The organism is Micromonospora sp. NPDC000668 (genome assembly GCF_042897975.1).
In the GTDB taxonomy this organism is placed as follows: Bacteria; Actinomycetota; Actinomycetes; order Mycobacteriales; family Micromonosporaceae; genus Micromonospora.
On record NZ_JBIAYP010000001.1, the window covers coordinates 1912467 to 1967403 of the forward strand.

Sequence of the window (54937 nt, forward strand, 5' to 3'; positions counted from 1 at the left end):
CGACCGCCGGCGCGATCGCCATCGAGCTGGTCCGCGCTCGCGGGCGTACCTCCGGCGATCTGGCCCTGGCCCTGCTCTTCTACGGCGGCATCGCCGGCGGTGTGCTGCTGGTCGGCCTCTCCGATGCCACCAGCGCCAACCTCAACGCCTACCTGTTCGGGTCGCTGACCACCATCTCGTCCGCCGACCTGACCACTATCGGGGTGCTCGGCGCGGCGATCCTCGTCACCATGATCGCGTTGCGGCCGGCGCTCTTCGCGGTCAGTCACGACGAGGAGTACGCCCGGGTCTCCGGCCTGCCGGTGCGCACGCTCAACCTGCTGATCGCGGTCACCACCGCGATCACCGTGACCATCGCGATGCGGGCCGTCGGGGTGCTGCTGATCAGCGCGCTGATGGTGGTTCCGGTGGCCACCGCCCAGCAGGCCACCCGGGGCTTCCGCAGCACGATGACCGCCGCCATGGCGCTCGGGTTCTTCGCCGCCGGCTCCGGCGTCTGGGTGGCGGCGACGGCGGACACCGCGCCGGGCGCCTCGGTCGTGCTGGTGGCGATCGCCTCCTTCCTGGTGGTGGCCGTGGCCGGCGGGGTCTGGCGGGCGGTGCGCCGCCGGGCGACCCCGACCGCCGCGCTGGCCCCGGAACCGCACGAGGTCGTGCTCCGCTGAGCCGGATCAGCGGAATGTCCGCGATATTGGTTACCGTTGCAGGATGACCAGCGCAACAGGCTACGAGGGGTTCGATGGGGCCAGCGAGTTGCTCCGCGCCCTGTCGGCGCCCATCCGGCTGGCCATCGTCAGCGAGCTCGCCGACGGCGAGCGGTGCGTGCACGAGCTGGTGGAGAAGCTCGGCGCCGCCCAACCGCTGGTCTCCCAGCACCTGCGCGTGCTTCGCGGCGCGGGCGTGGTGCGGGGTTCCCGCCGAGGTCGGGAGATTGCGTACAGCCTGGTCGACGAGCACGTGGCGCACATCGTGGCGGACGCGGTCAGCCACGCCGGGGAGGGATCATGAGCGAGAGCAGCACAGCGGTGCGCAACACCCGGCAGCGTTCGGCGGTGAGCGCCCTGCTGGGCGAGATGGAGGGCTTCCACAGTGCCCAGGATCTGCACGCGATGCTCCGGCAGCGCGGCGAGCGGGTCGGCCTGACGACGGTCTACCGCACCCTGCAGGGGCTGGCCGACGCGGGTGAGATCGACGTGATGCGTCCACCGGGCGGCGAGCATCTCTACCGCCGTTGCAGCGAGGGGCACCACCACCACCTGGTCTGCCGGGCCTGTGGGAGCACCGTCGAGGTGGCCGGCCCGGCCGTGGAGAGCTGGGCCGACCGGGTCGCGGCTCAGCACGGGTACGCCGACGTCAGCCACACCCTGGAGATCTTCGGCACCTGCCCGACCTGCGTGCACTGACAGCGTCGCCCCGGCCGCGTCGGGGCCGCTCAGGTCGTGGCCGTCCCGGCGGTTGATCCGACGGGTGCCGGGCCGGGCCGTTCGTGGCACGCTGTCCGGCGTGAAGATCTACGCCGATCGCTTTCCGACCGCCGCCCGCCAGTTGTTCACCGACCTGCTCGTCGTCGCGTGGGTGTACGTCGCGATCCGCGGCGCGCTCTGGCTGCACGACCTGGTGCAGAAGCTCGCCGTACCCGGACAGAAGTTGGAGGGCGCCGGCAGCGGGCTCGCCGACAATTTGGGCGAGGCCGGCGGCAAGGTCGGCCGGGTGCCGCTGGTCGGCGACGAGCTGACCGCGCCCTTCCAGCGGGCCGCCGACGCCGCCCGGTCCCTCGCCGATGCTGGCCGCGACCAGCAGCACCTGGTCGACCAGCTCGCCCTCGCGCTCGCCATCGCGGTGCTGATCTTCCCGCTCGGCCTGGTGCTGTTCGGTTGGCTGCCGCTGCGGGTCCGCTGGATGCGCAGGGCCTCCTCGGCCGCACAACTGGCCTCCGGCCCGGCCGGGCGGGACCTGCTCGCCCTGCGCGCGTTGGCCACCCAGCCGCTGGGCCGGCTGACCCGGATAGCGCCGGACGTGGCTGAGGCGTGGCGGCGCGGCGACGACGACACGGTCGACGCGCTGGCCGCGCTGGAGCTGCGCCAACTCGGCCTGCGCGCCAGGAGTCGCTGACTGGCCCGCTAAGGTCGTCGGCGTGTTCTACTTCCTGATCGTCATCGCCGTCCTGCTGCTCGGCTACGCCGCGGTCCTGGTCTCCTTCGTCCGGCGGGGCAAAAAGATCCCGCCCGCGGCGTACCTGGCCCTGGCGGGGCTCAACGGCCTGATCCTGGCGGCGGTGCTGGCCTGGGCGGTCTCCCGCTGACCGCCCGGTGCGACGGCACGCCGGGCGGCACCGGTCACGGCTTGGGCGGGATGCGGCGGCGAACGTCCTGCGCGGTGGACGGGCCGGGCGACCAGCCGGCCACCCAGGGCAGCTCGTCGGACGGCGTGATGACCCCCTCCTCCAGGCCCGCGTAACGGCCGGCGAGGATCCGCTTCGCGGCGGCGGTGTCGACCGAGTCGGTGTTGTCCCAGAGGGCGCTGAACAGCGCGTCCACCCGGACCCGGGCCTGCCGGCAGAACAGGTCGGCCAACTCGACGTTCTCCGGTCGGCTGTCCCGCTCGGCGACGGCCCGGACGCAGACCGCCGACATCGCGAACAGCTCCGCGCCGATGTCCACCACCCGGCCGAGGAACGCCTGCTTGCGCTCCATCTTTCCCTGCCAGCGGGACATCGCGTAGAACGTCGACCGGGCCAGCTTGCGCGACGACCGCTCCACCTGCCGCAGGTGCGCGGCCAGCGGCCCGAACTCGGCGTACGCCGACGGGTTCTGCCCCCGGCCGACGGCCAGGGTGGGCAGCCACTTCGCGTAGAAGGCCCCGGCGCGGGCGCCGGCCCGGGCCTTGCGGCCGAGCCCCGCCTCCGGATCGATGATGTCGCCGGCCACCGACAGGTGGGCGTCGACCGCCTCCCGGGCGATCAGCAGATGCATGATCTCGGTGGAGCCCTCGAAGATCCGGTTGATCCGCAGGTCGCGCAGCATCTGCTCGACGGCGGCCGGGCGTTCGCCGCGGGCGGCCAGCGAGTCGGCCGTCTCGTAGCCGCGCCCGCCCCGGATCTGGATCAGGTCGTCGGCGATCTTCCAGGCCATCTCGCTGGCGTACAGCTTGACCAGCGCCGCCTCGATCCGGATGTCGTTACGGTCGTCGTCGGCGAGCAGGCAGCACAGGTCGAGCATCGTCTCCATGCCGTACGTGGTGGCGGCGATGAAGGAGAGCTTCTGCGCGACCGCCTCGTGCTCGCCCACCGGCCGACCCCACTGGACCCGGTCGGCAGCCCAGTCCCGGGCCACGTTCAGCGCCCACTTGCCGGCGCCCACGCACATCGCCGGCAGTGAGAGCCGGCCGGTGTTCAGCGTGGTCAGGGCGATCTTCAGCCCCTTGCCCTCACCGCCGATGACGTTCTCGGCCGGCACGAACACGTCGTGGAACCGGGTGAGACTGTTTTCCAGGCCGCGCAGGCCGATGAACTCGTTGCGCCGCTCCACCGTGATGCCCGTGCTGTCGCCGTCCACCACGAACGCCGTGATGCCACCGCGCCGACCCTCGGCGGCCGGCACCCGGGCCATCACCACCAGCAGGGTGGCCACGATGCCGTTGGTGGCCCACAGCTTCACCCCGTTGAGCCGGTAGCCGGTGCCGTCCTCGGTCGGCTCGGCGATGGTGGCCAGCCGGGCCGGGTCGGAGCCGACGTCCGGCTCGGTGAGCAGGAACGCGGAGACCTCGCCAGCGGCGAGCCGGGGCAGGAAGCGCTGCTTCTGCTCGGCGGTGCCGAACATCTTCAGCGGCTGCGGCACCCCGATCGACTGGTGCGCCGAGAGCAGCGCGCCGATCGCCGGGCTGACCGAGCCGGCCAGCATCAGCGCCCGGCAGTAGTGCAGGTTGCTCAGCCCGAGACCGCCGTACGAGCGGTCGATCTTCATGCCGAACGCACCGAGGTCGGCCAGACCGTGGAACACCGCGTCCGGAATGGACCCGTCCCGCTCGATGGCGGCACCGTCCACCTCGGACGTCAGGAAGGCGCGGAACCGGCCGAGGAAATCCTCCGCGCGGGCCACATCGGCCGGGTCGGAACGGGGCCACGGATCGATCAGGTCGAGCCGGAACCGGCCGAGGAACAACTCCTTGCCGAAGCTGGGCCGGTCCCAGACGGACTCCCGGGCGGCCTCGGCGACCTGCCGAGCCTCCTTCTCAGAGACCTGCCCGGCCTCTGCCGGCAGCGGCGCCGCGCCGCCCTGGGTGCTGGGGGTGGCGCCGGAGTCGGGGCCGTCCGGTGCAGGTCGGCTGTTCTGCGTCGTGGTCACGGCTGCCCCCTCGAAGCTCGGTGCGGCTGCGTCGACATGCGCGACTACCGTCACGCTACCCCCGGTTGTTACCCAGGGGTAGCGCTCCGTGAAGATCGAGTTCGGCCTCGCCCGACGACGTCAGTCGGCCAGGGCCCGCGGGTCGTCGTCGTCATCGTCGATGTCGTCCTCGCCCCAGTTACGGCGGGCGAACGGCAGGAGCATCCAGAAGGTGAGGAACCAGAGCCCGGTCAGCGCGCTGAGCACGAAGGCGATCGGCCGGTCCAGCACGAAGTCGGTGATCAGCAGCACCGCGCTGACCATCGCGATCAGCATGAAGGCGAGGCCGCCGGTGGCCATCCGGTGGGCGAAACGGACCAGCTCCGGCTTGCGGCCCTGCCGGAACAGCGCCCGGTGGAACGCCACCGGGGAGATGATCATCGCGGTGGCGGCGGCAGCCGCGAGCAGCGCGACGATGTAGACGTCCCGCTGAAACTCGCTGGTCTGGGTGAAGCCGTTGCTGAACGGCAGGGTGAGCAGGAAGGCGAAGAGGATCTGCACGCCGGTCTGGGCGACCCGCAACTCCTGCAACAGGTCGGCGAAGTTGCGCTGCCAACGCTGCTTGTCGGTCTCCTTTGACACGTGCTACCTCCGGTGCGACGGTACTGCCGGCGATCCTGGCCGCCGGCAGCAACGCCAATGCCCCACCCGGCCGAGCACGAAACAGGTTCACGACACCAGTCGGTCACCTGCCCTGCCCGAGCGGGCTCAGGAGCCGCGCCGGATCCGGCCCGCGTACCGGGCCTCCAACTCCGCGTTGTGCGCGTCGCCGTCCGGGATGTTCGCCGACAGGTAGACCGGGGGCCGCTCCCCCGCCGCCAGCAACCGGGCCACCACCTCCACGGTGATCTGCTGGGCCAGCAGAGCCGCGGTGATCGAGGAGACCGCGCCGACCGCGCCACCGCCGGGCAGCGGCAGCGTCGCGTCGCCGTACGGTGCGCCGTTGTCGAGCACCACGTCGGCGAGGTCGGCCAGCTTGCGCCCGGACGGGTGCCGGGAGGCCATCCCACCGGAATGTTGTGCGGAGGTGATCGCCACCAGCCCGTGGCCGCGCTGCTTGACCAACGTGGCGAACTCCACCATCGCGCCGTTGACCCCGGAGTTCGAGGCGAGCACGAAGACGTCAGCGGGCCGCACCGGGGCAAGCTCGTAGAGCCGGTGCGCCACCGCCGGGTCCCGTTCCAGCAGCGGGCCGAGCCGCTCGGCCGGCTCCCCGCCGAGCAGCACCAGATCACGCAACGCGATCCGGTTGGTCGGCACCAGGCCACCGGCCCGGCCGGCGATCTCCATGGCCAGCGCCTCCGAGTGCCCGGTGCCGAACGCGTGCACCACCCCGTCGGCGCGCACCGCGTCGGCGATCAGGTCGGCGGCCTGCTCCACCGCCGCCCGCTGGCTGGCGGCCACCCGGCCGATCGTCTCGGTCACCACGGCCAGGTAGTCCTCGGCACTCACGCTCATGCATCCTCCATCGTCCGGTTGCGGGCCAGCCAGTGCACCGCGAAGTCGACCGCCGCCCGCTGGCTCATCAACCTGCCGGTCCCGATGCCGACCGGTCCGATGCGGACCGCCCCGGTGGCCTCCAGGTCCCGGCCCAACGCGCCGAAGTCGGTCTCGTCGAGCCGTACGTCCTGCCACCACACCCATTCGCGGCCACCATCGGCGGTACGCACCGCCCCGCCCAGCCGCTCTCTGCGCGGGGACGGTCGGCGGTACTCGGCCAGGTGCAGTGAGGTGTTCACGTCATGGTCCACGCCGAGCAGCAGCACGTCGGCGTCCAGATCGTGGAGCCGGGCCAGCGGGGAGCCCTCGCCGAGCATGTCGGCCCGGTCGTGCCCGGCCACCACCTGATCGGCGGCCGGCCCGAGCGCGGCGAACGACACCTGCGGATGCGAGCTGCGCAGTGCGCCCGGCCAGCCACGGACCGTCTCGGCGAGCACACCCATGTACCGGCTCGGGGTGACCGCCGGGTCGAAGCCCGGCATCTCGGCACGGATCAGCGGCCACCAGTCCGCCGGCACCGGCGGGTTGCGCCACTGCGCGGGGTCGCTGTTGTCGGGAGTGTGGGTGGGCACCACGAGGGTGCCGTCCGGGCCGAGGGCGTCGCGCAGGGCGAGCACCACCGCCTGCGGCCCGCCGCAGACGAAGCCCAGCGGGCGCAGCGCGGCGTGCACCAGCAGCGTTGCGCCGGGGCGTACGCCCAGCAGGCGCAGTTGCGCGGCGAGCGACCGCCGGGTGCCCGGCGTGCCGGCGTCCGTCGTCACAGTGGTCCTCCTCGCTGCCCGGCGCGGTTCAGGCCGCGCCGCCGACCCGGGCCAGGATCGCCTCGGCCAGCGGGCCCGGCGCGGCGTCCGGAATCCAGTGACTCACCCCGGGCAGTTGTACGAAGCGGTAATCCCCGGTCACGTTCGCGGCGCACGCGTCCGCGGCGGTCCGGCCGATGGCGATGTCCCGGTCGCTCCACAGGTACGTGGTGGGCACCGCGACCGGGCCGACGTCGGCCAGGTCGGCGCGCGACATCGCCCGGTACCAGTTCAGGGCGGCGGTGAGCGCTCCCGGCTCGCGCATCGGGTCCGCGTAGCGGGCCACCCGGGTCGCGTCGCCCACCCCGCCGAGCAGCTTGCGCAGCGCGGTCGCGTTCCACGCCAGCAGCACCTTCTCCGCCTTTTCCGGCTTGCGGAACAGCGCGATGTACGACGAGCGGGCCTTCTGCTGGCCGTCGTTGGCGAGCGCGTGCGCCATGGCCGCCGGATGGGGCACGGACACCGCGGTCAGCGTGCGGACCCGCGCGGGGTGCTCAGCGGCCATCGCCCACGCCACGACGGCGCCCCAGTCGTGGCCGACCAGGTGAACGGCGTCCAGACCGAGAGCGTCGAGCACCGCCACCACGTCGGCGACCAGCTCGGGGATCCGGTACTCGGCGACCGCCGCCGGCCGGGCGCCCGGCGAGTAGCCCCGCTGGTCCAGCGCGTACGTGCGCAGCCCGGCGGCGTGCAGCGCCGGGACGACCTCGTCCCACTCACCGGAGTGCTGGGGGAAGCCGTGCAGGAGCACGACGGGTGCACCGCCCGATGGGCCACCGGTGCGTACCTCGAACGTGAGACCTCGCGCGTCGACCCGCATGATCGTCAGCCTACCCAGCCGGCGTGGTGCGGGCCGGCCGCCGAGGTGGCGGACGTCCTGCTGGGCCGGCACCCCCGGTCGGTGCTAGCGTCACCGAGACAACTTCACATCCGACAGGGGAGCGCACAGCGCTGAGAGTGCGGGCACGCCCGCAGACCCTCGAACCTGATCTGGGTAATGCCAGCGCAGGGAGTTCGGTCGACCTCCAGCCGCGCCGCCGTCCGGTGCCAACCGGGCTGCGGCGTGCGTCTTCTCCTGGTTCCCATTCAGGACTGGGAGCATCCACATGAACCACACCGACACCAACCGCTGGCGCACCATCGACATCGTGGTCGCCTCGGTGATCGCGGTCGCCTTCGGCGTCATCTTCTGGGCCTGGGGCCTGGTCTGGAGTGCCACCGAGGGCGCCTTCGCCTTCTTCCCGCCGGCGCAGACCCTGCTCTACGGGGTCTGGCTGATGCCGGCCGTGCTCGGCGGCCTGGTCATCCGCAAGCCCGGCGCCGCGCTCTACTGCGAGACGGTGGCCGCGGTCCTCTCCGCGCTGCTGGGCAGCCAGTGGGCCGGCACGGTCATCCCGCAGGGCATCGTGCAGGGAATCGGCGCCGAGTTGGCCTTCGCCGCCTTCCGGTACCGGTCGTTCCGGCTGCCGACCGCGGTACTGGCCGGCGCGCTGACCGGGCTCAGCGCCGCCCTGTTCGACTTCTTCGTCTGGAACGTCGACTACGCGCTCACCGACTACCGCATCCCGTACGCACTGCTCACCATCGTCAGCGCCACGGTGCTCGCCGGCGCCGGCGGTTGGCTGCTCACCCGCGCCCTGGCCAACACCGGCGTCCTCGACCGCTTCCCGGTAGCCCGCGACCGCCCCGCCATCTGACCATCCGTGTCGATCATGAGGTTGACCGGCGGATTGATCTTCGAAACACCCGCCAACCTCATGATCGACCGGGCAGGGTGGATCGGACGCGGAGTGGGGGTGTGGGTGCGGTGAGCGGGGTGCAGTTGCGGGGGTTCGGCTGGCGGCACGCTGGGCGCCTCGCCTGGGCGGTGCGTGGGGTGGACCTGCGGGTCGAGGTTGGGGAGCGGGTGCTGCTGCTCGGGCCCTCGGGGGCCGGCAAGAGCACCCTGCTCAGCGCACTGGCCGGGCTGCTACCCGAGGACTCCGGCGAGCAGGAGGGCACGGTCGAGATCGACGGGCTCGACCCGCGCAAGGGGCGGGAACGGGTCGGCATCGTCTTCCAGGACCCGGAGACCCAGTTGGTGATGGCCCGCTGCGGCGACGACGTCGCGTTCGGGTTGGAGAACCGGGGCGTGCCGGCTGGCGAGATCTGGCCCCGGGTGGACGAGGCGCTGCATCGGGTCGGCTTCCCGTACTCCCGGGATCGGAACACCGCCGCGCTCTCCGGCGGCGAGCAGCAACGCCTCGCCCTGGCCGGCGCGCTGGCGCTGCGACCCGGCCTGCTCCTGCTCGACGAGCCGACCGCCAACCTCGACCCGGCCGGCGCCGACCTGGTCCGGCGTGCGGTGGCCGGCGCGCTGGACGCGGACACCACGCTGATCCTGGTGGAGCACCGGGTCACCGAGGCGCTGCCGCTGGTCGACCGGGTCGTCGTCCTGGAGCCCGGCGGCGGGGTCCGCGCGGACGGGCCGCCCGCGGCGGTCTTCGCCGCGCACGGCGACGCCCTCGCCGCCGAGGGTGTCTGGGTGCCGGGTCACCCCATCGCGCCCCGGCCGGCGACCGCCGCCCCCGGCGAGCTGTTGCTCACCGCCGACCGGCTCGGCCTGCCGCCCCGGCTGGGCCCCACCGACCTGGCGGTACGCGCCGGCGAGGCGCTCGCCGTACGCGGGCCCAACGGCGCCGGCAAGTCGACCCTGGCACTGCTGCTCGGCGGGCTGCTCCGGCCGGGCGTCGGCCGGGTCACCGCGTCCGCCGAGCTGGCCGGGCCGGATCAGCGCACTCCCCCGCACCGGTGGCGGGCACCCGCGCTGGCCCGGCGGATCGGGTCGGTCTTTCAGGATCCGGAGCACCAGTTCGTCACCAGCACGGTCTTCGACGAGTTGGCGCTCGGTCCGCGCCGGACCGGCCAACCCGAGGCGGCCGTCAAGGAGACCGTGGCCGGGCTGCTGGACCGGCTGCGGCTGACCCGGCTCGCCGCTGCCAACCCGTACACCCTCTCCGGTGGCGAGGCGCGGCGGCTGAGCGTGGCGACCGCCCTGGCCACCGCGCCCCGTCTGCTGATCTGCGACGAACCCACCTTCGGCCAGGACCGACGCACCTGGCGGGAGTTGGTCGACCTCTTCGCCGACCTGCGCGACGCCGGGCACGGCGTCGTCACGGTCACCCACGACGCGGACTTCGTCGCCGCGCTCGCCGACCGCACCGTCACCCTGGAGCGATCGTGACAAGCGGGGACGACAACCGATGATCAGCATCGAGCCGGTCGCCGCGCCCGGTGCGCCGCTGGCCCGCCGCAACCCGGTGGCGAAGGTGGCCGCCGCACTGCTCTTCTCGTTCATCCTGCTGGCCACCCTGGACCCGGTGGCCCCGGCGATCGCCATCGCGGTCGAACTCGCCGTGCTGCCGCTGTTCGGCATCCGCTACCGGGTGCTGGCCCGGCGAGCGTGGCCGCTGCTGGTCAGTGCCGCCGGCATCCTGATCACCCTGGTGCTGTTCGCCGCCGACCGGTCCGGCCGGGTCCTGCTGGACGCGGGACCGGTGCTGGTGACCACCGGAGTGCTGCTCACCGCGCTCGGCCTGGTGCTGCGGGTGCTCGCCGTGGCCCTGCCCGGCGTGATCGTCTTCGCCACCACCGACCCCACCGACCTGGCCGACGCGCTGATCCAGAACGCGAAGGCGCCGGCCAGGTTCGCCATCGGTGCGCTGGCCGCGTTCCGGCTGGTGCCGCTGCTCGGACAGGAGTGGCAGATGATCAGCATGGCCCGGCGGGCACGTGGCGTCGACGCCGGGCGCAACCCGGTGGCGAAGCTGCGGCTGTTCACCTCCACGGCGTTCGCGCTGTTGGTCGGTGCGATCCGCCGGGGCACCCGGCTGGCCGTGGCGATGGACGCCCGCGGCTTCGACGCCGGCACGCCGCGTACCGTGGCCCGCCGTCAACCCTTCACCCGCGCCGACACCCTGCTGATCGTCGCCGCAGCGGTGCTGGCCGGCACTGCCCTGACCACCAGCATCCTCCTGGGAACCTTCCGCCCCCTGATCGGCTGACCCCACCCCACCCACAGCAAAGCTGAGGGCGGGGCGGGGCCGACAAGGGTTGGTTCAGCTGCGGCGGAAGGCGTAGCGGCGGGGTTGGCCGGCGCGTTGGCTACGGCCGCCAGCGGAGCGGGGGCCGCCGCCGTGCGGCGGTCCGGCCGTCGGTGCCGCTGGCCGTTCGGCCGCCGGCAGGTCGACCACCGCCGGCACGTTGACCACCGGCGGCACCTCGATCCCTGCCGGCACCTCGGTTGCCGTCGGCAGGTCGGCCAGCGGCAACAGGTCGACCGGCCCCGCCGGCTCGGTCGGCAGCCCCGACCCGACCAGCATGGCCGGTAGGGCCGGCTCGACCGGTGGGAGGTCGGGACGGGTCAGCGGTAGCGGCAGCGAGCCACGGCCGGCTGCCGGGTCGGTGCCGGGCGGCGTCGGTGCGGGGGTACGGGACTTCTTCGGGTTGCGCCTGGCTGGCATCCGGGCCTCCTTCGGGCCGATCGACACGGCCGGTCCCGCGCTCCGGCGGTCGGTCGGTTCGGCTGGTGACCGTCGCAGCGTGACGGTCGAACGGGGAAGGGACTGCTCACCGGGGTCGAGCAGGGCCAGCACCGCCGCACGACGGGTGGGGATGCGGGACGCCCGGGAGCGCACGGACCACGGCGCGGGGCGGCGGGCCGGCTCGGAGAGTGGGGCGTCAGATGCGCATGCCCAGACGCTATCCCGTTGGCGGGCACCGGCGCATCCGGTTTTCCTGGCACGATCGGCACCATGCTGATCGCGTTCTCGATTACCCCGCTCGGTGTCGGTGAGTCCGTCGGTGACCTGGTGGCCGAGGCGGTGCGGGTGGTCCGCGAGTCCGGCCTGCCCAACCGGACGGATGCCATGTTCACCACCGTCGAGGGCGAGTGGGACGAGGTGATGGCGGTGGTGAAGCGGGCGGTCGACGTGGTGGCCGCGCAGGCGCCCCGGGTGAGTGTGGTGCTCAAGGCCGACATCCGGCCGGGAGTGACCGACGCGCTCACCGCGAAGGTGGCCCACGTGGAGAATCGGTTGGCCCAGGGCTGAGCGCTACCGGCCGGTGACCGGCTGTCGACGACGACGCCCGCACTCCCACGCACCGCGATACGGTCGCAGCACGGCAGTGCGACGGTGAGAGGTGGCGGCACGGATGGCTGAGCAGGCGACGGCGCAGATCGGTGTGACCGGGCTGGCGGTGATGGGCCGTAATCTGGCCCGCAACCTGGCCCGCAACGGCTTCACCGTGGCGGTGCACAACCGTTCGCCCGAGCGCACCCGCAGCCTGATCGCCGAGCACGGCGACGAGGGCACGTTCGTGCCCGGCGAGTCGATGACCGACTTCGTGGCGTCGCTGGAACGACCCCGCGCGGTGATCGTGATGGTCAAGGCGGGTGCGCCCACCGACGCGGTGATCGACGAGCTGGTGCCGCTGCTGGATGAGGGCGACATCATCGTCGACTGCGGTAACGCCCACTTCGCCGACACGCGTCGCCGGGAGGAGTCGCTTCGGGCGCGAGGGCTGCACTTCAGCGGCACCGGTGTCTCCGGCGGCGAGGAGGGCGCGCTGCTCGGGCCGAGCATCATGCCGGGCGGCTCCGCCGAGTCGTACGCCAAGCTCGGGCCGATGTTCGAGAAGATCGCCGCGCACGTGGACGGCGTCCCGTGCTGCACGCACATCGGGCCGGACGGCGCCGGGCACTTCGTCAAGATGGTGCACAACGGCATCGAGTACGCCGACATGCAGCTCATCGCCGAGGCGTACGACCTGCTCCGGGCTGGCCTGGACGCGGAGCCGGCGGAGATCGCGGAGATCTTCCGCGACTGGAACAGCGGCGAGCTGGAGTCCTTCCTCATCGAGATCACCGCCGACGTGCTGGCTCACCGCGATTCCGCCACAGGCCGGCCCTTCGTGGACGTGGTGCAGGACCGGGCCGAGCAGAAGGGCACCGGGCGGTGGACCGTGCAGAGCGCGCTGGACCTGGGCATCCCGATCACCGGGATCGCGGAGGCGACCTTCGCCCGCTCGCTCTCCGGGCACGTCGACCAGCGCGAGGCGGCCCGCCGGGCGTTCCCGGACGCCGGTGAGAAGTGGCAGGTGGCCGACCGGGAGGCGTTCATCGAGGATGTCCGCCGCGCGCTGCTCGCCTCGAAGATCGTCGCGTACGCGCAGGGCTTCGACCACATCCGCGCCGGCAGCCAGGAGTACGACTGGAACATCGACCTCGGCGGCACGGCGACCATCTGGCGGGGCGGCTGCATCATCCGGGCCCGCTTCCTGAACCGGATCCGCGAGGCGTACGACGAGCAGCCCGACCTGCCGACGTTGCTGGTGGCGCCGTACTTCGCCGACGCGGTCGGTGCCGGCGTGCCGAGCTGGCGGCGGGTGGTGGCCGACGCGGTCCGGGCCGGAGTGCCGACGCCGGCGTTCTCGTCGTCGCTGGCGTACTTCGACGCGCTGCGCGCCGAGCGGCTGCCCGCAGCGTTGATCCAGGGCCTGCGGGACAACTTCGGTGCGCACACCTACCAGCGCGTCGACCGCGAGGGCTCGTTCCACACCACCTGGGCGGGAGAGCGCACCGAATCCCCCGCCTGACGGCGTGCGCCTGGCCTCTCCCCGTCTCGGGGCGGGGTCAGGCGATGGTCGCGTGCATCTCCCAGACGAGGATCTCGGCCGGCTCGTCCGCGGTGACCCGACGGCCGCCGGTCGCGGTGAGTCGGGCCGCGTCGCCGGTGCCGAGGGGGCCGCTGCCTTCCAGGGTTACCGTGCCGTTGGGCACGTACAGGTGCACGAAGGGCGCATCCGGGATAGTGACCTCGTCGCCGGGGCCGAGCCGGGCGGCGTGCAGGGTGGCGTACCGGTTGCGGATCCGGATCGCGGACGCCCCGTCGTAGCGGTCCATTCCGGAGGCGATCGGGACCAGGCCGCCGCGCAGCAGTTCGTCCTCGATCTCCAACTGCTCGTAGCCGGGGTCGACGCCCTGCTCGTCGGGGAGCACCCACATCTGCACGAAGTGCACCGGGTCGCTGTGTGGCGCCTGGTTGTTGAGTCGCCAGGCGTCGTTCTTCTCCGAGTGCAGGATGCCGGTGCCGGCGCTCATCCGCTGGGCCAGCCCCGGGTAGATCACCCCGGAGTGGCCGGTGGAGTCCTGGTGCACCAGGGAGCCGCGCAGCACCCAGGTGACGATCTCCATGTCCTCGTGCGGGTGGGTCTCGAAGCCGGCACCGGGGCGGACCACGTCGTCGTTGTTGACCAGCAGCAGACCGTGGTGGGTGTTGGCCGGGTCGTAGTGCCGGGAGAACGAGAAGGAGTGCTTCGAGTCCAGCCAGGAGATCCTGGTGGCGAAGCGGTCCTCGGCCCGGCGTACGTCGACCGATGGGGCGGGCGCGGTCACCAGGCACGCTGCCCGGTGTCGGAAGACGACGGCGCCCAGGTCAGGGCCGGCTCCCCGGTGGCCAGCTCGGCGATCTCGCCGCTGCGCAGCTGCGGCGTGTGGCCGAACTCGGCGCAGTGCTGCTCGGCGATCTCCGAGCAGATCTCGGCCACCTGCTCGCAGATCGGGTCGCCCAGGTCGGCCGCGTTCAACGCCATGATCATCTTGTACCGGAGATCCCGCATGTCCACCTCCGACCGCCTCGGTCCCGCCACCTTCGGACCCTACCCGCCACCATCCCGCAGCACCCCGAAACGACTCCCTCCCGGGGCGACCGCCCCGGTCGGGTCGCCGCCACCGCCGACCCGACGGGTGCGGACACGGAGCGGCGCCGCCCCCGAAGATGTGGGGGCGGCGCCGAGGATCACAGGGTTACCAGAATCGGCGACGCTTGGCCTTCTGGGGGCGGATCAGGTCGGCACCCTTGGTCAGCAGCCGACTCGCCCCGGAGGGACCACGTCGGGCCTCCAGGGTGTGGCTGAGGCGGCGGGCGCCGGCCGCGGCCAGTGGCACCGCGATCGCCATCACCGCCCACTGTGCAATGCGCTTCTGGATCATGTGGGTTCACCTCCGTCAGTGGCTCCTGACATCACTGATACCCAGCGTGACGTGCCGGTAAGCCTCTCAGACCACCGGGGCGACCGGGTTGGGCAGCGCACCGCCGAACCGCCGGTCCCGCTGGGCGTACAGCTCGCAGGCGTACCAGAGGTGGCGGCGGTCGAAGTCCGGCCAGAGCGTGTCCAGGAAGACCAGCTCGGCGTACGCGGTCTGCCAGAGCAGGAAGTTGGAGATCCGTTCCTCCCCGGAGGGGCGCAGGAACAGGTCCACCTCCGGGATCTCCGGGTGGTAGAGGTACTTCGCCACGGTCTTCTCGGTGACCTTCGCCGGATCCAGCCGGCCGGCCGCCACGTCGCGGGCGATCGCGGCGGCGGCGTCACCGATCTCCGCCTGCCCCCCGTAGTTGACGCAGAACTGCAGGGTCAGCGTCGAGTTGCCGCGGGACATCTCCTCGGCGGTCTGCAGCTCGGAGATGACGCTCTTCCACAGGCGCCCGGGCCGACCCGACCAGACCACCCGGACACCGAGGTCGACCAACTGGTCGCGGCGGCGGCGGATGACGTCCCGGTTGAACCCCATCAGGAACCGGACCTCGTCCGGCGAGCGCCGCCAGTTTTCCGTGGAGAACGCGTACGCCGACAGGTAGGGGATGCCCATCTCGATCGCACCCTCGATGGTGTCGAAGAGGCTGTGCTCCCCCGCCTCGTGACCCTTGGTGCGCGGCAGCCCGCGCTCCTTGGCCCACCGGCCGTTGCCGTCCATCACCACGGCGACGTGCTTTGGCACCGCCTCGGTGGGCAGCGCCGGCGGACGGGCGCCCGACGGGTGCGGTGTCGGCGGCATCGGCTCACGCCGGCCGGCCCTCATCGATCGGATCACTCTCTCTCCCCCTGCTCGCACCGTCCGCCCCGGCCTCGACGTCGCCGCGCGGCCGGAGCATCGCGGCCCCAGCGCCCCCCGACGGCGGGACCGTGCCGGTCACCGAGGGACCCCGGTCGACCAGCGGGAGCGAGCGTAGCGCGCGTTCCAGATGCCACTGCAGGTGCGCCGCGACCAGCCCACTGCACTCCCGGCGGACGCCGGTCTCGGTGGCGTCGGCGACCACCCAGTCGCCGGTGGCCAGCGCGGACATCAGGTCGATGGTGGCCGGCGCGGGATGGGCCGCGCCGGGCGGTCGGCAGTCCGGGCAGACCGCGCCACCGGCCGGTACGGAGAACGCCCGGTGCCGCCCGGGTGTGCCGCAGACCGCGCACGCGATCAGCGCCGGCGCCCAGCCCGCGAGGGCCATCCCGCGCAGCAGGTACGCGTCGAGCACCAGCGTGGTGGCGTGCTCGCCCCGGGACAGCGCCTTCAACGCGCCCACGGTGAGCTGGAAAAGCCGCAGCGACGGCTCCCGCTCCACCGGGGTCAGCCTCTCGGCGGTCTCGGCGATCGCGCTGGCCGCCGTGTAACGGGGGTAGTCCCCGAGGAACCGCTTGCCGTACAGCTCGATGCCCTCGACCTGGCTGACGGTGTGCAGCGAGCTGCCGTGGTTGCCCTTCGGGTCACCGGCGAGCTGGAGGTCGACGTGGCCGAACGGCTCCAGCCGAGCGCCGAACTTGCTGGTCGTGCGGCGGATCCCCCGGGCCACCGCGCGCAGCCGGCCGTGCCGGCGGGTGAGCAGGGTGATGATCCGGTCGGACTCGCCGAGCTTCTGCACGCGCAGCACCACCGCGTCGTCGCGGTAGAGCTGTCGGCGATACCCGGCCATCGGACCATTCTCCCTCGGGGTGTGAAATCAGGGTCGGATCGGGGTGGACGCGCGGACGAACCCCGATGCGCCCGGCGCGCGACCGGCCGTAGCGTGCTGGACATGGCACTGCACCGGACCACCGGCCACCCCCGTCACCGCGCCGTCGCTCCCGTCGCACTGGGGGCGGCCACCGCCCTCATCCTGCTCACCGGGTGCGACAACCTGGCGTTCCGCCGCCTCGACTACGACAACACCGAGGCGGTGAAGATCACCACGATCCGGGTGCTGCCCGGTTCCGGCGACCTGGTGGTGCACGGCACCGGCTCGGCGTCCGAGGTGCGGATCAAGCGGGTGGTGCGCTACCAGGGCGGCGAGCCCAACAGCCGGTACGAGATCAAGGACGGCGAACTGCTACTGGACGCCGACTGCGGCGACCGGTGCAGCATCTCCTACGAGGTGACCGTGCCGGAGGGGGTCGCCGTGCAGGGCGAGACCGGCTCCGGCGATGTCGAGCTGACCCGGGTCGGCACGGTCGACCTGCGACTCGGCTCGGGCGACGTGCGGGTCGCCGGCGCCACTGGCGCGGTCGGTGTGGAGACCGGCTCCGGCGACATCGTCGTGAGCGAGGCCAGCGCGGCGGTACGGCTACGCGCCTCGTCCGGGGACATTGCCGCGCGCCGGCTGAGCGGCGCGGTCGACGCCGAGGCGCAGTCCGGCAACGTCACCGTCGAGCTGGACGCGCCGGCCTCGGCCCGTGCGCACGCCTCCAGCGGGGACGTCACGCTGGTGGTGCCGGCGGGCAGCTACCGGGTCCGCTCCAGCACCGGCTCCGGCGACGCGCGGGTCACCGTTGCCGACAACCCGGCCGCGTCGCTGGTGCTCGACGGCTCGGCGGGCAGCGGCAACGTGACGATCAGCCAGCGCTGACCTCGACGGTGGCCACCTCCCCGGCCACCCGCTGCGCCGGTACGACGGGCCGTCCGACGGTCGCCCCCACGCCGGTCTGGTTCGCCGGTCGATTGTCGGAGCGGATCGGCGGGCCGGACTGGCGGGGCGGGCCACCGGGGAGCAGTTCCGGGCGCCGGCGGGCGGCGACGTCCTCGACCCAGCCGACGGCCAGGGTCACCACCCCGACCAGTGCGAAGACCAGCAGCACCCGGATGGCCAGCCCCAGCGGATCCTGGTGGGACCAGCCGACCACGTCCACCAGCGGGGTGAGCGCCACCACGAAGGGCATGTGCCAGAGGTAGACGGTGAGCGCCCGCCGATTGACCACGGTCACCGCCCGGTCGGCCAACCGGCTACGCCTCAGCCAGTCGATCCCGGCCGGCGCCCGACCAAGAACGATCAGGATGAACGCGGTGGACCAGAGGGCGTTGCCGAGATGGTTGTCGTTGAGGTCGTACCCGCGCGGGCCTGGATGCGCGACGATCCAGGCCCCGCCGGCCGCCGCGAGCACCAGCGCCGCCGGGTACAGCACCCGGCCGGCGAGCCGGCGCAGCATCCCGGCCTGGTGGGCGAAGCCGAGCAGCCACGCGCCGAAATAGAGCCCGAACTCGCGCAGCACCGCCGGGGGCGCCGGGTAGATCCCCACCTCGATCGCCACCAGCAGGAGGTACGGGGCGAGCAGGGTGGGCAGCGGGGCACGCCGGAACAGCCAGAGCGCGATCGGTGAGGCGAGCACGAACCACAGGTAGTCGCGCAGATACCAGATGACGCTCAGCGCCAGGGCACCCCAGTTGTTGGCCGGCGGGTCAGCGATCGGGAACAACCACAGCAGCAGCCGCGGCGTCACCGGCAGCCCGGTGAACAGCATGGCCGGCACGAAGACCGCGGCCATCACCCACAGCGACGGCAGCAACCGGCGCAGCCGGCGGCCGACCGCCACCGGCCCCGAGCGGTTCAGCGAGGCGGCCATCAACGAGCCGGCCAGCGCGAACATCACCGACATGGCAGGAAAGACGAGCGTGAGGGTCGCCCACCCGGTGACGTGGTAGACGACCACTCGGACGATGGCCAGGAAACGGAGCAGATCTAGGTACCTGTTGCGCATCAGCCTGCATCTGGGTCGGGGACGCGGGATGTACCTCCCCTACCCTGCGCGGTGGCACCGCCAAACGGCCGTGACCCCGATCAAACGTGAATCTTGCCATCGGGCCGACCGAAGATGATCGTGTTGCCGGGTGGCACCCACCCCTCGGCCGGCCCGACCGGAGTGCCCGGCCGGACCGGTGAGATGGGTCAGAAGCCCAGCTTGCGCAGCTGCTTCGGGTCGCGCTGCCAGTCCTTCGCCACCCGCACGTGCAGGTCCAGGTAGACCCGGGTGCCGAGCAACTCCTCGATCTGCTTGCGGGCGTTGGTGCCGACCTCCTTGAGCCGGCTCGCCCGGTGACCGAGCACGATCGCCTTCTGGCTGGGCCGCTCCACATACAGGTCGGCGTAGATCTTCATGAGCTGACCCTCGGGGATCATCTCCTCCACCACCACCGCGATGGAGTGCGGCAGCTCGTCGCGGACCCCTTCCAGGGCCGCCTCCCGGATCAGCTCCGCGACCAGCACCTGCTCCGGGTCGTCGGTCAGCATGTCGTCCGGGTAGAGCTGCGGCGACGGGGGCAGGTAGCTGGTCATCACGTCGACAAGGGTGTCCACCTGGTGCCCGGAGACCGCGCTCACCGGCACGATCTCGGCGAACTCGCCCATCTTGCTGACCGCGAGCAACTGCTCGGCCAGGCGGCGCTTGTCCACCAGGTCGGTCTTGGTGACCACCGCCAGCACGGTCGCCTTCAACTCGGCCAGCTCGCCGGTGATGAACCGGTCGCCGCGCCCGACCGGCTCGTCGGCCGGGATGCACAGGCCGATCACGTCCACCTCGGTCCAGGTCGATCGGACCAGGTCGTTGAGGCGCTCGCCGAGCAGCGTACGGGGGCGGTGCAGGCCCGGCGTGTCGACCAGGACCAGCTGCGACTCCGGCCGGTGCAGCACGGCCCGGATGACGTGCCGGGTGGTCTGCGGCTTGTTCGAGGTGATCGCGATCTTGGTGCCGACGATGGCGTTGGTCAGCGTGGACTTGCCGGCGTTGGGTCGACCGACGAAACAGCCGAACCCGGCCCGGTAGGGGCGTGCCTCCGGATCCTTCACGCCGCCGGTCACTGGGTCACCGTGCCGAGCACGGTGCCGTCCGGTGCGGCCACGTGGATCGGCGCGTCCACGGCGAGGTCACGCACCACCGCGTGTCCGGCGCCGTCCAGCGTCGACGCCTCGGTCACCACCGCCGCCGCCTCCAGCCGGGTCGCCCCGGCCGCCACGGCCGAGGCCACCGCCAGTTGCAACGCGGTGAGGGTCAGCGAGGGCAGCGCGACGCTGGCGGCCGCGTACGTCCGGCCGTCCTGGTCCCGGACCGCGGCGCCCTCCACGGCGCCGACCCGCCCGCGGGCGCCCCGGGCCAGGACGACGAGCTTGCCGTCCTCGGCGCTCAGCGGGGCCGGCGCGGTGGGGGTGGGCCGGGCGGCGTGCGCGGCGGGTGTGTCAGGCATCGGCGGGTTGCCTCTCCTCGTCTCGATTGTGGTCCTGGTCGTCTCCGGGGCCGGCCTGCTCGCCGCGCCCCCCGTTGTCCTGCTCGTCGCCCGGCTCCACCCGGCTGACCAGGACGGTGTCGATCCGGTTGCGTCGGCCGGTGGTGCCCTCGGCGACCAGCCGGAGGCCGGCCACCTCGACCTCCGCTCCGGGGATCGGCACCCGCCCGAGCGACTGGGCCAACAGACCACCGACCGTCTCCACCTCGTCGGCGGGCAGGTCGGTGTGGAACAACTCGCCGAGATTCTCCACCGGCAGGCGGGCGGTGACCCGCACCGAGGAGTCGGCCAGACGTTCGACCGGCGGGCGTTCGACATCGTACTCGTCGGTAATCTCGCCGACGATCTCCTCCAGGATGTCCTCGATGGTGACCAGGCCGCCGGTGCCGCCGTATTCGTCGACGACGATGACCAGGTGGTTGCGGGCCGCCTGCATCTCCGACAGCAGGTCGTCGACCGGCTTGGACTCCGGTACGAAGGTCGCCGGGCGCATCAGCTCGGCCACCGGCAGTTGCTCGGCGGCCGGGTCACCGCCCCGGGAGCGCCGGATCAGGTCCTTGAGATAGAGCACGCCCAGCACGTCGTCGACGCTCTCGCCGATCACCGGGATGCGGGAGAAGCCGGAACGCAGGAAGAGCGCCAGCGCCTGCGAGAGCGTCTTGCCCTCCTCGATCCACACCATCTCGGTACGCGGCACCATCACCTCACGGGCAATGGTGTCGCCGAGTGCGAAGACCGAGTGGATCATCTGTCGTTCGCCGTGCTCGACCACACCCCGCTGCTCGGCCAGGTCGACCAGCTCGCGCAGCTCCACCTGGGTGGCGAACGGCCCCTCCCGAAAGCCGCGCCCCGGGGTGACCGCGTTGCCGATCAGGATGAGCAGCGACGCGAGTGGGTTGAGCGCCCGGCCCAGCCAGCGGACCAGCGGCGCCACCGCCCGCCCCACGGCGTACGCGTGCTGCCGGCCGATGGTGCGCGGGGCGACCCCGACCACCACGAAGCTGACCACGGTCATCGCGCCGGCGGTGACCAGCGCGGCCCGCCAGCCGGCGCCGAAGCTGTCCACCGCGACCAGGGCCACCAGCGTGGTGGCGGTCAGCTCGGCGAGCAGCCGCAACAGCAGAAGCAGGTTGAGGTGCCGAACCACGTCGCCGGCCACGGCCTGGAGGGTCCGGGCGCCGCGTACGCCGTCCCGGGCCAACTCGGCGGCTCGGGCCGGGGAGACGGCGGCGAGCGCCGCCTCGGTCATCGCGATCACGCCGGCCAGCACGACCAGGCCGGCCGCGAAGACGATCAGTTGTAGATCGGGTAAGCCGGCCGTGGGGCCGGCCGCCAGTAGTGGAGTGGACATCACTGGTTGCGGGTCGACCGCCAGCTCGCCAGCAGTCGGGCCTGGAGCGCGAACATCTCCCGCTCCTCCTCCGGCTCGGCGTGGTCGTACCCGAGCAGGTGCAGCACCCCGTGCACCGTGAGCAGGTGCAGTTCGTCGGCCGGGGCGTGCCCGGCGGTCGCCGCCTGCTTGGCCGCCACCTCGGGGCAGAGCACGATGTCACCGAGCAGGGCGGGCTCACCGCCGGCCGGGGCGCTCTCGCCCGGGCCGTGGTCGACGCTGCCCTCGTCCATGGGGAAGGCGAGCACGTCGGTCGGACCCTCGCCACCCATCCAGCGGTGGTTCAGCTCGGTCATGTAGTCGATGTCGACCAGCAGCACGGACAGCTCGGCGAGGGGGTTGACCCCCATCTCGTCGAGGGCGTGCCGGGCGACGGCGAGCACGGCGTCGGTATCAACGTCGACGCCGGACTCGTTGGCGATCTCGATGGACAACTGCTTTCCTCTGCTTTAGCGGCGTCGGCCGGCCCGGCCGCCCTGGGCGGGTCGCCCGGGCACGGCGTGGACACCCTGCGCCTGCTGGTTCTCCCGCTCGGCGTCCCAGCGGGCGTACGCGTCGACGATCTGCCCGACCAGCTGGTGGCGGACCACGTCGGAGCTGGACAACTGGGCGAAGTGCACGTCCTCGACGTTCTCCAGGATGTCCCGGACCACCCGCAGGCCGCTGGTCGTCCCGCCGGGAAGGTCCACCTGGGTGACGTCACCGGTGACGACGATCTTGGAATTGAAGCCGAGCCGGGTGAGGAACATCTTCATCTGCTCGGGCGTCGTGTTCTGCGCCTCGTCCAGGATGATGAACGCGTCATTGAGCGTCCTGCCCCGCATGTACGCCAGCGGGGCGACCTCGATCGTGCCCGCGGCCATCAGCTTCGGGATCGACTCCGGGTCGAGCATGTCGTGCAGCGCGTCGTAGAGCGGGCGCAGGTACGGGTCGATCTTCTCGTTCAGCGTGCCGGGCAGGAAGCCCAGCCGCTCGCCCGCCTCAACCGCCGGTCGGGTCAGGATGATCCGGTTGACCTGCTTGGCCTGCAACGCCTGGACGGCCTTCGCCATCGCCAGGTAGGTCTTGCCGGTGCCGGCCGGGCCGATGCCGAAGACAATGGTGTGCGAGTCGATAGCGTCGACGTACCGCTTCTGCCCGAGCGTCTTGGGACGGATGGTGCGCCCGCGCCGGGAGAGGATGTTGAGCGTCAGGACCTCGGCGGGCCGCTCGGCGCTACCCTGCTCGAGCATGCCGACGGTACGTCTTACCGCGTCAGTGGTCAGGGTCTCGCCTTTCTCGATGAGTTCGAGTAGCTCGCTGAAGACCCGCTCGGCGAGGGCGTTGTCCGCAGGGGCGCCGGTGATGGTGATCTCGTTGCCACGGACGTGCACGTCACTGGTGACCGAGCGTTCGACGAGTCGAAGGATCTCGTCACCCGCGCCAAGCAGATTGACCATGATCTTCGAGTCGGGCACGGTGATCCTGGTCTGCACCCGGGGCGGGCCGGGAGGTGGGGTGCCGGTCATAGGTCGGGCCGAAGGCCCCTGCGCACCTGCTCTCGATCTCAGCGCCGGCTCTACTGGCACGGCGTGCGGACGTTACACCCATCGTATCGGGTCAACGCGGCCCGCATCGTGTCCATTTCCGCTGGCCGCGATCAACTCCCGGACCGGAAGTCGTACCGGTCGAAGGTCTCCTGGTGGCGCGAGAAGCGGTACGTCGCCCAGTGCATCCGGACCACCGTGCCGGCCTCGTCCCGGGTCATCCTCAGCAGCTCGCCGGCCTCCCGGCCGGAGACCGTGCGGAACACGTCCGGGCGGTCCGGCAGCGGGGTGAACACCGCTGGCGGGCGCCCCGCCGGGTCGCCGGCCCCGCGCGCCCGCAGGGTGCCGTCGTGCCAGGAGAAGACGTACTCGAAACCCTCACCCCACCAGCGGCCGAGCATGCCCCGCAGGGCCGCCGGAGCAGGTGGGCCGGGCCGCCACGGCTCGATCTCGGCCGGGTCGTGCTCGACCGCCGCGGCGAGCAGCTGGTGCGGCAGGTCGAACAGCTCGGCCGCCGTGCCGGAGGAGCCGAGCACCGCGGCACCCATCGCGCCCGCCGTGCCGTCGCCACCCCGCCGGCCGTAGACCGCGGCCAGGAAACCGGGCATCGCCCCGTCGTGCCCCACGTGCACCACCCGCTCGCCCTGCGGGATGAGGATCAGCCCGAGCCCGAAGCCGGCGCCCCAGAGCGTCTCGTCGGTGGTGGTCAGCGGCCAGCGCATCTCGTCCAGGGTGCCGGGGGTGAGCACCGCGCCGGCCGGGTCGAGCGCCGCCGGGTCGGCGAGGAACGCCGCCCAGCGGGCCATGTCGGTCGCGGTGCTCCAGAGCTGGGCGGCCGGGCCGACCGCGCCGAAGTCGGTCGGCGGCTCCGGATGCGCCTCGTCGGAGTACGCGTCGACCAGGAACCCGGTGGCCGCAGCCGGGCCGGGGGTCACCGTGGTGTCGGTCAGCCCCAACGGCGTCAGCACCCGCTCGGTGAGCACCTGCGCCCAACTGCCACCGCGCAGGCGGGCGACCAACTGGCCGAGCACGGCGAGCCCGAGGTTGGAGTAGTGGAAGCGACGGGCCGGCGGCAGCACCCGCTCGGCCCGGTCCAGCTCGGCCACCAGCCGATCGGCGTCCGGCGCGCTCAGGGTGTCCCAGACGTCACCGAACGGCTCGCGCTGCAGGCCGCCGGTGTGCGAGAGCAGCCGGCGGACGGTCAGCTCTCCGTGCGCCGGCAGGTCCAGGTGCCGGCCCACCGGGTCGTCCAGGTCCAGCAGCCCGTCGTCGCGGCACTGAAGGGTGAGCACCGCGGTGAACGTCTTGGTCACCGAGCCGATCCGGAACTGGGTGCGCGGTCCCAGCGCGTTGTCGCTGCCGGTGTCGCCCACGGTGCACTGCCACAGCGGCCGATCGGCCCGGTGCAGCGCCGCCGACACCGCCGGCACCCGGGCGTCGGCCTGCACCCGGCGGACCAGGCGGCCCAGCCGCTCGTCCACGCGGGCGTCGAGGCCCGGTCCAGTGCTCACGCCAGGTCCCGGGCGAGCATCGGGCCGAGCGGCGCGCCACCGAGCAGGTGCGCGTGCGCGTGGAAGACCTCCTGGCCGCCGTACGCGCCGGTGTTGAACATCAGCCGGAATCCGTCGCCGAGCAGCCCTTCGTCGTCCGCCACCGCGGCGGCCGTGGCCAACACCTCACCGGCGAGCGCCGGGTCACCCTCGGCGAGGGTGGCGACGTCGGCGTAGTGCTCCTTCGGAATGACCAGGACGTGCACCGGCGCCTTCGGGCCGATGTCCCGGAAGGCGAGCGTGGTGGCGGTCTCCCGGACCACGGTGGCCGGGATCTCCCCGGCGACGATGCGGCAGAACAGGCAGTCGGATCCCATCCGGGCAGTGTAAGGAAAGGGCCCCCTGTCAACCCCTCCGGTGGCGCAAGGGTCCCTTCCCGGCGTTCGCGACGGCTACGGCAGGATGCCCTGCATGACGGATCGGGCGGTACTGGTGACCGGGGCCTCGCGCGGAATCGGGCGGGCGGTGGCGACAGTGTTCGCGGCCGGCGGCGACCGGGTGGCGATCCACCACCGCGACTCGGCGGACGCGGCCGAGGAGCTGCGCGCGCAGCTGCCCGGCGAGGGGCACGTGGTGGTCCGCGCCGACCTCACCGACCCGGACGCGGTGCGGGCCATGGTGGACCGGGCCGCCGAGCTGCTCGGCGGGCTGGACGTGCTGGTCAACAACGCCGGGGTGTACGGCGACCGGGACGACCCGCACCCGATCTTCGGCGCCTCCTACGAGCAGTGGCAGCGGCGCTGGCGGCAGGTGCTGGAGACCAACCTGACCGGTGCCGGCAACGTCATCTGGTGCGCCGCCCAGCACATGCGGGAGCGCGGCGGCCGGATCGTCAACGTCTCGTCCCGGGGCGCGTTCCGCGGCGAGCCGCAGCAGCCGGCGTACGGCGCCAGCAAGGCGGGGCTGAACGCGCTGGGCCAGTCCCTCGCCGTGGCGCTCGCGCCGTACGGCATCGCGGTGGCCACCGTCGCGCCGGGTTTCGTGGCAACCGACATGACCACCGAGCACCTGCGCGGCGAGAGCGGCGCGGCGATCCGCGCACAGAGCCCGTTCGACCGGGTGGCCCGGCCGGAGGAGATCGCCGCCGCGGTGCACTGGCTGGCGTCGCCGCAGGCCGAGTGGGCCTCCGGCACCATCGTCGACCTCAACGGCGCCTCCTACCTGCGCAGCTGACCGCCGGGGTACAGCTGTCGGACGGTCACCAGCGGCCGAGCCGGGTGGCGAGCACGCTGAGCGCCGCGACCCCGGCCGTGGAGGTGCGCAGCACCGCCGGCCCGAGCCGCACCGGCCGGCCTCCGGCCGCGCGGAACGCGGTCAGTTCGGCCGCGTCGATGCCGCCCTCGGGGCCGACCACCAGGACGATCTCCCCGGCGGTCGGCAGCTCGGCCGTGGTCAGCCGCTCCTCGGCCTCCTCGTGCAGCACGAACCCGGCGGCGGCACCGGCGATCCGGCGGGCCACCGTGGCGGTGGACTCGTCCGGTGCACCGGCCACCACCGGCAGCCACGGCCGGCGGGCCTGCTTGGCCGCCTCCCGGGCGGTGGCCACCCACTTCTCCCGGGCCCGTACGCCCCGGTCACCGCGCCACTGGGTCACCGAACGGGCCGCCGCCCAGGGCACGATCTCGTCGACCCCGACCTCGGTCATCGCCTGCACGGCCAGCTCACCCCGGTCGCCCTTGGCGATGCCCTGCACGGTCACCAGCCGCGGTACGGGCGCGTCCGCGTACCCCCGGGAGGTGACGGTGAGCTCCAGGCTGCCCCGGCCGACGGCGGTGACCACGGCGGCGGCCGTGCCGCCCCGGCCGTCGGCGAGCAGCAACTCCTCGCCGACCCGCAACCGCTGCACGGTGGCGGCGTGGTGCCCCTCGGGACCGTCGAGGGTCAACGCGTCGGCGGTGGGCAGGGACTCGACCAGGAACAGCGGCGCGGACACGATGATCAGGCTAGCCGCAGTGGTCAGGCGTGACCGTTGAACGCGTCGCGCATCCGGGAGAAGAAGCCGCCCTGCTTGGACAGCTCGGCGACCTCCTCGCCGCGGGTCTTGGCGAAGTCGCGCAGCATCCGCTCCTGGTCCGGGTCGAGCTTCGTCGGCGTTCGGACGTCCAGGTGCACGTAGAGGTCGCCCCGGCCGGTGCCGCGCAGGTGCGGCACGCCCCGGGCGCGCAGCCGCAGGGTGCTGGCCGGCTGGGTGCCGGCCTTGACGTCGACCGTCTCCTCGCTGTCCAGCGTCTTGATGGTCAGTCGGGTGCCCAGTGCCGCCGCGGTCATCGGCACGGTGACCCGGCAGTGCAGGTCGTCGCCCTTGCGGGAGTACACGTCGTGCGGCCGCTCGTGGATCTCCACGTAGAGGTCACCGGCGGTGCCGCCACCCGGGCCCACCTCGCCCTGCTGGGCCAGCCTGATCCGCATGCCGTCCTCGACACCGGCCGGGATCTTGACGGTCAGCGAGCGGCGGGTACGCACCCGGCCGTCGCCGGCGCAGGTGGGGCAGGGGTGCGGGATGGTGGTGCCGTAGCCCTGGCAGACGGTGCACGGCCGGGCGGAGACCACCTGGCCGAGGAAGGTGCGCTGCACCGACTGCACCTCGCCCCGACCGCCGCACGCCTCGCAGGTGGCCAGGTGGGTGCCGGCGGCCGTGCCGGCGCCGGAGCAGGTGGTGCAGAGCACCGCGGTGTCGACGGTGATCGGCGCCTCGACGCCGAACGCCGTCTCGTGCAGGTCCAGCTCCAGGCGCAGGATCGCGTCGGCGCCCGGCCGGGTCCGCGGACGCGGGCCACGGGCGCCACCCGCCGCGCCGCCGAAGAACGCGTCCATGATGTCCTGGAAACCGACGAACGGGCCGGCCCCGCCCGGACCGCCCGGACCGCCAGCGCCGCCGCCACCACCGGGGGCGAGCGGGTCGCCGCCCAGGTCGACGATCTGCCGCTTCCGGTCGTCCGAGAGGACCTCGTACGCGGCGTTGATGTCCTTGAACTTCTCCTGTGCCTCCGGGTCCGGATTGACGTCCGGGTGGAACTGGCGCGCCAGCTTGCGGTAGGCGCGCTTGATCTCGTCGTCGGAGGCTTCCCGGCTCACACCGAGAATGCCGTAGTAGTCCCTGGCCACTGCGTTCCGTGTCCTCATGTTCGTCTCGCGTTGCGCCGGTCGTCGGCCGGAGCCGGCCGTCGGCCCTGACTGGTCAGTTCTGGGCCAGCAGCTCGCCCACGTAGCGTGCCACGGCGCGCACCGTGGCGATGTTGCCGGGGTAGTCCATGCGGGTGGGCCCCAGCACCCCCAGGCCGCCCACGATGGTGGCGCCGGGGCCGTACCCGGTGCTGACCACCGAGGCGGCGCGCAGGTTGTCGAACTCGTTCTCGTCGCCGATCAGCACCCGGGTCGTGCTCGGCTCGGTCTCGCCGATGAGCTTGAGGAGCACGACCTCCTCCTCCAGCGCTTCGAGGATCGGGCGCAGAGAGCCCTGGAAGTCGAGCAGGCCGCCCCGGGTGAGGTTGGCGGTGCCGGCCAGCGCGATCCGCTCCTCGTGCCGCTCGACCAGCGTCTCCAGCAACACCGTGGCGAGGGTGGTCATCGTCGGACGCAGCTCGGTCGGCGCCTCTTCGACCAGCGTCTGCACCAGCGGCGGCGTATCGGACAGCCGGGCGCCGGCGAGCTTCTCGTTGACCAGCCGACGCAGGTCGGTGACGTCGTCGGCGGGCACCGGCCCGGGCAGCTCGACCAGCCGCTGCTCCACCCGACCGGTGTCGGCGATCATGACGAGCATCAGCCGGGTGGTGGAGATCGGCACCAGCTCCAGGTGCCGCACCGAGGATCGGGCCAGGCTCGGGTACTGCACGACGGCGACCTGCCGGGTCAGCTGGGCGAGCAGCCGCACGGTGCGGTGCACCACGTCGTCGAGGTCGACCGCACCGACCAGGAAACGCTCGATGGCCCGGCGCTCGGCCGGGCTGAGTGGCTTGACCCGGGACAGCCGGTCGACGAAGAGGCGGTAGCCGCGGTCGGTGGGCACCCGGCCGGCACTGGTGTGCGGCTGCCGGATGTAGCCCTCCTCCTCCAGCACGGCCATGTCGTTGCGGACCGTGGCCGGGGAGACGCCGAGCTGGTGCCGCTCGACCAGCGCCTTGCTGCCGACGGGCTCCTGGGTGGAGACGTAGTCCTCGACGATGGCGCGGAGCACGGCTAGCTTGCGGTCGTCGAGACCCATCCTCCGCACCTCCTGTCGCACGTCGGCCGCCGGCCACGGTGGGGCCGGCGGACCGTCCTGGCACTCGACTGTAACGAGTGCCAGTCTACGTCGGCGTACCCGCCGGCGCGATGATCAAGGTCGTCGCTGTCCGTTCAGCCGGGCCGACCCGGCGGTGTCGCTCTGGTGCGGCGTTGCCACGGGCCCTTACCGTGACATCCATGACTGAACCACCTCGCCCTCCCGGCGCGGGAGACCCCGGCGGATACCCGACGGACCCGACATCCCCGCCGCCCTCTCCGGGCGCCTCGGCCGAGCCACCCACCGCACCACTGTCCGGGGCACCCGGCCCGGGCGGCTATCCCCCGGCCGGTGGCTATCCGCCGCCCACTGGTGACCAACCGCCGTCGGGTGGCTACCCTCCGTCGGGCGGCTATCCGCCAGCCGGGGGCTACCCTCCTGGCGGCTATCCGCCCGGTGGCGCCTACGGCGGCCCCGGCGGCGGCTACGCCAACAACGAGGACAAGACCTGGGCGCTGGTCGCGCACTTCGGCGGCGCCGCCGGGATGATCATCAGCGGCGGCGTGCTCGGCTGGATCGGCCCGCTGGTGGCGATGCTGGCCCGGGGCAACCAGTCCCCGACGGTTCGGGCGCACGCGGTGGCGGCGCTCAACTTCCAGCTCATCTGGTCGATCGTCGGCCTGGTCGGCTGGGTGCTCTCCTGCATCGTGATCGGCTTCATTCCGGTCGCGGCGGCGATCATCCTCGGCGCCGTGTTCGGCATCATCGCCGGGATCAAGGCCAACGAGGGCCAGCTCTACCGCTACCCGCTCTCCGGCAGCTTCATCAAGTGATCCAGGCCGGCCGCTCCCCCGGCCGGTCCGGCACACCGTCGCGCCGACCGGGGGGCGGCGCGACGGTCAGGGCAGCAGGTCGCGGACCACGGCGTCGGCGAGCAGCCGGCCGCGCAGGGTGAGCACCGCCCGGCCGGCCGCGTACTCCGGGGCGGCCAGCAGGCCGCCGGCCAGCGCCCGCTCGGCGCCGGCCCGGCCGGTGGCGTCGAGCACCGCCAGCGGCAACCCGGTGGCGAGCCGCAGCCGGAGCATGACGTCCTCCATGTGCGCCTCGTCGACGGTGAGCACCTCCCGGGCCAGGCCGGGCGACGCGCCGGCGGCCAACCGCTGGGCGTACGCCGACGGGTGCTTGACGTTCCACCAGCGCACCCCGCCGACGTGGCTGTGCGCCCCGGGGCCGAGCCCCCACCAGTCCGCGCCGGTCCAGTAGAGCAGGTTGTGCCGGCACCGGGCCTCGTCGGTGCGGGCCCAGTTGGAGACCTCGTACCAGGACAGGCCGGCCGCGTCGAGGGCGGCCTCCGCAGCCAGGTAGCGGTCCGCGGCGACGTCGTCGCTGGGGTACGGCAGCTCACCGCGACGCATTCGGGCGGCCAGCCGGGTGCCGTCCTCCACGATCAGGGCGTACGCGCTGACGTGGTCCACCCCGGCGGCCACCACCTGGTCCAGCGAGGCGGCGAAGTCCTCGGCCCGCTCCCCCGGAGTGCCGTAGATCAGGTCCAGGTTGACGTGCTCGAACCCGGCGTCGCGCGCCTCCAGGGCGGCGGCGGTGGCCCGGCCGGCACTGTGCCTGCGGTCGAGGATCGCCAGCACCCCCGGGGAGGCGGACTGCATGCCGAGCGAGATCCGGGTGTAGCCGGCTGCCCGCAGCAGCTTCAGCGATTCCGGGGTGACCGACTCCGGGTTGGCCTCGGTGGTCACCTCGACGTCGGCGGCGAGCCCCCAGGTGCGGTCGATGCCGTCGAGGATGCGGGCCAGGTCGTCGGCGGGGAGCAGGGTGGGCGTGCCACCGCCCACGAAGACCGTGTCGACCCGCGGCGGTGGGCTGTCACCGAGCACCCGGGCGGCGAGCGCCAGCTCGGCCAGCACCGTGTCGGCGTACCCCTCACGGCTGGCACCGCCGCCCAGCTCGCTCGCCGTGTAGGTGTTGAAGTCGCAGTAGCCGCAGCGGCTGGCGCAGAAGGGCACGTGCACGTACACGCCGAAGCCGCGCTGGCCGACCGCGGCGGTGGCGGTGGCGGGCAGCGATCCGTCGACGGGGACGGTCTCACCATCTGGAAGGACGCCGGGCATGGCCACTAGTGTGCCCGGCATGACCTCTCCCGACGTCCTCGTGCGGGTCGCCACGGCCCGCGGGGTGACCACCCTCACCCTGGACAGCCCGCACAACCGCAACGCACTCTCCACAGCCCTGATGACCCAGCTGCTGGGTGGGCTGGCCGACGCGGTCGCCGACGAGGCGGTCCGGGTGATCGTGCTGGACCACACCGGCCCGGTCTTCTGCTCAGGTGCGGACCTGAAGGAGACCGCCTTGGCGTACGCCAGCGGGACGGTGCCGGCCGGGATGCTGGGCGAGGTGCTCGCCGCGCTCTGGGAGTGCCCCAAGCCGGTGCTGGCCCGGGTGGCGGGGCCGGCGCGGGCCGGCGGGTTGGGCCTGATCGCGGCCGCCGACCTCGCGGTCTGCGCCGACGAGGCGACGTTCGCCTTCACCGAGGTGCGGATCGGGGTGATCCCCGCGGTCATCTCGGCGACCGTGCTGCCCCGGCTGCACCCGCGCGCCGCCGCCGAGTTGTACCTGACCGGGGACACCTTCGACGGCCGGCGGGCCGCCGAGATCGGCCTGGTCACCGCCGCCGTCCCGGCGGACGGGCTGGACGCGGCGATACGTCGGTACTGCGACTCGCTGGTGCGCGGCGCGCCCGGCGCGCTGGCCGGCGCGAAGGACCTGCTGCGCCGGCCGGGCACCGCCGAGCTGCGCGGCGAACTGGCCCGACTGTCGGCGCTGTCGACCGGCTACTTCCTCGGCGACGAGGGACGCGAAGGGGTCACCGCGTTCCGGGAGAAGCGGGACGCCAGCTGGGTACCCGCCGCGGATTAGCCGGTTTGTCCTGCCGACGGCGGGGAACGTCACTCTGGCCTTCCCCGCTCCCCTCGGGCGTGAACCGGTCGGACGACCCGGACGACGCCATCGGGGACGTACGCTTGGCGGACTGTCGATCTGGGGGTGTGGGTGCGAACTCGTGCAGCCGTGGCGGGCGGGGTGGTTCTCATCCTCGTCGCCGTGATCGCAGTCTGGCTCGTCGTGCGGCAGGTCGGGGACCGTCTGCAGCTACCACTGGCGACCCGGAAATGCACGGTCCAAGCCGACGGCCGGGTCGCCCTGGACGCCGACCAGATGGCCAACGCGGCGACCATCGCGGCGATCGGCGCACAGCGCGGGATGCCGGAGCGGGCCGTGGTGGTCGCGCTGGCCACCGCGTACCAGGAGTCCGGGCTGCGCAACCTCGCCGATGGCGACCGTGACTCGGTCGGCCTGTTCCAGCAACGTCCGAGCCAGGGCTGGGGCACGCCGACACAGATCCGCGACCCGCGCTACGCGGCGAACCGGTTCTACGCGGCACTGAAGAAGGTGCGCGGCTGGGAGAAGATGCGGGTCACCGACGCCGCCCAGCGGGTGCAGCGCTCGGCGTTCCCCGAGGCGTACCAGAAGTGGGCCGACGACTCCGAGGTGCTCAGCCGGGCGCTACTGGGCGACGTCACCGGGGCGGTCGCCTGCACGGTGGGGCGTACCCCGGTGATGCACGGCGCGGCAGCGGCCGCCCAACTGACCCGCAACCTGGTGCTGGACTGGGGGTTGTCGGGCACGGACACGGCAGGCCAGACCGGGCTGGCGGTGACCGCGGGCGACCAGCGCGACGGCTGGCGGTACGCGCACTGGCTGGTCTCGCACGCCCAGGACCACGGGGTGAAGCGGGTCCGCTTCGGCGACCTGGAGTGGACCGCCCGGGACGGCACCTGGGGCCGGGTGACCGGTGAGCAGAGCGCGGCCGGTCAGGTGGTGGCCGAGGTGTTCGCCGAGGGGTGAGCGGCCCGGATCTCTTAACCGGCAGTCACCGCACAATCGGACAACAGCCAACAAACGCCGCTATTTATCGCGGAAACCTGACTCTACGGAGTGGCTCCGCTGCGCATGGTCCGGCTGAGGTCCATTCCTGTCATGCGCACTCCCCGCTGCCAAGGTGATCGCGTTACGATCGGCGGCCTGTGCCAGAAATGGTTTCACCTCATGGGGAGGGGTACGACGCGGTGTTCGATTACGGCGACCGGACCGGCTACGAACCGATCAGCGACACTGACCGCAAGGAGTTTCACGAGCAGGGCTTCCTCCTGCTGCGCAACGTCCTGACGGAGGACCACCGGGCGGCGCTGGAGGCGGCGGTCGACCGCGTCTACGCGGAGGAGCAGGCAAAGGGCACCACCAAGAAGGACGGCACCCTGCACCTGCTGGGCTTCCTGGAGCGCGACGAGCTCTTCGGTGAGCTGCTCACCCACCCGATCGCCTTCCCGTACATGTGGGGGCTGGCCGGCTGGAACATCTACACCCACCACAACCACCTGGACGTCACTCCGCCGGCCGCCGAGCCGGAGAAGCCGTACTGGGGTTGGCACCAGGACGGGTACCGGCAGAACTCCGACCCGGAGACGATGGACCCGAACCTGCCCCGGCCGATGTTCTCGCTGAAGGTCGCGTACGTGCTCTCCGACCTCTCCGAGACCGGTCGCGGCGCCACCAAGGTCATCCCGGGCAGCCACCTGTGGAACTCGCTGGACCGGCCCAAGGACCTCAGCGTGCACAACCCCGACCCGGAGGGCACGGTGGAGATCACCGCCAAGCCGGGCGACGCGTTCATCTTCGACCGCCGGCAGTGGCACTCCCGGTCGACGAACCTGTCGACCATCACCCGCAAGATGCTCTTCGTGGGCTACACCTACCGGTGGATCCGCCCGCTGGACGAGCTGCACCCGGACCTGAACGGCGAGTGGTACCGCAACCGCACGCCGGTGCAGCGCCAGCTGATCGGTGAGGGCACCCACACCGCCAACTACTGGGGCATCAACTGGGACGGGTACGTCGACGACGAGATCCCGCTGCGCAAGGAGCTCAAGGAGCGCGGCCTGCTGGACCGCAACATCCCCTGGCTTCGCTGAGTCGTTAGCCGAGAGCCCCTGACATCGCCGATGTCGGGGGCTCTTGCGCATCCGCCGCCCGGCCGGCCCTTCGGCGCGGCCGGCCCGCGGTTAGGACGCTTCGCGGAGGCGCAGGTCGGCCAGCCACACCTCGGCCAGGTCGCTGAGCGCGACGCCGAGGACCTCGCTGAGGCAGACCACCGTGCCGAACGCGGGTGCCGGGAGCCGGCCCACCTCGATCTTGCGCAGCGTCTCCGGTGAGATGCCGGCCGCCAAGGCCACCTCGACGGGGCTGCGACCACCTCGGGCGACCCGAAGCGCCGCCCCGAGACGTTGCCCCGCTGCGATCTGTTCAGGTGTGAGCGGTGGGCGAACCATGTCAGCAGGATAGATCCGCCTTCTCGGACCGGCAACGCCCACCGGCCTGCGCGCCGACCAGCGTGGTATAAATATACCGCTACGAAGAGGGAAGGGTTGATCGTGATCGAGCTTAAGTCCCCTGAGGAGATCGAACGGATGGCCGTGACCGGCCAGTTCGTCGGCGAGCTGCTGGCGGAGCTGCGGGAGGTCGCCGCCGTCGGGGTCAACCTGATGGACCTCGAGCACCACGCCCGTCGCCGGATCAAGGAGCGTGGCGCCGAGTCCTGCTACTGGGACTACACACCGTCGTTCGGTCGCGGCCCGTTCCGCAACGTCCTGTGCCTCTCGGTCAACGACGCCGTGCTGCACGGCCTGCCGCACAACTACGCCCTGCGCGACGGTGACCTGCTGAGCATCGACATGGCGGTCGGGATCGACGGCTGGGTCGCCGACTCCGCACTGTCCGCCGTCATCGGCACCCCCTCCCCGGATGACCTGAAGCTGATCGAGGCCACCGAGGCCGCGCTGGAGGCCGGGATCGACGCCGCACGGCTGGGCAATCAGCTCGGCGACATCTCCGCCGCCATCGGCGAGGTCGCCCGCCGCTACGGCTACCAGGTCAACGCCGAATTCGGCGGGCACGGCATCGGCCGCACCATGCACGAGGCCCCACACGTGGCCAACGACGGCCGCCCCGGCCGGGGCATGAAGCTCAAGCCCGGTCTGACGATCGCAATCGAGCCGTGGTTCTGCCACAGCACCGACAAGATCAAATATGACAAGGACGGGTGGACGATCCGGTCCGCGGACGGCTCGCGCACGGCCCACTCCGAGCACACCGTCGCGATCACCAAGGCCGGCCCTCAGGTGCTGACCCCCCGCCCCGGGCACGACACGAGGCAGGGCACCCGCAGCGGGCAGTCGGCCGCGACGTCCTGACGAGCGCCGCTTCGGGGCGTGCGCGGTCGGACGGAGCAAGGGTGAACCGCCCCGAGGGCAGCCAAGTGTCAGGCACGGCCGGCCCTCAGGCGCGGTCGGTGGTCGGTCAGGCGCGGCTGGCGAGGCGGCGGCGGGCCTTCTCCCTGATCGCCACCGGCAGGTCCTCCGCGTCGAGCAGCCGGGGCAGCAACTCCGGCTCCAGGCTGGTCGCCCGGAACACCTCGCCGATGGTCACCCCGTGCGCCGGCCGCTCCACGACCTCGATTGGGTCGCCGGCGCCCACCTCCCCCTCGCGCAGCACCCGCAGGTATGCCCCCGGGGTGGCACGCACGGTGAAGCGCCGGATCAGGTCGGGCATCCCCCAGAAGCCGGCGAACGTGGTGCAGGGGGTACGCGGCATGGTCACCTGGAGCACCGCCGTGCCGATCGCCCACTGCTCGCCGATCACCGCCCCGGTCACGTCGACCGCGTAGGTGGTGAGGTTCTCACCGAAGCCGCCGGGCCGGACGGCGCGGCCGATCTCCGCGGACCACCACGCGGCGTCCTCCTCGGCGTACGCGTAGACGGCCTTGTCCGGCCCGCCGTGGTGGGCGCGCTCGGCGATGAAGTCGCCGACCAGGCCACCGGCGAGCAGCGGCACCGGCCCGTCGACCGGTCGCTTGTCGATGCCGCTGCGACCGCTCGCGTCGCCGGCCCACTCCGCCTCGGTCACCACGCCGAGGTTCACCGCTGCCACCCTGCCCGTCATGACGGTCAGCCTAGTGGCGGCGCTGCGCCCGACGCGCCCGCCGATACCCGCACTCGACGCGGCGTGGCGGCCCAAACGGCCTGGGCCGCACGCGGTCCGGTCAGCCCCGACGTTGCCTGCCCTGGTCAGCCCTTGACGGCGCCGGCGACCAGGCCGGAGACCATCCGTCGTTGCACCAGCAGGAAGAAGATGATGACCGGCAGGGTGAACAGGGTGGAGGCGGCCATCACCGGCCCCCAGTTGGTGTCGTCCCGGCCGAAGAAGAAGGTCATCGCCACCGGCAGGGTGTAGCGACCCTGGTCGTTGATGAACGTCAGCGCGAAGATCAGCTCGTTCCACGCGGTGATGAAGGAGAAGATGCTGGTGGCCACCAGGCCGGGCGCCACCAGCGGGAAGAGGATCCGGCGGAAGGTCTGGGCCCGGGTGGCCCCGTCGATGGCCGCCGCCTCCTCCAGTTCCTTGGGCACGGCCGCGACGAAGCCCCGCAGCATCCAGACCGCGAACGGCAGCGAGAAGCCGAGGTACGTGAGGATCAGGCTGGGCAGGGTGTTGTAGAGCCCGAGCCGCTGGATCATCAGGAACAGCGGGATGACCAACGCCTCCAGCGGGATCATCTGCACCACCAGCAGCATGATCAGGAAGCTGGTCCGCAGCTTGAACCGGAACCGGGCGACCGCCGTCGCGGCGAGCAGCGCGACCAGGCCACTGAGCACCACCGTCGAGACCGCCACCAGCGCGCTGTTGAGGAAGAAGTCGAAGAAGCTCACGCCGGGGATGAGGTTGCCGGTCAGGATCTCCCGGTAGTGCGTCAGCGTCGGGTGGGTCGGCACCGGCTGCGGGGTGGCCGAGAAGATCTCGCTGCTCGGCTTCAGCGAGGTGGAGATCATCCAGTAGACGGGGAAGGCCGCGAAGAGCGCGACCAGCAGCCCGGCGGCGTTGAGGGCGACCTTCTTCACTACTCGTCCTCCTGCTTGAGCACCATCCGCACGTAGAAGCCGGTGACCACGAGCAGGATCAGCGTGAGGATCACCGCGATGGCCGCACCGAGGCCGTACTTCGGCGGCGGCGAGAACGCCTCCGCGTAGGAGTAGATGGAGAGCATGAACGTCGGCCGGTCCTGGGTGCCGCCAGCCAGCACGAACTGTTGGGTGAAGACCTTGAAGTCCCAGATGGTGGAGAGCACGATCAGGATCCCGAAGACCGGGCGCAGCAGCGGGAAGGTGATCTTCCAGAACCCCCGCCAAGGGCTGGCGCCATCCACCCGGGCCGCCTCGTGCAGCTCGCTCGGCACGCTCTTCAGGCCGGCGAGCACGCTCACCGCGATGAACGGGAACGAGTGCCAGACCACCACCAGGGTGAGGATGGCGAAGAAGAGCAGTGGCGAGTTGAACCAGCCGTAGCCGGTCCAGTCACTGCGGCCGAACAGTCCGTTGGAGAGGCCGTCCGGCAGCGCGTTGAACAGCCAGGTGACCAGGCCGCTCGTGTCGTCGAAGATCCACTTCCAGACGATCGTGCCGGTCAGCGCCGGGGTGGCCCAGGCGAGCATCACGCAGCTGGCCACGAAGGTGGCCATCTTGCGGCCGAGCCGGTTGAGCAGCAGCCCGACCAGGGTGCCGAGAACCATCGTGAGCAGCACGTTGGCCGCGGCGAACAGGACCGTGTTGCGCAGCACGGTCAGGAAGAACGGATCCGAGAGGATCTCGGTGTAGTTGCCCAGCCCCACCCATGGCCACTCCCGGTCGCCGCGCAGTTGCCGGACGTTGTTCAGCCGGTAGAAGGACATCGTCACCACCTGGCCGAGCGGCCAGAGCAGCAGCACACCGATGATCACCAGTGCGGGCAGGAGCAGCAGGTAGGGCAGGCGGTCCACCGGGCGGCGCCGCCGCGCGGGGGTCTCCCGCGCGGCAGCGGCCTCCGGCGCCTCGGTCAGCGTGGTCACTTGGCGTTGAGGATGCTTTCCATCTCACCGGCCGCATCGGCGGTAGCCTTCTCGACCGTCTTCTGACCCTTCATGACCGAGCTGTTCATCGCCTGGGTCACCGTCTTCGTCCGGCTGACCTCCACCCACTTCGGGGTGAGCGGCGTGAGCTTGGTGTTCTGCATGGTGGTGGCGAACGCCGCCATGATCTTGTCGTTGGCGTACGTGTCACCGGCGACCAGGTCCTGGTAGACCGGGAAGAAGCCGAGGCTGCTCGCGAAGCTCTGCGAGTTCTTCTTGTTCAGCAGCACGGTCAGGTAGTCCCAGGCCAGGTCCTGGCGCTCGCTGTCCTTCCAGATCGCCAGGTCCGAGCCACCGGCGAAAGCGGGTGCCGCCTTGCCGTCGGGGCCGGGGATCGGGAACGTACCCCAGACCTTCTCGATCTCGGGGTTGTCCTTCTTGATGGCACCCTGCTGCCAGCTGCCGGCGAAGGCCATCGCGGCCTTGCCGGTGGCGAACTGGGTGCGGGCGTCGATCTCGTTCCAGCCCGCCGCCGCCGGCGGAGCCACCTTGTGCACGGTCACCAGGTCGGTCCAGAACTTGACCGCCCGCTGCGCCTCGGGGGTGGTGTAGCCGGACTTCCAGGTGCCGCCCTGGTTGCTGGCGATCTCACCGCCGGCCCCCCAGAGGAAGGAGTAGAACGGCAGCTCGGAGTTGCCCGGCAACGCGATGCCGTAGGTGCCCGGCTTCTTGGCCTGCACGGCCTTGGCCGCGCTGACCAGCTCGTCCCAGGTCTTCGGCGGCTGCACGCCCGCCTCGGCGAACCAGTCGGTGCGGTAGTAGATGGCCCGGACGCCGGCGTACCAGGGCACGCCGTACTGCTTGCCGTCGAGCTGCGCGTTGCGGACGAGGTCGGGCAGCAGGTCCTTGCCGTCGGTCCAGCCACCCATCCGCCCGCTCACGTCGGCGAGCGCCTCCTGGGCAGCCCAGCCCTGGGTCTCGGTGTTGCCCAGCTCGGTGATGTCCGGTCCCTCACCGCCGGCGAGCGCGGCCTGGAACTTCTTGGGCGCCTCGAGCCACGGGAGGTACTGCACCACCACGTCGGTGTCGGGGTGCTTCTGCCGGAACTCGGTCTCGACTCCGTCGAGGAAGGCGTTCTGCGCGTCGCCGCCCTCGCCCATCATCCAGACCGTGAGCTTGCTGTTGTCGGCCGCGTCGTCATCGGAGCCCCCGCCGCAGCCGGTCAGCACCATCGCGGCCGAGGCCACTACGGCAGTGACCGGGGCCAGCCGCTTCCACCTGTTCACGCCACTTCTCCCCTCGCGCCGCCTGGAACTAACCTTCCACGCCGCACCCTAGTACGAAGAATTCCTTTACGACAGTGGGCGCATCGACGGAGCGAGGCGACCGTACCGCAGCGGATCGGCGAAAGGGACCGTGGCATCAGGCCGAAGTCGGGCACTTCAGCACGAAGAAGCGCCCGGCCGATGGCCGGGCGCTTCTTTCAGTAGTGCGGTGGTCGTAGGTGATGCCAGGTCGTTATCGGGTGACGCTGCGGCGGCGACCCACGCCAGCCACCAGCGCGACCGCAATCGCGGCCACCACGACCTGCACCAGCAGCTCGGCCCAGTCGATCCCGCTGGTCTCGGTCGCGATGCCGATGGCCCGCGCCAGCACCGTTCCCAGCAGGGCCGCGCCGACGCCGATCAGCAGGTGCAGCCAGATCGGCATGTTCTGCCGGCCTGGGACGACCAGGCGGCCCAGCGCGCCGACGATGAGACCAACAACGATGGCAGTGATGATGCCCCACACGGTGAGCTCCACGGTCGCCCTCCTTCAAAGAATGTCTGACGCACAACGTGCGCTTCCTGTCGTGACCGCTAAGTGCCCGATCCACCGAAATTCCAAACCGACTTTGCCCACCAGAGGATCACGATCAGGCATACACGGACGTGTTCCACCGGCGACCGCTCTCCCGCGGCAACCGGCCTCTCGGGAGATGCAGCAAGATCCGCGCAACATCGCCGAAAGTGCTGCCTCCCAACGGGTTGAGACAGCACTTTCGGCGAAAATGCGAGGATCTTGAGGCCATCGCGCGACGCGGTCACCCGGGCGGCCGGGTGAACGCCGATGGGCGCCCGACCTGTTGGCCGGGCGCCCATCGGAAGTGTTGCGGTGGTACGAGGTGATGTTGGGGGGTGTTATCGGGTGACGCTGCGGCGGCTACCCACACCTGCCACCAGCGCGACCGCGATGGCCGCCACGACGACCTGCACCAGCAGCTCACCCCAGTCGATCCCGCTGGTCTCCGTCGCGATGCCGATGGCTCGCGCCAGTACCGTGCCCAGCAGGGCCGCGCCGACGCCGATCAGCATGTGCAGCCACATGGGCATGTTCTGCCGGCCCGGGACGACCAGGCGGCCCAGGGCCCCGATGATGAGACCAACAACAAGCGCAGTGATGATGCCCCACACGGTGAGCTCCACGATCGCCCTCCTTCAAAGAATGTCTGACACACAATGTGTGCTTCCTGTCGTGACCGCTAAGTTCCCGACCCACCAGAAATCCAAACCGACTCACTCTCAACGGAGAGCGGCACACGTCAATGCCGGTCGGGTGCGTCGATTGGCACGGGAGCGCGTCCAACCAGGTAGAAGGCCATCTCGTCGGGTCGCCCACCGCACGGCGAGGCGGGAGAAAATTTTCTTCACCAGCCGCCAGCCGTCAGCCGTCTGTCGCCAGCGCGCCCTGTCGCGAGCAAGCCCCGCCGCCAGCCGCCAGGCCGTGCTGGCGCTCTGCCCACGGCGGGCGGCAGGCGACGGGCCACCGGGATCCGGACACGGCGACGGCCGGTGCCCCCGGCCGTGCGCCTGATCGTGGCGACCGGCCCGGCCGGGGCACCGGCCGTTCTCGTCAGTCAGCGCCGGCGTACCGGCGGTTCTCGTGAGTCAGCGCCGGCGGACCGGCGTCGGGGTCACTTCTTGCCGGCGGCCTTGCCGTCACCGGAGTCGGAGGAGAGGGCGGCGATGAAGGCCTCCTGCGGCACCTCGACCCGGCCCACCATCTTCATCCGCTTCTTGCCTTCCTTCTGCTTCTCCAGCAGCTTGCGCTTACGGCTGATGTCACCGCCGTAGCACTTGGCGAGCACGTCCTTGCGGATCGCCCGGATGGTCTCCCGGGCGATGACCCGGCTGCCGATGGCCGCCTGGATCGGCACCTCGAACTGCTGGCGCGGGATCAGGGTGCGCAGCTTGGCGGCGATGGTGACGCCGTAGTTGTACGCCTTGTCCTTGTGCACGATGGCGCTGAACGCGTCCACCGGCTCGCCGTGCAGCAGGATGTCCACCTTCACCAGGTCCGATGCCTGCTCGGTGGAGGGCTCGTAGTCCAGCGAGGCGTAGCCCTTGGTCCGGCTCTTCAACTGGTCGAAGAAGTCGTAGATGATTTCCGCGAGGGGCAGCGTGTAGCGCAGCTCGACCCGGTCGGCGGAGAGGTAGTCCATGCCGAGCAGGCTGCCGCGGCGGCCCTGGCACAGCTCCATCACCGCGCCCACGTAGTCGTTGGGCGTCAGCACGGTGGCCCGGACCACCGGCTCGTACACCTCGGCGATCTTGCCGGTCGGGTACTCGCTGGGGTTGGTGACGACGATTTCCTCGCCGTCGTCCGTGATCGCCCGGTAGACCACGTTCGGCGCGGTGGAGATCAGGTCGAGGTTGTACTCGCGCTCCAGCCGCTCCCGGATGATCTCCAGGTGGAGCAGGCCGAGGAAGCCGCAGCGGAAGCCGAAGCCGAGCGCCCCGGAGGTCTCCGGCTCGTAGTCCAGCGCGGCGTCGTTGAGCTTGAGCTTGTCCAGCGCCTCACGCAGGTTGGGGTAGTCGGACCCGTCGATCGGATAGAGGCCGGAGTAGACCATCGGCTTCGGGTCCTTGTAGCCACCCAGCGCCTCGGACGCCGGCCGGCTGTTGATGGTGACCGTGTCACCGACCCGGGACTGCCGGACGTCCTTCACGCCGGTGATCAGGTAACCGACCTCGCCGACACCGAGCGCCTCGGCCTTCACCATCTCCGGCGAGATGACGCCGATCTCCAGCAGTTCGTGTACCGCCCCGGTGGACATCATCTTGATCCGGTCCCGGGCGCTGATCCGGCCGTCGATGACCCGCACGTAGGTGACCACGCCGCGGTAGACGTCGTACACCGAGTCGAAGATCATCGCCCGGGCGGGCGCTTCGGCGTCACCGACCGGCGGGATGAACTGCCGGACAATCTCGTCGAGCAGGTACGGAACCCCCTCGCCGGTCTTGCCGGAGACCCGGATGCAGTCGGCAGGGTCGCCGCCGATCAGGTGCGCCAACTCCTCGGCGTACTTCTCCGGCTGGGCGGCCGGCAGGTCGATCTTGTTGAGCACCGGGATGATGCGCAGGTCGTTCTCAAGGGCCAGGTAGAGGTTGGCCAGGGTCTGCGCCTCGATGCCCTGCGCGGCGTCGACCAGCAGCACGGCACCCTCGCAGGCGGCCAACGACCGGGACACCTCGTAGGTGAAGTCGACGTGCCCCGGGGTGTCGATCATGTTGAGCACCGCGTGCTCGCCGGTCCGGTCGCCCTCGCGGATGGTCCACGGCATCCGGACGGCCTGACTCTTGATGGTGATGCCGCGCTCGCGCTCGATGTCCATCCGGTCCAGGTACTGGGCGCGCATCTGCCGGGGGTCGACCACGCCGGTGAGCTGCAACATCCGGTCGGCCAGGGTCGACTTCCCGTGATCGATGTGGGCGATGATGCCGAAGTTCCGGATGCGACCGGGGTCGGTGGCACCAGGAGCGTTCGCGCCGGGATCGAGCTTCGGTGGCACAGCGGTCCGTTCTGGTCGGCTGACGTGAGCAGGCCGGCGCGCCGCCGACCCCCTCTATGCTCCCACGCCGCCGGGGTGCGTCCGCTGCGCGGGCGATCCTCCCTACCCCGCGACCCCGGCACTGGGCGCCGAACCGCCCAACAGCTCACTCCATCGGCGGCTCAACGAAGAGCGCGGCCAGCCGGGGCAGCCGGCGGCGGGCCTCCTCCTCGTCGTCGAAGTCCCAGAAGTCGTTGAGGTCCGGCGCGCGCACCGGCTCCCGGTCCGCCGGCAGTTCCGCCGCGGTGGCCTTGCGGTACGCGTCCCAGGGCACCGCCAACATGTGCTCGGCGGAGAACTCCTCGCCGCTGAGCGAGGCGGCCCGCACCTGGGGCAGCTCGGCCAGCGAGTCCGGGTCGGTGACCGCGCGCGCGAAGACCGCCCGGCCCTGGGTCATCAGCCAGCCCCGGAAGTGCTCGAAGCCGTCCGCCGAGGCACCCCCGTTGATCAGGTACGCCGCTCCCCAGAGATCCGCCTTGTGCGAGGCGGCCAGCACCCGCGTCTGGTGCCGGGCGTATCCGACGATGTCCTCCGGGTCACGCTCGGCGAGCAGCGCGACAGCCCGCGCGGCGACCGGACCCGGTTCTCCCCCACCGCCGGCACGGGCCTGGTCGATCAGCTGCCAGAAGTCCTCGGTCCTCATGGCTTGGCAGTCTCGCAGTGTCGCCGCACGCCGCGCACGTACCCCGGGGCAGCATGGTGGGGTGTCGTCCCCCACCCCGTTGCCTCCGGTCCCGTACCACGCGAGTGCGCTGCGCCCGTCGTGGCCGTCGTTGCCGGCGGCGCTGCGGGACGCGATCGCCGACCGGCTCGGCGCGCCGGTGGTCACCGCCCGGGTCGCCGGCGCGGGCTTCACCCGGGGCTTCGCCGCCGTGCTCGGCACCGCCGACGGGGGCCGGGTCTTCGTCAAGGCCGCACCCGCCGCCGAGCAACCGCACCTGGTCGACTGGTACGCCCGGGAGGCCGCGATCCTCGACCGGCTGCCGGCCGGTCTGCCGGCGCCCCGCCCCCGGTGGACGCTGTCCGAGGCCGGCTGGTTCGTGCTGTGCACCGACGCCGTCGACGGCCACACGCCGCAGCTGCCCTGGGTGCCGGCCGAGCTGGACGCCACGCTCGCCGGGTACGCCGAGGTCGCCGCCGCGCTGGCCGACCCGCCGGTCGAGCTGACCGCACTCGGCCTGCCGCACCTGGCCGACCTGGCCCGGTCGGACATCCTCTGGTGGGAGGAGGTCGCGGCCGGTCGGGAGCCGTCGCCGGTGCTGCCGCCGCCCCTGCGGGACCGGCTGCCCGAGCTGGTGGCGCTGGAGTCCCGCCTCCCCCGGTACGCCGCCGGTGTGACCGGCCTGATCCACGGCGACCTGCGGGTGGACAACGTGCTCATCGGTGCGGACGGCCGGGCCTGGTTCTGCGACTGGACCTGGGTCTGCCACGGGCCGGCCTGGTTCGATCTGGCCGGCCTGCTGATCACCGCGTACGCCGGCGGCCTGGACGCGGACCGGCTCTTCGCCGCGCACCCGGTGACCGCGGGCGCACCCCCGGACGCGCTGGACGCCACCCTGGCCGCATTGGCCGGCTACTACCTCACCGGCGCCGCGGCAGCGCCGGTGACGGCCTCGCCGCATCTGCCCGCGCACCAGCGGTGGAGTGGCGAGCAGGCACTCGACTGGCTCGCCCACCGCCAGGGCTGGCGGTGACCGGCCGGGGCGTAAACTTGTCCTCGATGGGCCGGGTGATCGACGCGTTCGGCCGCGCGGTGGCCGGCCGTTTTGGCTCGTCCCGGGCGACCTGGTAACCTGGCTCTTCGCGCAGCGATGACGCATGTTCGTCATCCCGCGCATAAGCTGACCAACCCGAGCTATCAAGACGAGGCTGTCGCGTGGCGAACATCAAGTCCCAGATCAAGCGCAACCGGCAGAACGAGAAGGCCCGGCTGCGCAACAAGTCGGTCAAGTCGTCGCTGAAGACCGCCGTCCGGAAGTTCAACGAGGCTGCTGAGGCCGGTGACGTCGAGAAGGCCACCGCGCTGATGCAGGACGCCTCGCGCAAGCTGGACAAGGCCGTCAGCAAGGGCGTGATCCACTCCAACCAGGCCGCGAACCGCAAGTCCGCGATCGCCAAGCGCGTGGTGGCTCTCTCCGCCTGACGACTCACCGTCAGACCTATTCGGAAAGCCCCGGACTCCGGTCCGGGGCTTCCGTGTGTCCAGCCTCGGTCGCTGGCGTCGGTCGGTCCGCCCGGTCCGGGCGAACAGGCCGCGCCGGATCGGCGTCGATCACCACGCCGGTGACGCTGTGCGAGATCCACTCCACCCGGGCCCGGCCGACAACCGGCTCCATCTGGCGGCGGAAGCGATCCCGTTCCTGCTCGGGCACGAGCGCGGCGGAGCGGACCACGATCGCGGCCACCATGTCGTTGAGTTTGACCATCACCGCCACCACGGCCGGCAGCACCAGCACGGACCACCAGGTGACCAGCTCGGCGAGGGCGAGCAGTGCGGCCAGCGCGATGGTGCCCTCGAAGAAGAGAAAGCAGAGCACCCCGCCGGGGTTGACGAACCGCAGGTTGAGGAGCCGGGCGTAGAGCGGCCGGTAACGCTCCTCATCGGCGGGGATGGTGGCCCACGCCGTACGGTTCGGCCCGGTCACCGGCCGCTGCCCTGCCGGGCTGCCGCGACCGAAAAGACGGCACGCTCCAGGGCGTACGCCCGATCGTCCGAGCCGCCCTTGACGGCCGCGTTGCACTCGGCGGCGACCTGCATGGCCCGGACCAGGCCCTCAGGCGTCCAGCCGCGCCCCTGTCGCTGCGCCCGCTCGATCTTCCAGGCCGGCATGCCGAGACTGCTGGCGAGCTGGTACGGGTTGCCCCGCCCGGCCGACGCCACCCGGGCCACCGTGCGCACCCCGTCGGCCAGGGCGTCGGCGATGGGCACCGGGTCGACCCCGACGTGCAGGGCCCAGCGCAGCGCCTCCAGAGCCGCCGGCACGTCGCCGACCATGGTGGCGTCCGCCACCGTGAAGCCGGTCACCTCGACCCGACCCCGGTAGTAGCGGGAGACCGTGTCGGCGCTGATCCGCCCGTCGGTGTCGGCGATCAGTTGGGAGCAGGCGGCGGCCAGCTCGCGCAGGTCGTTGCCGACCGCCGCGATCAGCGCCTCGGCGGCGTCGTCGGTGCATTTGCCACCGGCCCGGCGAATCTCGTCGCGGACGAAGGCCACCCGCTCGCGGTGCCCCTTGAGCTTCGCCGCCGGGACCACCGTCGCGCCCGCCGCCCGCAGCCCGTCGGCGAATGCCTTGCCCTTGGCAGCGCCCAGATGCAGCACCAGCAGCTGAACCTCCGGGTCGGGGTTCTTCGCGTACGCGAGCAGCGCGGTGACCAGGTCCTTGCGGGCATCCTGGCCGGAGCGCAGGATGAGCAGCCGCCGCCCGCCGAACAGCGACGGGCTGAGCATCTCGGCGATCTCGCCGACGGTGAGCGCGCTCGCCTGATACTCGCGGACGTCCACCTCGGGGTCGACGCTGCGGACCCTCGCGATCGCTTCGGTCACGGCGCGCGTGGCGAGCAGTTCCTCATCGCCGAGGACGAGCAGAATGGGGGCGAGGCTGGCGGGGGTCACGCCGCCCATATTCGCACGGCCCACGGTGGGATCGTGCCTGGTCATTCGCCGCTCACACGGCGCAGCCCGCACTCAGTGCAAATCCCGACATTTATCCCATTTCATTATCTAATGCATAAGACGGCAGACGTGAACGGCAACAGCACCAGCGAGCGCTGATGTCGAGGCCATGTCGTGCGTAGCGTCCGATGCACTGAAGTGCTTCGATTACCCGGGTGAGAAACGCATCCCGGCTCTCGATCGCGGCGGCCATCGCAGTCGGCATGGCGGGCTACTTCGTTCCGACGCCGTGGTCTGTCGTCGCGGTCGCGCTCGACCTCCTCCTGCTGTCGACGGCTGTACTCCTCACCAGGGTCGGACGCCGTGCGAACGTCGTCGAACCCGGACGCAGCGCGAACATCGTCGAAGCGAGAAGGTTGGAGGACGTCCCTCCGATCGGCCAGCGCCCCGGCCATGTTGGCGAGCACGACCAGGGGACGAGCGAGACCCGGCCGGGCGACGGAGATATCCGGGTGGGGAGCGCTCCGTGGCGCGGCACCACCGCACCGCCGCCCCCACCTCCGCTGGACGACCTGCCTGAGCCATGGTTCCCACCAACCACCGACGCGCCGCCGTCGTATCCGCACCAGACCGGGCCGGCACCATGGGGGAGACCGTCAGAACGGCCGGCCGCACGGCCGGGCGAGGCAGGCCCCCGATTCCGTGCGTCGCAGCACGCGACTCCCACTCGGCGACCAGCCGGGTCCGGCGACCGGAGGCGCCCGCGTCGAACCTTTCCACGCGGGCCACGATGGCGGCTCACTCGCCGACACCTGACGAGATGCTGAGGGGCATCACGACGATCGTGGAGACCACCCGCAGGGGCCAGCAGTCCCAGATCTGGTGGTTCCTGGCCGGGGTCGCCGCGTCGATCCCCGCAGGCATCCTGGTCAACCTCCTCACCGGCTGACCGGCGCCCGGCCGTCAGGGGCGCTGACCCGCCGGTACGCCCCGGCGGACCACGGCCAGGCCATCGCCCGCCCGGATCGCCGCCAGGTCCCCGTCGGTGTCGGTCCGCAACACCCGGGCACCGTCCCTGCTCAGCCGGGCGAGCAGCCCCGGATTCGGGTGCCCGTAGGTGTTGCCGGTGCCCACCGGCACCAGGGCGACGGCCGGCCGGACGGCGTCGAGAAACCCCGGATCCTGGTACGCCGAGCCGTGGTGGGCCACCTTCAACACCTCAGCCCGCAACTGCCCCGGCCCTGCCCGCGCCAGGATCGCGTGCTGCTCCTCGGTCTCGGCGTCGCCGGGCAGCAGGATCCGTACTCCGGCCACCGAGGCGCGCAGCATCAGCGAATTGTTGTTCGGGTCGGACCTCGTTCCGGCCAGCGGGTAGGGCGGGCCGAGCACGAGCAGGTCGACTCCGCCGACCGGATGGCGAGCACCGGCGACGGTGGTCAGCACCGCGGCCCGCCCGGCGGTCGCCGCCGCACGTACCAACTCCCGGCCGCTCTCCGGATCCGTCGACTGTGGCGTCAGCACGGCGGCCACCCGGCGCCCCCGGAAGACCCCGGCCACCCCGCCCACGTGGTCGGCGTGGAAGTGGCTGACCACCAGCAGCGGCACCTCCCGGACGCCGAGCCGGCGCAGGCAGCCGTCCACCGCCGACGGCTCCGGACCGGCGTCCACCACCACCGCCCGGCCCGGGGCGACCGGCAGCACCAGGGCGTCGCCCTGACCGACCGCGCAGGCCACCACCACCCAGCCGGACGGCGGCCACCCGGAGGCCACCAGTCGGACCGGGAGGGCGCCCAGCAGCGCGGCCACGCCGACCACCGCCACCAGCCGGCGCACCAGCGGCCGGCGCACCGCGATCAGCAGCGCCACGGTCAGCCCGGCCAGCAGCAGGGCACCCCACACCCCGCCCGGCCACGGCAGGGTGCCGGCCGGCAGCCGGGCACCCTGCTTGGCGATGACCACCAGCCACCAGGCCGGCCAGCTCGCCAGCCAGGCGGCAAACTCGGCGCCGGCCGGCCAGAGCGGCGACACGGTGGCCGCCAGCACGCCCAGCACGGTCGCCGGCGCGATGGCAGGCACCGCCAGCAGGTTGGCCGGCACCGCCACCAGGCTGACCGTGCCGGAGATGCCGGCGACGACCGGCCCGCAGGCCAGTTGCGCGGCCGCCGGCACGGCCAGCGCCTCGGCCAGCCCGGCCGGGACGCCCCGTCGACGCAGCCCGTCCCGCCAGCGGGGTGCGAGCAGCAGCAGGCCACCGGTCGCCAGCACGGAGAGCGCGAACCCGGCGTCGCCGGCCAACTCCGGGTCGGCCAGCACCAGCACGGTGACGGCGGCGGCCAACGCGGGCAGCGCGGCCCGGGGCCGGCCGGCGGCCAGCGCGGCGAGCCCGATCGCGCCCATCGTGGCGGCCCGCACGACACTCGGCGACGGGCGCACCAGGATGACGAAACCCACCAGCGCCACCCCGCAGAGCACGGCGGCGAGCCACGGGCCGGCCCGCGCCCACCGGGCCAGCAGCAGCACCGCGCCCACGACGATCGCCACGTTGGAACCGGAGACGGCGTTCAAATGCGTCATGCCGGTGGCCTGGAAGTCCTCCTCGACGCTGGGTGGCAGCCGACTGGTGTCGCCCACCACCAGCCCGGGCAGCAGACCACCCGGCTCGTCGGGGAGCGGTGCGCAGGCCCGTTGCAGGCCGGCGCGCAGCGTCCCGGCGGCGCGCTGGGCCCAGGACGGCGCACCGTGCCGCACGGGCGGGCCGGTGGTGCTGAGCACCGCCGCGGTGAGGTCACCTCCGCGCGGGACGCCGAGCCGACCCTCGGCGGTGAGGCGCTGCCCGGGCAGCAACCCCCGCCAGGCCGGGTCGGTGGCCAGAATCAACAACCGCACCGATGCTTCGACCCGTCGGCCGTCCGGGCCGGTGAGTCGCACCAGCTCCGTCGGCACGAGCAGCATGCCCGGCCGCGCGGCGGACCGGATCGGACGCGGATCGTCCCGGACGACCAGGTCAGCGGTGACCGGGGCGTGCTGCTCGGCCAGGACGCGGATCGGCTGCGCGTCCCGGACGACGAGCCGGGCGGCGGTGGCCGTCGCACCGCAGACCACGCCGAGGCCGACCGCCACAGCGATCCAGCCGTACCGGCGGGCGGTGGCACGGGGGTGGCCGAGGCGGCCGAGCAGGTGCAGGGCACTCAACGCCGTCAGGCCGGCGGCTGTGCCGCCCAGCACCAGGACCGGCCGGGCGCCGAGGTGCAGGCCGGCGAGTGCGCTGAGCCAGGTGGCCACGGCGAGCCCGGCCAGCCGCAGGTCCGGCGGCGAGGGCTGAGCTTGGTCGGCGCTCAAGCCGCCCGGCGGCGGGTCATCGGCGACGGGCTGGCCCCTCACACCGTCACCAGATCCTTGAGCTGCTCGTAGCGGGCGTCGCCGATCCCGTCAACCTGGCGCAGGTCGCCGACGGACTTGAACCCGCCGTGCTGATCCCGGTGCGTGAGGATCCGCTGGGCGAGCACTGGCCCGACCCCGGGCAACGCGTCGAGCTGCGCCAGCGTGGCGGTGTTGAGGTTCAGCGGCCCGGCGGCGGGTGCCGCCCCACCCACCGCCGGGCCGGCCGCATCGCCCGGCACCGGCGGTGGCGTCACCCCCACCACGATCAGCTCCCCGTCGGTGACCTTGCGGGCGGGATTGAGCGACGCCACGTCGACACCGGGCAGCGCGCCGCCGGCCGCCTGCACCGCGTCGGCGAGTCGGGATCCGGCCGGCAACCGCACCAGCCCGGGTCGACGGACCTTGCCGGCGACCGCCACCACCAGCTCGCCCGAGCCGGACGCGCTGGGATCACCCGCCGAGGTGGCCGGAGCGGCCTCGCTGGCCAGCGGGGCGACCGGCTCCTGCTGCGGCCGGGACCGCCAGGCCCAACCGGCGGCACCGAGCACGACCACCGCGGCCACGACCGCCAGCGCCCGCACGCCGCGCCGCCCCGGGTCGAACGCCCCGGGACCGGGCAGCCGCGAACCCGGCCCGGCCGCAAGGCCGTCCGGCCCCGGCGGCCCGCCCGCGTCCGACTCCACCAGCGGCACCCCGGCCCGGGGCGGCAACACGCCGACCAGAGGTACGCCCGCGAGCGGCGTCTCAGCCCGGGGCGGCAACGCGCCAACCGGCGGGGCTGTCAGCCGGCGCAGACGCTGCCGTACCTCTGTCTCCTCGTCGTGCGACACGGCGCGACGCTATGGCGACGGACGGCGCGGCGGTGCGGCCTGGCCTCGCCCTGTGGACAAGTAAGGCCAGTGTGGACAACGCCCTGATCATGCATCAACGTGCTACAGGTACGGCCGCGTGATGATCTCGATAGCGTGCCCCGCCGGGTCCATGAAGTAGAAGCCGCGCCCGCCGTGCTCGGTGTTGGTCTCCCCCGGCCGTTTCATCTGCGGGTCGGCCCAGTACGTGATGCCTCGCTCCTCGACAAACGCCAGGCACCGCGGGAACAGGTCGTCGTCGACAAGGAACGCGTAATGCTGCATCTGGATGTCCACCGGCGGCTCGGCGAACTGGAGCAGCACGCCCTCGTCCAGCAGGACGTTGACGAACGGCCCCCAAGAGGGTGCCTCGGGCAGCTCGAACAACTCCCGGTAGAACGCGGCCGACGCGTGCTTGTCCTTGCTGGCGATGATGGTGTGGTTGAACGTGACTGTCATGCGTACCGTCTTCCCGGTCGATCCGAAGACCCGACCGGAAGCCCACAGCGTTCACCCAGCCACACCGATGACAAAGCCCCGAGGGCACCGACGCCCCGGATCCCGCACGAGATAGACGCGTACGTCGCGTCTATCTCGGCGTGGTGGCTGAAGTAGCCAGAACCTCCGGGGGGTAGGCCCATCTGGGGCGCGCAGGGAGGCTAACACAGCAACGCGGCATGATCAGTCACTGCTTCTGCAGCATGATTGAGGCCACCTCCGCCATCAGCGCCAACGCCCAATCAAGCTGCGGGCAGTGGTTGCGGCCCCGGCACTCCATGCACCCACCTACCCGCCAGGGCCGGTCGAGTGCCCGAGTCCAATGAGCATCGAGCACCCGTTTCGCCACGAACAACTCGGTCGCTGCGGAGACCGGTTCGTCGATCGGCATGGCCGGCACCTTCCGCGAGATCCGAAGTAGCCCACCCTGAGGGGCAGAGTCCGTGCGTCGTGCTCCCCCAGGGCGGGCGGCAGGACCGGACACCTCAGGAGTGCTGAAGTCCAGGAGCGTTCGGTCACTGTCTCACTGTATCCACTGTCTCAGTGTAGTCAAGTTCTCACTGTTCTCACCGTGATGGGTTGTCGTCTTGTCTTGATCAGGTTCGGGCTGGAAACATGATCTCCGCTGAAGTCCAGGAGAGCCGATCATGCCAACCAGACCACCGCATTACCGCCGCGTCGCTGATGACATCGAGCAGAAGATCCGCTCAGGCGAATACCTGCCTGGCCAACAACTGCCGTCGGTCTCCGAAATCGGCGAGATCTACAACGTTGCGCGCTCAACGGCCTATCGAGCCGTCAAAGAGCTGCACGAGCGGAACCTGGTTTACGGCCAGCAGGGGCAGGGCGTCTTCGTAGCCGACGACTAGTGCACGTGGCTGACTGACTCGGACGGTGAGACGGTATCTTCGAGCTGACTCGGCATTACAAGTTGCGCGGTTACAGCGGTGTAGCCAACGAAGCGTTCCAGCTCCGCGGCTACGGGTCAGCGGGCCTCCGGGTCGAGGCCGAGCACGGCCCGTCCCCCGTCCACCGGCAAAGTCACCCCGTTGATGAAGCTCGCCGCTGGCGACAGCAGGTACGCGACCGCCTCCGCCACTTCGTCGACCCGCCCGATCCGGCCCACCGGGTGCAGCCGGGTCAGTTCGGCGTCGATCCACTCGGCCTGGGTGGGCTCCTGGGTGGCCAGAAAGTCGGCATGGCGCTCGGTGGCGATCGAGCCGAGCGCGACCGCGTTGGCGCGGATGCCGTGCCGCCCGTACTCGACGGCCAGCGCTCGGGTGAGCCCCTCCACGGCGGCCTTCGCCGTCGAGTACGGCAGGGCACCCGACACCGGCCGATGGGCCTGGTGCGACGAGATGTTCACGATGGACCCGCCCGCGCCGGCGGCCAGGAACCGGCGGACCGCCACCGCGGCGCCCACCACGGCCGGGCGCAGGTTCTGCCCGATCAGGTCCAGCACCGCGTCGGCCGACGCCGAGTGCAGCGAGGCGTCCCGGAACACCGCCGCGTTGTTCACCCAGCCGGTCAGCGGTGCGGCCCGCTCAGCCTGGTCGGCGGCCTGCTCGGCCACCCGCTCGTCGCTGGCGTCGCCGACAACGGCGACCAGCCGGTCGGCGGCCGGGTGCCCGGCCAGCCAGTCCAGCGCGTCGGCGTCGCGCTCCATGACGACGACGGTGCCACCGGTCGTCACCAGCCGTTCCACCACGGCCCGGCCGACACCACGGCCACCACCGGTCACCACGCACGATGTGGGCACCGGCTCAGCCTGCCGGCCGTCGGTGGACGACCACGCAGGCCAGCCCCGGGCCGGCGTGCGCGGCGACCACCGCGCCCGCCTCGGAGACGTACGTGTCGTGCAGCCGGTCGCCCAGCCGCTCGGTCAGCGCGGCGAGCAGCGCCTCGGCGCGCTGCGGCGCGGCCAAATGGTGCACCCCGAGGTCCACCTCGTCGTCCCCGGCCGCCTCGACGGCCAGGTCGACCAGCCGGGCCACTCCCCGGCTGGCGGTCCGCACCTTTTCCCGCAGCACGATCGCGCCGTCCGGCATGTGCATGATCGGCTTGACCGACAGGGCGGTGCCGAACAGCGCCTCGGCCGCGTTGATCCGGCCGCCCCGGCGGAGGAATTCCAGCGTGTCGACGTAGAACCAGACGGTGGTCCGGGCGACGGCGGCGAGCGCAGCGTCGCGTACCCCGGCCAGGTCGGCGCCGGCCTCGGCGGCCTTGGCGGCCGCGATGGCCGGGAACCCGAGGCCCATGCCGGTCGAGCGGCTGTCCACCACGGCGACGCGGCCGTCCAGGTCGGCGGCGGCCAGCCGGGCCGCCTCGACCGTGCCGGAGAGAGTGGCGGAGAGGTGCACCGAGACGACTCCGTCGGCGCCGGCGTCGAGCAGCCGGCGGTACGTCTGCGCGAACTGTTCGGGTGCCGGTCGGGATGTGGTGGCCGTGACCCGCCGTCCGCTCAGCGCCAGGGTGGCGTCGGCGGGCTGGGTCTCCACCCCCTCCAGCCCTTCCGCGCCGTTGAGCACGACGGTCAACGGGACGACGGTCAGCCGGTGCGCCTGCACCAGGTCGGGCGGGAGGTAGGCGGTGGAGTCGATGACGACCGCGACGGGCATGCCCGGCACGCTAGCCGATCGAGGCCCTGAACGCCGAAGCGCGAGCGCACCGCGGGCGGTGGGGACGGCGGTCGGATCACGCCGGCGGGGGGACGGGACGGCGGCTCAGACCGCGTCGACGACGGCCGGTGCGGTGACCAGGCCGACGTTGTGCGCCCGCAGCTGCCAGCCGCGGACGTCGTCGTGCCGCAGCTCGGTCCAGTGGCAGTTGGCCAGTGAACCGATGGTGCGCAGCACGCTGGGATCCCAGCCGAGCAGGTGACCGATGCCCTGCCGGGAGCCGCCACCGTGGGTGGCGATCACCACGGTGCCGCCCGGTGCCGCGTCGGCCGCCTCCCGCAGCGCGGCGGCGACCCGTTCGCCGAGGTCGCGCAGGGGTTCCAGGTCAGCGCCCGGGGCCGGGTCACCGGCCCGCCAGCGGGCGTACTCGGCCGGGAAGCGCTCGGCGACCTCGGTGAGGTGCAGGCCCTGCCACTGGCCGAAGTGCCGCTCGCGCAGCCGGGCGTCGGTGCGGACCGGCAGCCCGGTCAGCGCGGCCAGCGCGGCGGCGGTCTCCGCGGCGCGGCTCAGGTCGCTGGACACGATGGCATCGGGTCGCAGCGACGCGAGCAGCGGGGCGGCGGCGCGGGCCTGGTCGCGGCCCAGCTCGTTCAGGGGTACGTCGGTCTGCCCCTGAACTCGGTTGGCAGCGTTCCAGTCGGTGTTGCCGTGCCGCCAGACGATCAGTCGGGTCATTCGGCTGCGGCGGACCCGCCGGCGTCGGCCTCGACCAGGTCGCGGTCGACGAACGGGATGGTGGGGCAGTCCTTCCAGAGCCGGTCGAGCCCGTAGAACTCGCGCTCCTCGGTGTGCTGGACGTGCACCACGATGTCGACGTAGTCGAGCAGCACCCAGCGGCCACCACGCTCGCCCTCGCGCCGGATCGGCTTGGCCTTCTCCGGCAGCTCCAGCAGGCGCTCCTCGATGGCGTCGACGATGGCCAGCACCTGACGCTCGTTGGGGGCGGCGGCGAGCAGGAACGCGTCGGTGATGGCGAGCTGGTCGCCGACGTCGATGATCGCGATGTCCTGCGCCTTCTTGTCGGCGGCGGCCTGGGCGGCAGCGATTGCCAGCTCGTGAGCGCGTTCGGAAACTGTCACCGTTCTCCTTCGATCAACCGTGCGATCCACCAAGCGTCTCATACCCGGCGACGCCCCGACTTGTCAGTTCTGGTCGATTAGGCGCATGAAACGGCCCATATCGGGCGTGATTAGCGCTGATAGAGGCTGCGCTTGCCGATGTACTGCACCACACCGTCGGGCACCAGGTACCAGACCGGCTCGCCCCGGGCCACTCGCGCGCGGCAGTCGGTCGACGAGATGGCCATCGCCGGCACCTGGACCAGGCTGACAGTGTCCGCCGGCAGGTGCTTGTCGGTGAG

At 72.1% G+C, this 54937-nt stretch carries 64 protein-coding genes and 1 riboswitch (2 of these 65 only partly in view); of the genes, 21 read left to right on the forward strand and 43 right to left on the reverse strand.

The genetic code is table 11. From position 1 onward, the window contains the following. The 5 genes from ACFY29_RS08860 to ACFY29_RS08880 all read left to right on the forward strand — a co-directional run. On the forward strand, positions 1–665 hold the 3' portion of the coding sequence (locus ACFY29_RS08860; RefSeq protein WP_386984444.1) for a metal ABC transporter permease. 202 nt of this gene lie to the left of the window's left edge; only the last 665 of its 867 coding nucleotides appear in the window; its start codon lies beyond the left edge, outside the window; it ends in the stop codon at positions 663–665. A 43-nt stretch (positions 666–708) separates the two neighbouring features. Next, positions 709–1008 carry a metalloregulator ArsR/SmtB family transcription factor gene (locus ACFY29_RS08865; RefSeq protein WP_282257156.1) on the forward strand — a complete coding sequence of 100 codons (300 nt, stop codon included), beginning with the start codon at positions 709–711 and terminating at the stop codon, positions 1006–1008. Further along, entirely contained in the window at positions 1005–1403 is a 399-nt protein-coding gene (locus tag ACFY29_RS08870; RefSeq protein WP_328419284.1) for a Fur family transcriptional regulator, read from the forward strand. Before ACFY29_RS08865 ends, ACFY29_RS08870 begins: the two co-directional genes overlap by 4 nt. A 100-nt stretch (positions 1404–1503) precedes the next feature. After that, complete coding sequence (locus tag ACFY29_RS08875; protein WP_328419286.1) at positions 1504–2112, forward strand: hypothetical protein; 609 nt, start codon at positions 1504–1506, stop codon at positions 2110–2112. A gap of 22 nt (positions 2113–2134) precedes the next feature. Further along, positions 2135–2302, forward strand: coding sequence for a hypothetical protein (locus tag ACFY29_RS08880; protein WP_328419288.1), 168 nt, complete (start codon positions 2135–2137; stop codon positions 2300–2302). Between the two features lie 34 nt (positions 2303–2336). Here the strand turns inward: ACFY29_RS08880 and ACFY29_RS08885 are convergent, their stop codons facing one another. The 5 genes from ACFY29_RS08885 to ACFY29_RS08905 form a co-directional block, all read right to left on the reverse strand. Then, on the reverse strand, positions 2337–4343 hold the full coding sequence (locus ACFY29_RS08885) for an acyl-CoA dehydrogenase family protein (protein WP_386984447.1): 2007 nt from the start codon (positions 4341–4343) through the stop codon (positions 2337–2339). Between the two features lie 120 nt (positions 4344–4463). Then, positions 4464–4964, reverse strand: a complete 501-nt coding sequence (locus tag ACFY29_RS08890; protein WP_328419292.1) for a DUF6328 family protein — start codon at positions 4962–4964, stop codon at positions 4464–4466. Positions 4965–5090: 126 nt separating this feature from the next. Next, a complete protein-coding gene (locus ACFY29_RS08895; RefSeq protein ID WP_328419294.1) occupies positions 5091–5840 on the reverse strand; it encodes an SIS domain-containing protein in 750 nt (249 codons plus the stop codon). Next, positions 5837–6643 (reverse strand): aminoglycoside N(3)-acetyltransferase, encoded by an 807-nt coding sequence (locus tag ACFY29_RS08900; RefSeq protein WP_386984449.1) that lies wholly within the window; start codon positions 6641–6643, stop codon positions 5837–5839. The genes ACFY29_RS08895 and ACFY29_RS08900 overlap by 4 nt, the downstream gene beginning before the upstream one ends. Positions 6644–6671: 28 nt before the next feature. Beyond that, positions 6672–7502, reverse strand: coding sequence for an alpha/beta fold hydrolase (locus ACFY29_RS08905; protein WP_386984451.1), 831 nt, complete (start codon positions 7500–7502; stop codon positions 6672–6674). 105 nt (positions 7503–7607) lie between these two features. Further along, positions 7608–7712: riboswitch (TPP riboswitch) on the forward strand. A 76-nt stretch (positions 7713–7788) separates the two neighbouring features. Here ACFY29_RS08905 and ACFY29_RS08910 point away from each other — a divergent pair. From ACFY29_RS08910 to ACFY29_RS08920, 3 genes are all read left to right on the forward strand, one after another. Then, the gene (locus ACFY29_RS08910; RefSeq protein WP_328419300.1) at positions 7789–8379 is read left to right on the forward strand and encodes an ECF transporter S component; all 591 of its coding nucleotides are present in this window, start codon (positions 7789–7791) and stop codon (positions 8377–8379) included. Between the two features lie 110 nt (positions 8380–8489). Further along, positions 8490–9905, forward strand: coding sequence for an ABC transporter ATP-binding protein (locus ACFY29_RS08915; protein ID WP_386984454.1), 1416 nt, complete (start codon positions 8490–8492; stop codon positions 9903–9905). Positions 9906–9924: 19 nt separating this feature from the next. Further along, positions 9925–10725 (forward strand): energy-coupling factor transporter transmembrane component T, encoded by an 801-nt coding sequence (locus ACFY29_RS08920; protein ID WP_328419304.1) that lies wholly within the window; start codon positions 9925–9927, stop codon positions 10723–10725. A gap of 54 nt (positions 10726–10779) precedes the next feature. Here the strand turns inward: ACFY29_RS08920 and ACFY29_RS08925 are convergent, their stop codons facing one another. Beyond that, the gene (locus tag ACFY29_RS08925) at positions 10780–11184 is read right to left on the reverse strand and encodes a hypothetical protein (RefSeq protein WP_386984456.1); all 405 of its coding nucleotides are present in this window, start codon (positions 11182–11184) and stop codon (positions 10780–10782) included. Positions 11185–11475: 291 nt separating this feature from the next. On the opposite strand from ACFY29_RS08925, the gene ACFY29_RS08930 reads away from it, so the two are divergent. Together ACFY29_RS08930 and gndA are read left to right on the forward strand one after the other, a co-directional pair. Then, positions 11476–11772, forward strand: a complete 297-nt coding sequence (locus ACFY29_RS08930) for an MTH1187 family thiamine-binding protein (RefSeq protein ID WP_386984458.1) — start codon at positions 11476–11478, stop codon at positions 11770–11772. Between the two features lie 103 nt (positions 11773–11875). Beyond that, positions 11876–13318: an NADP-dependent phosphogluconate dehydrogenase gene (gndA, locus tag ACFY29_RS08935; RefSeq protein WP_386984460.1), complete on the forward strand. Its 1443-nt coding sequence runs from the start codon at positions 11876–11878 to the stop codon at positions 13316–13318. A gap of 37 nt (positions 13319–13355) precedes the next feature. Here the strand turns inward: gndA and ACFY29_RS08940 are convergent, their stop codons facing one another. The 5 genes from ACFY29_RS08940 to recO form a co-directional block, all read right to left on the reverse strand. Further along, positions 13356–14117 (reverse strand): pirin family protein, encoded by a 762-nt coding sequence (locus ACFY29_RS08940; RefSeq protein ID WP_355609044.1) that lies wholly within the window; start codon positions 14115–14117, stop codon positions 13356–13358. Further along, the gene (locus tag ACFY29_RS08945; RefSeq protein WP_355609046.1) at positions 14114–14341 is read right to left on the reverse strand and encodes a thioredoxin reductase; all 228 of its coding nucleotides are present in this window, start codon (positions 14339–14341) and stop codon (positions 14114–14116) included. The genes ACFY29_RS08940 and ACFY29_RS08945 overlap by 4 nt, the downstream gene beginning before the upstream one ends. A 187-nt stretch (positions 14342–14528) precedes the next feature. Next, the gene (locus tag ACFY29_RS08950) at positions 14529–14714 is read right to left on the reverse strand and encodes a hypothetical protein (RefSeq protein WP_328419316.1); all 186 of its coding nucleotides are present in this window, start codon (positions 14712–14714) and stop codon (positions 14529–14531) included. Between the two features lie 66 nt (positions 14715–14780). Further along, positions 14781–15557 carry an isoprenyl transferase gene (locus ACFY29_RS08955; protein ID WP_355609049.1) on the reverse strand — a complete coding sequence of 259 codons (777 nt, stop codon included), beginning with the start codon at positions 15555–15557 and terminating at the stop codon, positions 14781–14783. 4 nt (positions 15558–15561) lie between these two features. Further along, positions 15562–16464 (reverse strand): DNA repair protein RecO, encoded by a 903-nt coding sequence (gene recO / locus ACFY29_RS08960; protein ID WP_328419320.1) that lies wholly within the window; start codon positions 16462–16464, stop codon positions 15562–15564. Positions 16465–16566: 102 nt separating this feature from the next. Between recO and ACFY29_RS08965 the strand changes: the two genes are divergently transcribed. After that, positions 16567–17373: a DUF4097 family beta strand repeat-containing protein gene (locus ACFY29_RS08965; RefSeq protein WP_355609055.1), complete on the forward strand. Its 807-nt coding sequence runs from the start codon at positions 16567–16569 to the stop codon at positions 17371–17373. On the opposite strand, the gene ACFY29_RS08970 is transcribed toward ACFY29_RS08965, so the two are convergent. The 8 genes from ACFY29_RS08970 to ACFY29_RS09005 form a co-directional block, all read right to left on the reverse strand. Further along, entirely contained in the window at positions 17360–18499 is a 1140-nt protein-coding gene (locus ACFY29_RS08970; protein WP_386984465.1) for an acyltransferase, read from the reverse strand. The two genes, ACFY29_RS08965 and ACFY29_RS08970, sit on opposite strands and share 14 nt — an antisense overlap. A gap of 188 nt (positions 18500–18687) precedes the next feature. Beyond that, positions 18688–19584, reverse strand: a complete 897-nt coding sequence (era, locus tag ACFY29_RS08975; protein ID WP_328426839.1) for a GTPase Era — start codon at positions 19582–19584, stop codon at positions 18688–18690. Between the two features lie 8 nt (positions 19585–19592). Continuing rightward, positions 19593–19979, reverse strand: coding sequence for a cytidine deaminase (locus ACFY29_RS08980; RefSeq protein ID WP_328419326.1), 387 nt, complete (start codon positions 19977–19979; stop codon positions 19593–19595). Further along, positions 19972–21393 carry a hemolysin family protein gene (locus ACFY29_RS08985; protein ID WP_386984698.1) on the reverse strand — a complete coding sequence of 474 codons (1422 nt, stop codon included), beginning with the start codon at positions 21391–21393 and terminating at the stop codon, positions 19972–19974. The genes ACFY29_RS08980 and ACFY29_RS08985 overlap by 8 nt, the downstream gene beginning before the upstream one ends. Next, positions 21369–21842 carry an rRNA maturation RNase YbeY gene (gene ybeY, locus ACFY29_RS08990; RefSeq protein ID WP_109818397.1) on the reverse strand — a complete coding sequence of 158 codons (474 nt, stop codon included), beginning with the start codon at positions 21840–21842 and terminating at the stop codon, positions 21369–21371. The genes ACFY29_RS08985 and ybeY overlap by 25 nt, the downstream gene beginning before the upstream one ends. 15 nt (positions 21843–21857) lie before the next feature. Next, the gene (locus tag ACFY29_RS08995) at positions 21858–22916 is read right to left on the reverse strand and encodes a PhoH family protein (protein WP_328419334.1); all 1059 of its coding nucleotides are present in this window, start codon (positions 22914–22916) and stop codon (positions 21858–21860) included. A 131-nt stretch (positions 22917–23047) separates the two neighbouring features. Then, a complete protein-coding gene (locus tag ACFY29_RS09000; protein WP_386984468.1) occupies positions 23048–24445 on the reverse strand; it encodes a serine hydrolase domain-containing protein in 1398 nt (465 codons plus the stop codon). Beyond that, positions 24442–24801 carry a histidine triad nucleotide-binding protein gene (locus tag ACFY29_RS09005; RefSeq protein WP_386984470.1) on the reverse strand — a complete coding sequence of 120 codons (360 nt, stop codon included), beginning with the start codon at positions 24799–24801 and terminating at the stop codon, positions 24442–24444. The genes ACFY29_RS09000 and ACFY29_RS09005 overlap by 4 nt, the downstream gene beginning before the upstream one ends. Positions 24802–24895: 94 nt before the next feature. Between ACFY29_RS09005 and ACFY29_RS09010 the strand changes: the two genes are divergently transcribed. Next, positions 24896–25657, forward strand: coding sequence for an SDR family NAD(P)-dependent oxidoreductase (locus ACFY29_RS09010; RefSeq protein WP_386984472.1), 762 nt, complete (start codon positions 24896–24898; stop codon positions 25655–25657). Positions 25658–25682: 25 nt separating this feature from the next. Here ACFY29_RS09010 and ACFY29_RS09015 read toward each other — a convergent pair whose 3' ends face one another. The 3 genes from ACFY29_RS09015 to hrcA form a co-directional block, all read right to left on the reverse strand. Further along, on the reverse strand, positions 25683–26417 hold the full coding sequence (locus tag ACFY29_RS09015) for a 16S rRNA (uracil(1498)-N(3))-methyltransferase (RefSeq protein WP_386984474.1): 735 nt from the start codon (positions 26415–26417) through the stop codon (positions 25683–25685). Between the two features lie 23 nt (positions 26418–26440). Then, positions 26441–27589: a molecular chaperone DnaJ gene (dnaJ, locus tag ACFY29_RS09020; RefSeq protein WP_328426840.1), complete on the reverse strand. Its 1149-nt coding sequence runs from the start codon at positions 27587–27589 to the stop codon at positions 26441–26443. A gap of 73 nt (positions 27590–27662) precedes the next feature. Further along, the gene (gene hrcA / locus ACFY29_RS09025) at positions 27663–28685 is read right to left on the reverse strand and encodes a heat-inducible transcriptional repressor HrcA (protein ID WP_328419344.1); all 1023 of its coding nucleotides are present in this window, start codon (positions 28683–28685) and stop codon (positions 27663–27665) included. 200 nt (positions 28686–28885) lie between these two features. Between hrcA and ACFY29_RS09030 the strand changes: the two genes are divergently transcribed. After that, positions 28886–29518 carry a DUF4870 domain-containing protein gene (locus tag ACFY29_RS09030; RefSeq protein ID WP_328419346.1) on the forward strand — a complete coding sequence of 211 codons (633 nt, stop codon included), beginning with the start codon at positions 28886–28888 and terminating at the stop codon, positions 29516–29518. A gap of 66 nt (positions 29519–29584) precedes the next feature. Here the strand turns inward: ACFY29_RS09030 and hemW are convergent, their stop codons facing one another. After that, positions 29585–30808 (reverse strand): radical SAM family heme chaperone HemW, encoded by a 1224-nt coding sequence (gene hemW, locus ACFY29_RS09035; RefSeq protein ID WP_328426841.1) that lies wholly within the window; start codon positions 30806–30808, stop codon positions 29585–29587. A gap of 19 nt (positions 30809–30827) precedes the next feature. Between hemW and ACFY29_RS09040 the strand changes: the two genes are divergently transcribed. The 3 genes from ACFY29_RS09040 (at position 30828) to ACFY29_RS09050 (ending at position 33724) form a co-directional block, all read left to right on the forward strand. Beyond that, on the forward strand, positions 30828–31613 hold the full coding sequence (locus ACFY29_RS09040) for an enoyl-CoA hydratase-related protein (RefSeq protein WP_386984477.1): 786 nt from the start codon (positions 30828–30830) through the stop codon (positions 31611–31613). 132 nt (positions 31614–31745) lie between these two features. Further along, positions 31746–32600 (forward strand): hypothetical protein, encoded by an 855-nt coding sequence (locus ACFY29_RS09045; protein ID WP_386984479.1) that lies wholly within the window; start codon positions 31746–31748, stop codon positions 32598–32600. Between the two features lie 221 nt (positions 32601–32821). Then, positions 32822–33724: a phytanoyl-CoA dioxygenase family protein gene (locus ACFY29_RS09050; RefSeq protein ID WP_386984481.1), complete on the forward strand. Its 903-nt coding sequence runs from the start codon at positions 32822–32824 to the stop codon at positions 33722–33724. A 90-nt stretch (positions 33725–33814) separates the two neighbouring features. Here ACFY29_RS09050 and ACFY29_RS09055 read toward each other — a convergent pair whose 3' ends face one another. Continuing rightward, positions 33815–34081 carry a helix-turn-helix transcriptional regulator gene (locus ACFY29_RS09055; protein WP_355609080.1) on the reverse strand — a complete coding sequence of 89 codons (267 nt, stop codon included), beginning with the start codon at positions 34079–34081 and terminating at the stop codon, positions 33815–33817. Positions 34082–34183: 102 nt separating this feature from the next. On the opposite strand from ACFY29_RS09055, the gene map reads away from it, so the two are divergent. Next, positions 34184–35002, forward strand: coding sequence for a type I methionyl aminopeptidase (gene map / locus ACFY29_RS09060; RefSeq protein WP_386984483.1), 819 nt, complete (start codon positions 34184–34186; stop codon positions 35000–35002). A 106-nt stretch (positions 35003–35108) separates the two neighbouring features. Here the strand turns inward: map and ACFY29_RS09065 are convergent, their stop codons facing one another. The 8 genes from ACFY29_RS09065 to ACFY29_RS09100 all read right to left on the reverse strand — a co-directional run bounded on the left by ACFY29_RS09065 (position 35109) and on the right by ACFY29_RS09100 (position 43202). Next, a complete protein-coding gene (locus ACFY29_RS09065; RefSeq protein ID WP_386984485.1) occupies positions 35109–35750 on the reverse strand; it encodes an MOSC domain-containing protein in 642 nt (213 codons plus the stop codon). A gap of 125 nt (positions 35751–35875) precedes the next feature. Next, on the reverse strand, positions 35876–36706 hold the full coding sequence (locus tag ACFY29_RS09070; RefSeq protein ID WP_328419360.1) for a carbohydrate ABC transporter permease: 831 nt from the start codon (positions 36704–36706) through the stop codon (positions 35876–35878). After that, the gene (locus ACFY29_RS09075; RefSeq protein ID WP_386984488.1) at positions 36706–37689 is read right to left on the reverse strand and encodes a carbohydrate ABC transporter permease; all 984 of its coding nucleotides are present in this window, start codon (positions 37687–37689) and stop codon (positions 36706–36708) included. Before ACFY29_RS09075 ends, ACFY29_RS09070 begins: the two co-directional genes overlap by 1 nt. Next, positions 37686–38975: a sugar ABC transporter substrate-binding protein gene (locus tag ACFY29_RS09080; protein ID WP_328419364.1), complete on the reverse strand. Its 1290-nt coding sequence runs from the start codon at positions 38973–38975 to the stop codon at positions 37686–37688. Before ACFY29_RS09080 ends, ACFY29_RS09075 begins: the two co-directional genes overlap by 4 nt. 232 nt (positions 38976–39207) lie before the next feature. Beyond that, the gene (locus tag ACFY29_RS09085; protein ID WP_091410004.1) at positions 39208–39492 is read right to left on the reverse strand and encodes a GlsB/YeaQ/YmgE family stress response membrane protein; all 285 of its coding nucleotides are present in this window, start codon (positions 39490–39492) and stop codon (positions 39208–39210) included. A gap of 377 nt (positions 39493–39869) precedes the next feature. Continuing rightward, entirely contained in the window at positions 39870–40154 is a 285-nt protein-coding gene (locus ACFY29_RS09090) for a GlsB/YeaQ/YmgE family stress response membrane protein (protein WP_328419366.1), read from the reverse strand. 488 nt (positions 40155–40642) lie between these two features. After that, a complete protein-coding gene (lepA, locus tag ACFY29_RS09095; protein WP_386984491.1) occupies positions 40643–42520 on the reverse strand; it encodes a translation elongation factor 4 in 1878 nt (625 codons plus the stop codon). Positions 42521–42665: 145 nt separating this feature from the next. Continuing rightward, complete coding sequence (locus tag ACFY29_RS09100) at positions 42666–43202, reverse strand: DUF4240 domain-containing protein (RefSeq protein WP_328419370.1); 537 nt, start codon at positions 43200–43202, stop codon at positions 42666–42668. Between the two features lie 61 nt (positions 43203–43263). Between ACFY29_RS09100 and ACFY29_RS09105 the strand changes: the two genes are divergently transcribed. Next, positions 43264–44253, forward strand: a complete 990-nt coding sequence (locus tag ACFY29_RS09105; protein ID WP_386984494.1) for a phosphotransferase — start codon at positions 43264–43266, stop codon at positions 44251–44253. Positions 44254–44435: 182 nt separating this feature from the next. After that, the gene (rpsT, locus tag ACFY29_RS09110) at positions 44436–44702 is read left to right on the forward strand and encodes a 30S ribosomal protein S20 (RefSeq protein WP_109818418.1); all 267 of its coding nucleotides are present in this window, start codon (positions 44436–44438) and stop codon (positions 44700–44702) included. Between the two features lie 16 nt (positions 44703–44718). Here the strand turns inward: rpsT and ACFY29_RS09115 are convergent, their stop codons facing one another. Both ACFY29_RS09115 and holA read right to left on the reverse strand, forming a co-directional pair. Further along, positions 44719–45204: a hypothetical protein gene (locus tag ACFY29_RS09115; protein ID WP_386984496.1), complete on the reverse strand. Its 486-nt coding sequence runs from the start codon at positions 45202–45204 to the stop codon at positions 44719–44721. After that, the gene (holA, locus tag ACFY29_RS09120) at positions 45201–46181 is read right to left on the reverse strand and encodes a DNA polymerase III subunit delta (protein ID WP_386984701.1); all 981 of its coding nucleotides are present in this window, start codon (positions 46179–46181) and stop codon (positions 45201–45203) included. Before holA ends, ACFY29_RS09115 begins: the two co-directional genes overlap by 4 nt. Positions 46182–46992: 811 nt before the next feature. On the opposite strand from holA, the gene ACFY29_RS09125 reads away from it, so the two are divergent. Further along, a complete protein-coding gene (locus tag ACFY29_RS09125) occupies positions 46993–47121 on the forward strand; it encodes a hypothetical protein (RefSeq protein ID WP_328419377.1) in 129 nt (42 codons plus the stop codon). A gap of 14 nt (positions 47122–47135) precedes the next feature. Here the strand turns inward: ACFY29_RS09125 and ACFY29_RS09130 are convergent, their stop codons facing one another. The 4 genes from ACFY29_RS09130 to ACFY29_RS09145 all read right to left on the reverse strand — a co-directional run bounded on the left by ACFY29_RS09130 (position 47136) and on the right by ACFY29_RS09145 (position 51290). Further along, entirely contained in the window at positions 47136–49553 is a 2418-nt protein-coding gene (locus tag ACFY29_RS09130; RefSeq protein WP_386984498.1) for a ComEC/Rec2 family competence protein, read from the reverse strand. Then, a complete protein-coding gene (locus tag ACFY29_RS09135; RefSeq protein WP_386984500.1) occupies positions 49550–50383 on the reverse strand; it encodes a helix-hairpin-helix domain-containing protein in 834 nt (277 codons plus the stop codon). Before ACFY29_RS09135 ends, ACFY29_RS09130 begins: the two co-directional genes overlap by 4 nt. 102 nt (positions 50384–50485) lie before the next feature. Further along, positions 50486–50860, reverse strand: coding sequence for a VOC family protein (locus ACFY29_RS09140; protein WP_386984501.1), 375 nt, complete (start codon positions 50858–50860; stop codon positions 50486–50488). 226 nt (positions 50861–51086) lie between these two features. After that, positions 51087–51290, reverse strand: coding sequence for a hypothetical protein (locus ACFY29_RS09145; protein WP_386984503.1), 204 nt, complete (start codon positions 51288–51290; stop codon positions 51087–51089). Positions 51291–51546: 256 nt separating this feature from the next. Between ACFY29_RS09145 and ACFY29_RS09150 the strand changes: the two genes are divergently transcribed. Continuing rightward, positions 51547–51768 carry a GntR family transcriptional regulator gene (locus ACFY29_RS09150; protein ID WP_386984505.1) on the forward strand — a complete coding sequence of 74 codons (222 nt, stop codon included), beginning with the start codon at positions 51547–51549 and terminating at the stop codon, positions 51766–51768. A 116-nt stretch (positions 51769–51884) separates the two neighbouring features. Here the strand turns inward: ACFY29_RS09150 and ACFY29_RS09155 are convergent, their stop codons facing one another. The 5 genes from ACFY29_RS09155 to nadD all read right to left on the reverse strand — a co-directional run. Beyond that, positions 51885–52658 (reverse strand): SDR family NAD(P)-dependent oxidoreductase, encoded by a 774-nt coding sequence (locus ACFY29_RS09155; RefSeq protein WP_386984507.1) that lies wholly within the window; start codon positions 52656–52658, stop codon positions 51885–51887. 4 nt (positions 52659–52662) lie between these two features. Continuing rightward, positions 52663–53517 carry a DegV family protein gene (locus ACFY29_RS09160; protein ID WP_328419390.1) on the reverse strand — a complete coding sequence of 285 codons (855 nt, stop codon included), beginning with the start codon at positions 53515–53517 and terminating at the stop codon, positions 52663–52665. 105 nt (positions 53518–53622) lie between these two features. Then, positions 53623–54252, reverse strand: a complete 630-nt coding sequence (locus tag ACFY29_RS09165) for a histidine phosphatase family protein (RefSeq protein WP_386984509.1) — start codon at positions 54250–54252, stop codon at positions 53623–53625. Next, positions 54249–54656 (reverse strand): ribosome silencing factor, encoded by a 408-nt coding sequence (gene rsfS / locus ACFY29_RS09170; RefSeq protein ID WP_328419394.1) that lies wholly within the window; start codon positions 54654–54656, stop codon positions 54249–54251. The genes ACFY29_RS09165 and rsfS overlap by 4 nt, the downstream gene beginning before the upstream one ends. A 110-nt stretch (positions 54657–54766) precedes the next feature. Then, positions 54767–54937: the 3' end of a nicotinate-nucleotide adenylyltransferase gene (gene nadD, locus ACFY29_RS09175; RefSeq protein WP_328419396.1), read on the reverse strand. 426 nt of this gene lie beyond the right edge of the window; 171 of the gene's 597 nt are visible here — the last part of the coding sequence; the start codon falls outside the window, past its right edge; the stop codon is at positions 54767–54769.

Coding starts and splice junctions, on each gene's coding strand:
- ACFY29_RS08925 (WP_386984456.1), bottom strand. CDS start 11,184: ATGCCAGCCAGGCGCAACCCGAAGAAGTCCCGTACCCCCGCACCGACG.
- ACFY29_RS08870 (WP_328419284.1), top strand. CDS start 1,005: ATGAGCGAGAGCAGCACAGCGGTGCGCAACACCCGGCAGCGTTCGGCG.
- ACFY29_RS09165 (WP_386984509.1), bottom strand. CDS start 54,252: ATGACCCGACTGATCGTCTGGCGGCACGGCAACACCGACTGGAACGCT.
- ACFY29_RS09145 (WP_386984503.1), bottom strand. CDS start 51,290: ATGCCGATCGACGAACCGGTCTCCGCAGCGACCGAGTTGTTCGTGGCG.
- ACFY29_RS08965 (WP_355609055.1), top strand. CDS start 16,567: ATGGCACTGCACCGGACCACCGGCCACCCCCGTCACCGCGCCGTCGCT.
- ACFY29_RS08945 (WP_355609046.1), bottom strand. CDS start 14,341: ATGCGGGATCTCCGGTACAAGATGATCATGGCGTTGAACGCGGCCGAC.
- ACFY29_RS09100 (WP_328419370.1), bottom strand. CDS start 43,202: ATGAGGACCGAGGACTTCTGGCAGCTGATCGACCAGGCCCGTGCCGGC.
- ACFY29_RS08955 (WP_355609049.1), bottom strand. CDS start 15,557: ATGCCGCCGACACCGCACCCGTCGGGCGCCCGTCCGCCGGCGCTGCCC.
- ACFY29_RS09005 (WP_386984470.1), bottom strand. CDS start 24,801: ATGGGATCCGACTGCCTGTTCTGCCGCATCGTCGCCGGGGAGATCCCG.
- holA (WP_386984701.1), bottom strand. CDS start 46,181: ATGGGCGGCGTGACCCCCGCCAGCCTCGCCCCCATTCTGCTCGTCCTC.
- ACFY29_RS08905 (WP_386984451.1), bottom strand. CDS start 7,502: ATGCGGGTCGACGCGCGAGGTCTCACGTTCGAGGTACGCACCGGTGGC.
- ACFY29_RS08895 (WP_328419294.1), bottom strand. CDS start 5,840: ATGAGCGTGAGTGCCGAGGACTACCTGGCCGTGGTGACCGAGACGATC.
- ACFY29_RS08950 (WP_328419316.1), bottom strand. CDS start 14,714: ATGATCCAGAAGCGCATTGCACAGTGGGCGGTGATGGCGATCGCGGTG.
- ACFY29_RS08910 (WP_328419300.1), top strand. CDS start 7,789: ATGAACCACACCGACACCAACCGCTGGCGCACCATCGACATCGTGGTC.
- ACFY29_RS09030 (WP_328419346.1), top strand. CDS start 28,886: ATGACTGAACCACCTCGCCCTCCCGGCGCGGGAGACCCCGGCGGATAC.
- ACFY29_RS09055 (WP_355609080.1), bottom strand. CDS start 34,081: ATGGTTCGCCCACCGCTCACACCTGAACAGATCGCAGCGGGGCAACGT.
- ACFY29_RS09010 (WP_386984472.1), top strand. CDS start 24,896: ATGACGGATCGGGCGGTACTGGTGACCGGGGCCTCGCGCGGAATCGGG.
- ACFY29_RS08995 (WP_328419334.1), bottom strand. CDS start 22,916: ATGACCGGCACCCCACCTCCCGGCCCGCCCCGGGTGCAGACCAGGATC.
- gndA (WP_386984460.1), top strand. CDS start 11,876: ATGGCTGAGCAGGCGACGGCGCAGATCGGTGTGACCGGGCTGGCGGTG.
- hrcA (WP_328419344.1), bottom strand. CDS start 28,685: ATGGGTCTCGACGACCGCAAGCTAGCCGTGCTCCGCGCCATCGTCGAG.
- ACFY29_RS09065 (WP_386984485.1), bottom strand. CDS start 35,750: ATGACGGGCAGGGTGGCAGCGGTGAACCTCGGCGTGGTGACCGAGGCG.
- ACFY29_RS08920 (WP_328419304.1), top strand. CDS start 9,925: ATGATCAGCATCGAGCCGGTCGCCGCGCCCGGTGCGCCGCTGGCCCGC.
- hemW (WP_328426841.1), bottom strand. CDS start 30,808: ATGCCCGGCGTCCTTCCAGATGGTGAGACCGTCCCCGTCGACGGATCG.
- ACFY29_RS09040 (WP_386984477.1), top strand. CDS start 30,828: ATGACCTCTCCCGACGTCCTCGTGCGGGTCGCCACGGCCCGCGGGGTG.
- ACFY29_RS08930 (WP_386984458.1), top strand. CDS start 11,476: ATGCTGATCGCGTTCTCGATTACCCCGCTCGGTGTCGGTGAGTCCGTC.
- ACFY29_RS09140 (WP_386984501.1), bottom strand. CDS start 50,860: ATGACAGTCACGTTCAACCACACCATCATCGCCAGCAAGGACAAGCAC.
- ACFY29_RS09150 (WP_386984505.1), top strand. CDS start 51,547: ATGCCAACCAGACCACCGCATTACCGCCGCGTCGCTGATGACATCGAG.
- recO (WP_328419320.1), bottom strand. CDS start 16,464: ATGGCCGGGTATCGCCGACAGCTCTACCGCGACGACGCGGTGGTGCTG.
- ACFY29_RS09160 (WP_328419390.1), bottom strand. CDS start 53,517: ATGCCCGTCGCGGTCGTCATCGACTCCACCGCCTACCTCCCGCCCGAC.
- ACFY29_RS08980 (WP_328419326.1), bottom strand. CDS start 19,979: ATGCCTGACACACCCGCCGCGCACGCCGCCCGGCCCACCCCCACCGCG.
- ACFY29_RS09125 (WP_328419377.1), top strand. CDS start 46,993: ATGCTGAGGGGCATCACGACGATCGTGGAGACCACCCGCAGGGGCCAG.
- ACFY29_RS08970 (WP_386984465.1), bottom strand. CDS start 18,499: ATGCGCAACAGGTACCTAGATCTGCTCCGTTTCCTGGCCATCGTCCGA.
- ACFY29_RS08865 (WP_282257156.1), top strand. CDS start 709: ATGACCAGCGCAACAGGCTACGAGGGGTTCGATGGGGCCAGCGAGTTG.